The organism is Sessilibacter sp. MAH3 (genome assembly GCF_054658275.1).
Window position 1 is genome coordinate 10,808 of sequence record NZ_BAAGIE010000023.1, and the last position, 57,671, is coordinate 68,478.

The window sequence follows — 57,671 nt, forward strand, 5'->3', positions numbered from 1 at the left end:
ATTTTCACATTTTCACATTTTCACATTTTCACATTTTCACATTTTCACATTTTCACATTTTCACATTTTCACATTTTCACATTTTCGGCGTTTTTTATTCTGCATTTCCTAACTAAAGATTTTTCCGATATTCAATTAATTTCGAAAAGATATAAATAAAATTTTCACGTTAGGATTCGATAATAAGTGGTTTTGGTTAATTAGAGAATTGCGAGATTTGTCGAATTTTTAGTGCCGGTAAATACAAATATATCAAGCTGTAATAATTTTTCAAATTGTAAAATATAACACCAATTAAAAGCAAAAATCTTCAAGGTAGCAGTAGTTAAGATATTTCTATGAGATGTTTTTCACGCCAAATATATTTCTATGTTGTTGAAAAATTAAATATAGGTGAGTTGTTCAAAAAATTTATATAAGTAAATTCAAACAATAAAATAAGTTAATTGTAAGCATTAAAAATCCTGAAAATAAAAAGCAGAAAATGTTGCAGTGTTAAAAACAGGGGATTTTTAGGAGAGATTTTTTGTGCTTAAAATGAATGCCTAGCTAACGCCGTGAGCAGTAGCTGAATTTGACGCACGACGGTTTTTAAAATGGTTCTGTTGTTTTCAGTATCTGATTAACTTAATTCCTGTATTTAATTTTTGAGGCTTCTTCTATGCGGATAGGAACATTGGGTCCACAAGATACTAATTCCGAAATGGCATCGTATTTTTATTTAAAAGAAAACAACTTCGAAGGGGATGTGGCTTTGTACGATACGCCAGAATTATCAATAGAAGCGTTAAAAAACGAAGAAGTTGATAAAGTGATTTTGTGCATCGTATATCCAAAATTAAACGATATTGTTTTCCAAAATTTAACGTCGATTAAAATGACCGGCGTGTTTATGAAACCTACCGACGCCATGGTAATTGGCGTGGCAAGGGACGGTGATAGAGCCTGCTCTCACCCGGCACCAGTGGAATTAATTCAACCTTTTTACTCCAATGTAGAATTGGTTAATAGCAACGCAGACGCAGCTAAACAATGCGCATTAGGAAACTACGACGCCTGTGTAACAACACTTGCTGCCGCGAAAACCAATAATTTAGAAGTCAAACACAGTTATGGTCCGGTAAGTATGGGTTGGGCTATTTTCGAGCGGAGACATTAAAACATGTCTGTGGCAGCGCTTTTAGACGGATTAAGCACGGCTAACATCGCTGATGCTTGCGATCACGTTGGTGTTCCTTGTCGATATTTATCGAAACAATTGCGTTATACACACGGTGAAAAATTCTGGGGTTATGCCGACACGGTAATGTGGGGGCCAACACGAAAAGGTTCAGAAATTATTAAACCGTCGCCTTCTACCTGGCAGGACGTCGGCGCGTTTGTCGCAGATATAAAAGATGACGGTACACAGAAGGTTTATGTCGCCGGCTGCCGCGAAATTTCCGACGAATATGTACTGGCTGGTGGTATGAGTCTGACGTTTATTGAAAAAAGACGATACCAAGCCGCCATTCTATTTGGTGCCGTGCGCGATTACGAAGAGATAAAAAGACTTTCTATCCCGGTTTGGTATTCGAACCTTGCGGTTATGGACTCCCAGGGATGCATGAAGGTCGAGAGCCGTGGCGCGGGCTGTCTTTTTTCCGGTCATTGGATTGCACAAAACGATTTAATTGTTGGCGATGCAAACGGTGTTATTTGCGTTGGTATTAACGATGTTGAAAAAGTTTTGTCAAGAGCCCAAGACATTAAACACATCGAAGACGACGTATTGGCAAAAATACAATCCGGATTGGATTTGTTTGAACTGGTCAATAAGGGAGGTCATATATGAACACGAAATTTATGCCTCAGCTGCAATCGGATAAAACTCAGTATGTTTACAACGGTAAGTATCAAGGTGAAGTTTCGCCCAGCTATGCACCTGGATTATTTTCTCTGAATTATTCGGTGTGTGCCTTTGAAGGTATTCGTTCTTACGCTACCAACAAAAATTCTATTGCTGGGATTTTTCGGTTAGAAGAACACATTGATCGCTTCTTAATGAGTTGTAATTATTTAAATTTGAAATCAGAGCATATAAATCAGCAGGCATTATTATCTTTGACGATTGATTTGGTAGCTAAGTGTCGCGATCGAGATCTGTATATTCGACCCATAGCGTTCTTTGGTGAAGGCATTATGAGCCTTTCGTCGCCGCCTGCGGTGCAGATGGTCATTATGGCTACGCCTTTTTCGACGATGCCAAAAAAACAACCGTTGAATATCGAAGTCTCCGATATTGTAAGAGATACAAAGACCATCAACAAAAAAATATCTCGTAATTATTTTGATTCATACATGGCTCTGGGGAAAAAATCCGCAGGTTTTAATGAGGTAATGATGTTTGATGACCAAGGTTTTGTTACAGAAACCAGTGCTCACAATATTATCTTTAAATTAAATAATGGCGAATATGTAACGCCCAGTGATGAATATTGTTTGCCAGGTATTACCCGTAAAACGGCCATCGAACTGTTAAAAGAAATGGCTATTACGGTTAATTACCGGGCGGTTCATAAAGACGAATTAAATAAAGTCGTTGCCTGTGCATTAACAAGTACAGCTTCAGAAATTCGAGTGGTCGATCAAATCGGAGGCCAACAATTAATAGGTCATAATCAAGCCTTCGACGAAATCATTCAATGTTATAAAAGTTTAACAACCGGCTATCTGCCAGAGTCTGATAAAAAGTGGGTCACCTATGTTACAGCGTATTGAAAAAGATGGTCATACTAAATTCTTTTACAAAGACGAGCTAACACTGGATATACATTTTCCAGAGTTGGATATATCACAATTACAACGATCTTTTGATTTTGTACCCTACGATAATTATTACGATAAGGGGTCGCGTTACAGAACGACATCCCGCGTTGAAATTACCGAAGAGGGTTACAAATTGTTACCGAAGGTTGCCCTGTACCAACCTACCTATGTGAACGACATAGACTCTTACGGCGGTATCGATCGAATTTATGCCGACGTACCTATCTCGTTATTACAAACAGAAGCGTTTGACACCATGATTAAATGCTGGCTTGAACAAATTCCGTTTGAGGTAAAAAGCTTCTCCGTACATCAAATTCGCACCACCGATTCTGGTAATCCAACGCCTGAGGGCAGACATAAAGACGGTACCGATTGGACAGGCGTTTATATTGTTCGCAGACACAACATCGAAGATGAGTCGGGTAAAACTAAATACTGGATCAAGGACGAAGAAGTCGTTTCTGAGGTGGTTCCGGAAGGTGGTTTAATTTCCCACTGCGATCGATATTTTCTCCATTGCGCAACACCCATCGAGAAAAAACACCCAGATGAACCCAGTTTTCGCGATGTATTTGTATTAACGACGCCTGAGCACGGGTTAAATCGCGAACAAGAAGAATACCGAGCTAAGGTTCTTGAAGTAGATTTATAAATTTTAGTACATCGTCTTTGTTAAATATTTTAAAAAATATGAGTTACCCTACATGAGTGAAGCGCCTGTTATTAATCCTAAAATTGTCACCTTGCAATTACTCAAATATTCCTTTTGTGAAGACTTTGTAAATAAAAGGATGCCATTTCGTGATCAACATTTACTTCATATTAGCACAGCCTGCAAAAACGGAGTTGCCAAGGCAGGTGGAGCAAGTGGTGATCCTATAACAGACGGTTTGATCATATTCGCGGGTAGCAAAGACGATGTGCAAAATTTTGTGGATAACGATCCGTATTACCTAAATGGACTGGTAACCCAATACAGTATTGAAGATTGGTACGTTGTTTCGGGTTATGAAATTTTTGAATAGGTGGATAAATCGTGCTGAATAAAGAAAGTTTCTTAATGGCCATTGGTACTTCGCTGAGTACGATTGGCAAAAGCGTAGATACTCTCGATTATAAATTATCGACTGCCGATTTTGATCTTAATTCTATTGAAACAATGTTGTTTGTGTCTCAACTAGAAGGCAGTAGCGGTGTTGCTATTAATTTTGAAAAAATACCGGCAATTAGCGATATTCAGTTTGAAGATCTATGGAATGCAACCTTGTCATAGGTCTTAAGTAGATCTTCAAACAATTAAACCGTTTATTTAATTTTCAATCTTTGCGGCATTAACAACCGCGCGGTGTATTATGAACCTATACCAACAAATAAGCGCATATCGTAATCGAGACGATATTTATATCAAAAACGCGGGTGAATCTCCGGTAGCCTATCGCGATTTTTTCGAAAATGTCGATCGCTTAGCAGAAACACTCGATTCCATCTTGCCAGCCAAGGGCGTTGTTTTTTCTGATCTGCCTAAGTCGGTGGAATCGGTAACCTTGTTGATGGCTTGCATAAAGTTAGGATTGGGTTTCTGTTTTATTGATACAACTCTGCCGACTGCTAGAAAACTCAGTGTCTTTAATCGAGTTAATCCAATTCTTTGTGTGTGTACACCAGAATTTGGTGCAGACTTAACCGCTAACAATGAATCTTCATCGTGCGCAGATTTACTTGCAAAGAGTCCGGTGACATTTCAACACGCGTATTTATCAGTAAACAAAATAAATACCCAATACGACGGTAATATTATTTTTACCTCTGGAAGCACCGGAGAGCCCAAGGGTGTTATGGTCGGTTTGCAGGCGTTAGCTCATTATGTTGATTCAATGCTAGAAGTCATGAACGAGCGCGCAGGCACCTGGCTTAGTTTGTGTCCCATCCATTTTGACGTTTTCCAATTGGATTTCTTGGTGCAGTTCGCTCGTGGTTTTAACATCGTTATTGCCGACTCGGGGCTTCTGCCTCAGCAAATCATGACGCTATTAAAATCGGACGACATTACAGAATTCCTAGCGATTTCTACCATTTTAAAAATGATGGGATTGATCTATCAAGGTAAGCCGCAGGAATTACCAAAATTGACCCGAGTCTACTACGGCGGTGAAGGCTGTCCGGTCAGTGTGTTAAAAACCATTGCTGGAATTTTTCCACAGGCTAAGTTCTGTCAATTCTATGGCCCAACCGAGAATACTAACAACACAACTTTCTTTAAGTTTGATCAGCCCTTTGATACCGATACCGGATTTATGCCGTTGGGTAATTCACTCAAACACGTTGATATTCAGTTGATCGATGAGCACGGATCTAAGATTCAAGAGCCGCGTATTGAAGGTCAAATTATTATTGCTGGCCAGCAGCTTATGGACGGGTATTTGGGTACTGAGCAAACCGAGCAATTAAAAATTTTCGAAGATGGCTCTAAGGCGTATTACACCGGCGATTTTGGCTATAGAGATGAGCAGGGCCGATTGTGGTTTACCGGTCGAAAAGACGATCTGGTTAAAATTCGCGGTAACCGAGTTTCTCTTCAAGAAGTTGAAGCAGCGGTTCTCAAATCAATGCCAGCGGGCGCCTATGCCATAGCCTTGGTTCGACAAAAAAATGGTTTTGATTCTTTAGTTGCTGGTGTAAGCAGCGATAAAAAAATAGAAATTAAATCCATTAAATCCAACATTTCAAAAACATTACCCGTGTATGCAGTGCCGGAATCGATCATCGAAATAGATTTTTCAGAAATAAAGACGCTTTCCACCGGAAAACTTGACCGTAAAAATTTTAAAGCCTGCTTATTAAAGCAATTGGAGGGATAAAAATGCACGCTGAATTAGCAACATTATATTGGAAATCACTCAATATGGATATGCCCGGAGATGCCGACGCTCAGTATTTGGATCTTGGTGGCAATTCGGTAGGTATTTTTGTGCTTACAGAAAGTATCCGCAAAAATTTGGATATTGACCTTGATCCGTCAGTGTTGTTATCCGAAAAATCCAGTCTAAATCAACTCACCGACCATGTTGAGAGCCTGACCCATGTCTAGAAACAAAAGCATCTATTCACTCACCGATGAACAATTAGAAACCTTCGATAAGCAAGGTTTTATTGGTCCGTTTACCTTGTTCGACTCTGAGCAAATGAAAGAGTTGTGGAATAAGCGTATTCGCAAAGAGTTATTGTATCGGGAAGACTGCGTTTTCCAGAATTCACGTTTGAATTACGATCGTCACTTAGATTTAAAGTCGCTTCAACAAATTGTTACATCACCGGTAATTGTAGATAAAGTCGCGTCCATTATGGGTGATGATCTGCTTTGCTGGCGTACTGAGTGGTTTCCTAAATATCCCGGTGACGGCGGTACTGAATGGCATCAAGCCAAGCGTTTTTTCGAGTTCGAAAATCAACCTAAACTCACCCCGCCTGAACATTTATTGGAAGGTGAAAAATACTGGGTTGTAACCGTTTGGATCGCCATGACCGATGCTACCCTAGAAAACGGCTGTATGAAGTTTATGCCGGGCAGTCATAAAGAAAATTGGTTCTTTGATGAATCTAAAGGTAATAATTTCGATCAGGAAAAAGTTGCCGTTAATGATAATTCTGGATTCTTTGGTTACAGTTGGGAAAATCTGAAGGTCGATAGCAGTTGGAAACCGGACGAAAGTAAAGCGGTAACCATGGAAGTTAAAGCCGGACAATTCTTTGTGTTTACTTCTAAGTGTTTACACGGTTCGTTTCCTAACATATCTGAGACAGACACCCGTTTTGCTATGGCGGCGCGTTACGTTATTCCAGAAGTGGCTGTTTATCAAAATTTAAAAACCTTTGATGCCTTAGGTGAAGTATTGGATCTCGATAAATACGCAACCCTATTGGTTTCTGGTGAAGATAAGGTAGGTATTAATAAGGTTAAAGAGCCTTGGTTGTAAACCTATAAAAACCTCTGATTAACTCCTCCAGGATTTAATCAGAGGGCAGAAACTAAACATGCGATTTCCAATTTCTTGCCCATTTTAATCACTGACCGTGCTTGAATTGGATGACACATCTGTGTATTGCTGGAAACTCTTGGTTAATCAAAGTTTCTTGTAAAAATTGGCTTCAATTCGTTTGTTAACACAGAAAATCCAAGAGTCTTGGGTTTTCTGTCGTCTCTAAAATAAAATTGTGATGAAGGTGCTCTGTGTTAGAAGTTACCCAGTTTGGTAATCCAGAAGGTGATACTTTAATTATTTTGTCTGGGTATATGTTTGGTAATTGGGTGATGATGCCAATGGCCAAACATATGCCGGATATTAATGTTATTTTAATCAGTAATTTAGGAACCGGGTACGGCGATGTAGTCGAGAGCGATATATCGGCCACATTGGCTTCTATTGACGCGGTAATTAAACAGTTTGGTCTCAAAGAATTCCATCTGGCTGGTCATTCCATGGGTGGCTTTATTGCACAAATATATACAAGCTTGCGTGCGCAAAGCACTATAAAGTCACTTATTTTATTGGGCAGTTGTCATCTGGAAGAGTTTAAGGGCTCGTATCGTAATAATTCTGAGCACGTTTTGAATGATTTATTTTCTCTGGATGCAGATACGTTTTTCAAATTTACAACCTTTAGTGCATTCTCACCTGAGTTTATGATCGGTGATAATTTATCAGTTCTAAAGCGCGATTTCTTTGCTTTTATGCCTGAGTTTGAAGATTGCAGTAAACAGCATATTTTATTAAAGAGTGTGAACGATTGGTTTGCTGATCATGTTTTAAATATTGATACCGAAATTTTAAATATTTATGCGCTGGGCGATAAAATTGTTAAACCAGAATGGGCTGAGAATTATTGTGCGCATAGCGCAAAGGTAAAAAATTATCCGATTTCTGGCAGCCACATGTTTATGTACGAAACGCCCGAGAGTGTTGCAGCAATTATTTCTAGATGGTTGAAGTAATCTTTAAGATCTTCTGATTAACCCAATCCTGATTTGATCAGAGAGCTAAAAGTAAAAATGCGACCTCCAAATTATTCACAATTTTAAACACTTATCGTTCTTGAAATTGACGACACATTCTTTTGTCGCTGGAAACGTTAGGTTAATTAGAGTTTCCTATAGAGGAAACTCATGTAAGTTTTTGTTCCTTTGATGTTTTTATAGGTTGAGTTGACATGATCGATGGTGTGGCATTTATTCGAGACAATTATCCAACAATCAGTAACAGCAACGATCCCACAATATACCGACATTTGTACCATCCCGATATATTGTGGTGTCCGCCCAGTCTTCCCGATAAAACCGGTGTGGATATGGTTGCCTTTTGTTACGGGATGAAGGATTACCATATTTATGTCGAGCTTCTTGAAATAGAAGGTTTGTCTGGGGATGATTTTTCTTACGTCACGGGTTTGGTTCAGGTAGACACGCTAACAAAATCTGGTGAATTTATCGAACGCATCGTATTGCGTGGTTCTTGGGTTGTTGTGAGCTATGAGGGAAAACCTTGCATTCGATATCAAGTTTGGAATCAAAAATAAATTGTAAAGGTTTTGTTTGACGTGATTAGATCTGCCTATTTATCCAAGCCGATTTTTATGCCCGATAATCGTAGGTTCGTAGACTATGTTCAGTCTTTTGCGCCCAGTTCGATTGTTTATAAAAGTGGTATTTTAAAAAATAACGAGGCACTTAGTTTTCTAGGATTGACCAATGGTCTAACCGATGCATTGGATTGGTTAGTTGATAATCTGTCAACGGCATCGCTTCCCATCATTAATAGAGTTGTAGTAACGAGTTCGACAATGTTCTTGTCTCCGCAAGAAACCATCGATTTTTGGACGGTATTAACGGCGTCCATAACACTGTCTGAGTCGGCAGAGCTTTATTTTTTAGGCGGCAAAGGTTGCAACAGTATGGTGTATGGTTGTTTGCAGTCTATTAAAGATGTTCAATCTGGTTTTCTGGACAATATTTTAGTTATTAATATTGATCTATTTTTGGAGCAGAGTAATCGCTACAGCGATTATGCGTTTTTCAGTGATAACGTAGCTTTTGTATGTATTTCTAACGAGGAGCTGGATTATATTTGCGAAGGTTATGATACAACATTGGCGCAGTATCCGGCGGATGCTTTTGCAACTTCCTGTAGTTTTTTCAGCAATGCTCCTGCTTTGAGCTTTTATCAAAAAGATGAGGTGGATTTTTTTACGCTCAATACTTTTTATTTTTTATTGGCAAAAAAATACCAGGCAAGGCCATCACAGTTGGCTTGGAATTTAGATACTCATTTATCGGTTCATCGGTATTCTTTTGATCCGTTTTTTAATTTAATCATATCTGACAGTAAACGCAGTGTGCTTCATGTCGAATCACCGCCTTTCCATTGTGATGAATTAAGGTTGTCGCGAGTTGATTAAATCATTATTCGTCGCGTTGTAGAGTAATTTCGGTCATCTAGGGTGTTGTATTAGAGAGACTTAGGTTATTTGTTCAAATAAAAAATGTATAGCCTTAGGTTGCCGGAGTGAATTTTATAATTGCAAACGCAGCGATTTTGCACACTTAAAAATTAATATTTTCTGGAAGGAATTCATCATGGAGTGGATTGCACTCGCACTATTTGCAATGACAGCAACTTTAACTCCTGGCCCAAGTAATGTTTTGGTAATGAGTTCAGGTTTTAATTTTGGTGTAAAAAAAAGTGTCCCCGTTTTTCTGGGCGTTGTTTTAGGCTTTCCGTTTATGCTGGTTGCGGTGGGCGTTGGTCTGTACAGTATTTTTGCGGTATTTCCGCTGGCGCACATTATTTTAAAAATTGTGGGCTGCGCTTATTTGGTCTACATGGCTTGGAAGATATTTAACACACAGTCGGTCAATGTTGAGTCGTCTGTAGGTACGCCGCCCAGTTTTTGGCATGGAGCTTTTTTACATTGGGTAAATCCAAAATCATGGATTGTAGCGGTCAGTACGATTGCGTCTTTCAGCCAGGTTCAAGATGAGAGGTTACAGGAGGCGTTACATGTGGCATTTATTTTTACTTCTGTCGCTCTACCTTGTGTGGGTACTTGGTTGGTGTTGGGCGATAAAATTCGAGCATTTGTAAAAAGTTCGTATCATGTACGCTGGTTTAACAGAATTATGGCAATTCTGCTGGTTTTATCGGTGATACAAACTTCTTTAAGCTGATGCTGCAGTGCTCAATATCTACATTGAGCGCTGCTTATATAAATAAAAAAACACATGTTATTAATAAATTAACATTGTTATTTTAATTATTTTGAATAAATAAAATCTGTCTGGTTATTCAAGTTCTACTGTCATTACATTACCGCCGTAGCCGTGCATTATGTCGTGAGCTCTGACTTGTACGGTGCGAATGCCTTCTGGAATTTCTATGTTATTTTTGGTTTTCTGGTAGGTTTCTTTGTCTAATTGTGGGTGCCGTAAATCTCGAACTGCTAGAATATTTCCTTGTAAATCAAGTATTTCCCAGCGGTTGGCGTAATGGTCCCAGCCTGAGTCATCGTGTTGTATAGAAACGTGGAAATTATAATTTCCCGAACTTAATTTATGGTATGTCACCTTAACAACATCGGCTTTGCCAGCAGAAGCGAGATTGCTCGCTGAGAATAGACTGACGGTTAACGCGGTTAAAATTGAAAGCTTTCGCAAAGGTGAGTTCATCATCCTGACTCCGTTGATTATTGTTTTTTTGTTTAGCATAGCGCTAATTTATTAATACAAAGCCTGCCTTGGCAATTGTATATAATTTTTTGTACGTGATATTGAATGATGGTTACTCTATCAAATGAGTTAATCATTCAATAGAGTAAATAAAAGGAAGGAGTGCTAAGAAGTGTTATAAAGATTTATTCATCGTTTCTGTAAATAAACTAAAAGCCTCTTTGGATTTCGTTTTTTTGCAAATTTTGGCAGGTTTGTTATCACCGCCTCGTCTTAATACCCCAAAGGTTGCAGGGTCGTAGGATTTTCGTTTTGCGCCGGTGTAGGTTACATCGGGAATATTTTGATTATCCCATTGGCTCGGTTGTTCAATTAAATCGTAAGAAACCGTTACCGAGCTGTATTCGCCAGAGCAAAAACTAGGGTCAATGACAACTAATGCTGCGAGTACATCCCAAAAATAATATTCGCCAGAATTAATAAACCAGTCGTTGTCGTCGAGTACTTTATCCCAAAAGATAGCCGCTTCGGTTTTTGCTTTCTTTTTAAAATCTTTAGCAAATTCGGTGGTTACTTTAACTTCGTTGGTAACATCCAATCCAACCACTTCTATATTTAATTGCGAAGAAAATACTTTTTCGGCAGCAATGGCGTCAACATAAATATTCCACTCTGCGCTTTTATTTGGATGTCCGTCGGTAAAGCCTGGAACAATAATATTTCCATGGGTATCGAATGATCCGCCCATAATCACTAATTTTTCGACTTTACTCACGTCTTCTGGATGATGCTCAATCCACTGGGCAATATTGGTCAGGCTGCCGGTGGCAAGTAGCGTTATTTTTTGCTGAGTACTTTCGATGGCTTCGTGAATTATGTGCACCGGGTGTTTTGCGGTAATAGGTAAGGTACCGTCGGCAATTTCAACGCCAGAAAGCGTATCGGCCTGTTGACGCCACGGTTCTGGAAATGTGAAGTAACCATCCAGTGGGTATGCATCTCCACAACCGATAACAACTTCGTCTTCGGTCGCTAACGCTAATAATGCCGGAATATTTCGCATGGCGGGCGCGCAGCGTGTTTCGCCAACTCCATTGGCCGTTACTGCTAAAAGATCGATTGAATCGGTTTTAGCTAATAATAATAAGGCTGACCAGTCATCAATGGCCATGTCGGTGTCGAAAATCACCGGGGTTTTTTCGGCTGCGTTCGCACTGAAAGCGTTACCTGTGAAACATGTTGTGGCGGCAACAGATAAAATTGCGCATTGTTTAATAAACTTCGATTTGATCATTTCTACGACCTGACCTGCTGTAATGAATAATGTATTGGTGAGTTATTTAAAACCACACCTAAAGCCTAGGAGCTAGTTTACCCGAGTTGACCGTTTGCTCATAAATGCTGATATTTAAGCTTGAACGGATAATATGTGTAGGTACCTCTGATTGCATCGTGGATAAGTTAATCAGATGTTGTTATACATTTAGTGTTCGGGTTGCTATTCATTAGGACGATTGTTTGGCGAATTTACCGAGGAAATTTCCTGAGTTTTTACGAAACATTACCGCTAGCGAGAATAGAATAATCCATCATCAATGACAGGCGTAAGGTCTGCTCGATGAGGATATCGGGTGAGGCGTAAAAGGCGTGATTGGTTTGTAGCTGGGCGCCGTTAGAACAGGCCTATCACTAACCAGCAAGCTGCTGCAAGAATCATAGCGACAAACACCGCTGCTGAACCTGCATCCTTAGCGCGACCGGACAGTTCATGATGCTCTACACCAACTCGATCTACGATCATTTCAATACCGGTATTAAGCAGCTCGATAATCATGACAAAGATAATGCTGCCAATAAGTATCAGGTATTCAAGAGCTGTTTTGGCAACCAGTGTTGAGAGCGGAATAGCTGCAATAAGCGCATAGACTTCAAAGCGAAAGGCTTGCTCGTACCAAAAGGTCGATTTCAGTCCTTTGAGAGAGTAATAGGCGGCTTTGAGTAGTCTGCGTATGGGTGGTGCCGGTTTTTTTTGGCCGTAAATTTTTGCTTTGGTATCGGTTTGCTTACTTTGACGAGCTTCTGACATGAGAGTTGACGTATTATTGTTATTTAGCTGAGTTTAAGTACTTGCACATTGGGATCGCGAGTCAGACCGGCGGCGTCGAGTTTATCCAAATAATCACGCCAAAGCTTAAACTGATTTTCGCACAGGGTTTTAAGATAATCCCACGAGTATAGGCCTGAATCATGACCGTCGTTAAAGATTATTTTTAGCGCGTAATTTCCACAGGCTTCTATATTCGTCATGGCCACATTGATTTTGCCGTGTTGCAAGGTTTCTTGTCCTTGACCGTGGCCACGAACCTCGGCAGACGGTGAGTGCACTCGGAGAAACTCCGCCGATAATTGATAATTGATGCCGTTGTATGCAAGCTCTAAAGTTTGGGATTGTTTATGCAGTTTGATTTTTTCGGGAGCATCCATGGCTAGCCTCACAGTGGAGCTGATGTTTGATTGGGTCGGTCGTGGTGAATTCTAACAATTCAGCGTTAAGCCCTGAAAAATGTGGCACGGCAATCAAGTTTTTAATTTTAACGCTATTTAAAAGTCGATTTCTAATGGAATTACGCTAACGAGCGTATTTATACAGAGGTGGGATGGGTATTGTTCGCGGAACATACCGCGAACAATGAGCGATATCGCGGTAATCATGAGTTCTTTAATGTTTTTGCGCGACCGGTAACTGATCCGCTTTGAACACAACGATGTAAAACCAGCGACACAGGGAATACCGAAGTAGTGTGTGTCGCTTGGGGCTTTGGGGCTTGGGACTCTGAATTAGCCAGAGCCCGCTGTTTGGCATTGCTGCTTAAAGAATAAAGCGGCTGAGATCTTCGTCGTGGGACAATTCGTTAAGCTGTGAATCCACAAACGCGGCATCAATAACGATTTCTTTTTCTGACTGTCCCGAGTTGAACGACACCTCTTCCAGCAAGCGTTCCATAACGGTATGTAGACGTCGCGCGCCAATGTTCTCGGTGCTTTCGTTAACCTGAAACGCAGTTTCGGCGATGCGGCGAATGCCATCTTCGGTAAACGACAAATCGACACCTTCGGTTTTCATCAATGCGATTTGTTGATCCGTCAGTGACGCATTTGGTTCTGTCAAAATACGTTCGAAATCATTTGGTGTGAGTGCATTGAGCTCAACACGAATGGGTAGACGACCTTGCAGCTCGGGAATCAGATCAGACGGCTTAGACAGGTGGAACGCGCCTGAAGCAATAAACAAAATATGATCGGTTTTGATCATGCCGTGTTTGGTGCTCACGGTGGAGCCTTCGATCAGTGGTAGAAGATCGCGTTGTACACCTTCGCGGGAAACATCGGCACCGCTTGAGCCTTCGCGTTTAGCGACCTTGTCGATCTCATCAATGAAGACAATACCGTTTTGCTCCGCAGCCTCAATAGCTTTAGCTTTGGTTTCTTCTTCGTTGATCATCTTGCTCGCTTCTTCATCGGCAAGTTGTTTTAGGGCTTGCTTGATGGTGAGCTTGGCTTTTTTGGTTTTGTTTTGGCCAATGTTCGAGAACATGTTTTGCAGCTGGCTGGTCATCTCTTCCATGCCGGGAGGTGCCATAATCTCAACGCCAACTTTTGCCGCGGCCACATCGATTTCAATTTCTTTGTCATCTAACTCGCCTTCACGCAATTTTTTGCGGAAGATTTGGCGCGTAGAAGATTCTTTCTGTCCTTCTTCTGAGCCGCGTGCAGGCGGTAGTAATGCATCAAGAATTCGCTCTTCGGCGGCGTCTTGGGCGCGGTGTTTGACCTTTTCTTTTTCTTGTTCGCGATACATTTTGATCGACATATCGACCAGGTCGCGAATGATAGAATCGACATCGCGGCCAACGTAGCCAACTTCGGTAAATTTGGTCGCTTCTACTTTAATGAAAGGCGCGTTTGCAAGCTTTGCCAAGCGGCGGGCAATTTCGGTTTTACCCACACCGGTCGGGCCAATCATTAAGATATTTTTTGGGGTTACTTCGTTGCGCAACTCTTCAACAAGTTGCATTCTGCGCCAACGATTACGCAGGGCAATGGCTACAGCGCGTTTTGCGTCTTTTTGGCCGACAATGTGTTTGTCGAGCTCGTGGACAATTTCGCTCGGTGTCATGCTGGACATAGGAATTCTCTTCTTGCTCTGTGTCTGGATTTAAAATTCCAGCGTTTCTATGACGTGATTTTGGTTGGTGTATACACAAATATCGCCAGCAATGGTTAGACCCTGTTTCACGATATCTTGTGCGCTCATATCGGTATTATCTAAAAGGGCACGAGCAGCAGATTGTGCAAACGGGCCACCGGAGCCTATGGCAATTAAATCTTGCTCAGGCTGAATAACATCACCGTTACCGGTAATGATCAACGAGGCTTCTTTGTCTGCCACGGCCAGTAATGCTTCAAGACGGCGCAGCGCTCGGTCGGTTCGCCAGTCTTTGGCCAATTCTACAGCGGCACGAACCAGCTGACCGTTATAGCTTTCAAGCTTTGCTTCAAAGCGTTCAAATAGAGTGAACGCATCGGCTGTGCCACCGGCGAATCCCGCCAAAACTTTGTTGTTGTAGAGGCGGCGAACTTTACGGGCATTACCCTTCATGATGGTATTGCCCAGTGAAACCTGCCCGTCGCCACCAATAACTACGGTGTTGCCACGACGCACAGAGAGAATGGTTGTTCCTCGATATTGATCCACAAAGAATCCTTAAAGCTGGAAAATAAAAGCAGTGTAGAGCACAGAGGTGGGGGTTGAGGCGAGATTTTCAAGCGTGAAAGTTAGATATTCACGCTTGAAGGTCGATGGTCTAGATTGACGCTATTTAGGCCTTTTAATGAGCAGCGGGTTAATGTCGTTAGATACCAGCGTCGCTCGGGCCGAAGCCATTTGCGAGCGGTTGTCGAAAGGGCCAACAATAACGCGGTGCCAAACCTGTTTGTTTTCGAGAGTGACTTTTTCTACGGCGACATCTAGGTTCATTAAAATCAGCTCGGCGCGCATGCGATCGGCGTCAGTGAGTTTTTGAAACGAACCAGCCTGCAACAGATATTCAATATTTTCTTGGGTAACGGTTTTACCGGTTTGAATGGGTGGCGCTGTGGCATCGACTTCTACCTCGCTTTCTTTGAGTAACTTATAAAACTCTAATCGAGGTTTTGGCGCGTCTTCTTCAGGTTTAGTGGCTACAACTTCATTTTTCGGCTGCGCTTTGGGTTGTACTTTTGGTTGAGCGGGCAGTGGTGTTGTAACAACCGGTGAATCGGTTTCTTCGGGTTTGCTGGGTCCAACGCCAGAAAGATAAACCAAAAACATCGCAAACGCGCCAATAACGGCGCCCGACAATAGCCAAAGCCAACCGGGTAAGCTTTTTTGCGGTTTGGCCTCGGGCTTTCGCGAGCTGGTCCGACGAGTATTGGACGAAGGCGGTCTTTTCTTCTTTGCGAAATCGCGGGTCATAAGGGTTGAGTCTTTATCGAATTGGGGCGTTATTGTAGCGAAATGCTGGGATATATAGATAGATTAGCAAATGGTAAAATCGATCCCAATCACGATAATTGCATTTTTACGAAGAGTTGGGGTGATTAATCCCGTGAAAATGTGTGATAGCGAAATGGCTGACGAGAGTTTTTTTGGTTCTTGAGTGATTATTGGCACCTCTTGATCAGAGGAACCTCTGATTAAATCATAGCGGTGTTAATCAGAGATTCCTAACAGAGGTTCCTAAAATAATTTAAGCACCCGGTCCGCAATCTAAACAACGTTCGATAACTTCTGGGCCAATTTGCAGTTTGTGGTTTAGGTCTCTTAAAGCCGTGCGAACACCTTCTTCAATAACCGGATGGTAAAACGGCATTTCCAGCATTTGCGATACCGTCATGCGCATTTGTACTGACCAACTTAAAAGATGTGCAATATGTTCGGCGGCAGGGCCAAACATTTCAGCACCTAAAAATAATCCGGTACCTTGTTCGCCATACACTTTTAATAATCCGTGGTTTACACCCATTACACGACTGCGACCTTGGTCTTCAAAACTTACGCTGCCTTCGGCGTAGCATTGTTGGCAGCGTTCTTTGACTTGATTTAAATTTAAGCCTACGGTTGCGATTTGCGGCTCGCTAAATACAACACCTAAAGATGTTCTGCGTTTTCCAGCGCGAACGTCTGGGTAACGACCGGCATTTTCACCCGCAATTTTGCCTTCGTCGGCGGCTTCGTGTAACAGTGGTCGAAAATTATTAACGTCACCGGCAATAAATATATTGGATTTTCCGCAGCGCATCGAAAATTCGTCGAATATTGGCATGCCGCGCTCGGTTAATTCTAAGCTGGTTTTTTCGATATCAAGTTTGTCGATATTCGGCCGTCGGCCCGTTGCAGCAATTAAATAATCAAACGAGTCGGTGACAAAGCCGCGAGTCTTATGTTGGTAACTCACTAATACGTGTTCGTCTTCGCGACTAACCGTTTCTACCTTGGCATCAATATCTAAATAAAATTCTTCGTTAAAATGTTCGTAGGCATAGCTTTTAATTTCAGGGTCAGACAATGGACCCAATGCACCGCCAACGCCTAGCATGGTGATTTCGACACCTAAGCGATGTAACGCCTGACCAAGTTCTAAGCCGATAACACCAGGGCCAAAGACCACCACTTTTTTCGGTAGTGTTTCTAACTCGAACACATCGTCGTTCACCAGCAGTTTATCGCCGGCAGCTTCCATAAACGGAATTATGCTTGGGCGAGAACCTGTGGCAATGACGATACGCTGAGCGTTGACGATTAATTCTTCGGCATTATCGTTAAGCGCTACCGACAATTGATTGTCGCTTAAAAATTTTGCGTAACCGCGAATACGATCTTGCTCGGGAAAGTTTTCTACAGACTCCACCACAAATCCGCTGAAGCGATCGCGTTCAGACCGAATGCGCTGAAAGATGTCTTTTTCTCGTAATTGTGGTGCTGGGTAATCAACACCAAATAAATGGGTGGTTTTATGAATATATGCGGCGTTTGCTGCTGAAATTAATAATTTACTTGGCATGCAACCAACTCGGGCGCAGGTGGTGCCATAAGGGCCGCCTTCGATGATCACCACATTTTGAGTGTATTGTTTAGCGGCGCGATAGGCAGCGAGGCCTGCGGTTCCAGCGCCGATGATTGCGACATCTACATCTCGAGTTTGCATGTTTTTCTCCTGCTTTAAACAAAAAAAACGCCGGGATTTACCCAGCGTTTTTTTAAGATGGGATTTATTGTCTAACTTATTTTGCTAAGTAGGCTTCTAGCTGATCAGCGGTGCCAATTAATTCGCCGTCGATGTAAACCTGTGGAGTGGTTCCAGCACCGGTCACTGCCATTAAGCTTGAGAAGCTCAATCCGTTTTGGCCAAGTTCAATTTCTTCGTATTTTAAGCCGTTTGCTGCCAGCGCTTTTTTAGCGCGGGTACAGTGTGGGCAACCTGGTTTGGTGAATACAGTTACACGTTTTGGTTGCTCGGCGTTTGGGTTGATGTAGTTCAGCATGGTGTCGCCGTCGGAGACTTCAAACGGGTCGCCGGGTTTTTCTGGTTCGATAAACATTTTTTCTACGACGCCGTTTTTAACCAACATCGAGTAACGCCAGCTGCGTTTGCCAAAACCAAGGTCGTTTTTATCCACCAACATGCCCATGCCTTCAGAAAACTCACCGTTACCATCTGGAATAAAGGTGATGTTTTCGGCGTTTTGGTTTTTCTGCCACGACTGCATAACAAAGCCGTCGTTTACCGAGATACATACAATGTCATCGACGCCGTTGGCTTTAAAAACGGGCGCAAGCTCGTTGTAGCGTGGTAGGTGCGTAGTTGAACAGGTTGGGGTAAATGCGCCGGGCAAAGCAAAAACCACGACGGTTTTATTGGTGAAAAGGTCTTCAGTAGTAACGTTTTTCCAATCATTGCCATCGCGAGTACGAAAGGTAACGGAGGGTACTTTATGGCCTTCTTTATTCTCTAACATGATGTCGTCCTCTCAGAGCGAGTTGTTTTGTCTTGATGAGGTAACTTTAAATAAAACTATTAGATTGTGGAAATTAATTAATAAAATTTAATCGATAGTTTTGTTAAATAAATCTATTGGTTTTAATTTTTTGATAGTTTTTTGTAATTGTTCGCGATTTCTCACAAATTAGTCTTTCAAAATGTATTACGTAGCGGGTCTGATCAGCGGATGCTGGTTTGAGTAACTATTAAGGCAGCTCTTGAGGATCTATATCGAGCGACCAGCGCAATTTGTGTTGTCCGGGCAGTTTTTCAATTTGACCAAGGCTTGCAGAGAGAGTGTGATGCAGCTCCGCTCTTGATTTGGCCTTGAGTTGAATAAAGTGCCGAAAACGATTCTTGATTTTTTCAAGGGTTGCTGGCATCGGCCCGAGTATTTGTAGCGTAGAGCTTGGTGGCAGGTTGGTCTGAAAAACCTGTCGAACATTTGATAAAAATTGTTCTGCACTGTAAGAATTTTCAGATTCCGCGGCCAATATGGCGAGATGCGTATAAGGAGGCATTTCGGTGAGATAGCGATCTTGCAGTTGTAATTGCGCAAAGTGGTCGTAACCCAGTGAAAATAAATCATGAAATAACGGATGGTCTGGATGGTGGGTTTGAATTAATACGTGCCCCTGCTTTTGCGCACGTCCGGCGCGTCCGGCCACCTGAACTAATATTTGGGCGGTTTTTTCTAGGCCTCTAAAATCGCCACTGAGTAAACCTGAATCTGCATTAGCAACCACCACTAATGTCATGTTCGGAAAATGATGGCCTTTAACCAGCATTTGTGTGCCGACTAAAATGCACGGTTCTCCTTGATTAATTTTTGTTATTAAATCGTCAAAAGCATTTTTGGTTTGTGTGGTATCTCGATCAACCCGCATTATCGATACCGATGGAAATCGATTTTTTAAAAAAACTTCGAGTTTTTCGGTGCCGATACCGACATCAATTAATTCTGGGCTAAAACAACTTGGACACTGATGGTAGACTGGTTTTTGATAGTCGCAGTGATGGCAATGCAAATGTTTAGGATAATGATGCAGCGTTAAATTCCTATCGCAATGTTTGCATTTAGAAATCCAGCCACAGTGATGACACATTAATGCCGGAGCAAAACCGCGGCGATTTAAAAATACTAAAGCCTGCTGATTTTTTTGTAGAGTGTGATCAATGGCCGCTAACGATTTTTCGGTTAAACCTTCAAAGATGAGTTGGTTTTTTAAATCTTCCAACTCTATTTTGGGTTCAAAGCTTGTAGCGGCTTTTTGGGTTAAAAGTAGTTTTTTAAAACGATCTTTATCGGCGTTTAAAAGAGACTCAAAAGAAGGTGTCGCAGAGCCTAAAATAACTGGAATATTTAATTTTTGTGCCCGAACCAGAGCAATATCTCGTGCGTTATAGCGCAATCCGTCTTGTTGTTTAAACGATAAATCATGCTCTTCATCGATAATAATCAAACCAAGATTGGGTGCCGGTGTAAAAATACTTGAGCGTGTGCCGATAATAATGTCTGCTTGGGTATTTTTTGCGCTTAGCCAATTTTGAGCTCGTTCTGTATCATTAAGAGATGAATGTAGAGCAACAATATTTGCTTTAAATCGTTCTTGAAAGCGAGAAATTGTTTGCGGTCCCAAACTGATTTCTGGAATTAAAACTAAGGCTTGTTGGCCTGACGCTAGAATTTTACCAATGGCTTGAAAATAGATTTCGGTTTTGCCGCTGCCGGTATTTCCTTGCAGTAAGTGAACTTGGAATTTTTCTAACACCAAATTATTGATTACGTGTTTTTGTTCATCATTTAAGATGAAGGGTTCCGGCAGTAGCTCTGGTTTTTGTTTGTTATTTTCACGTACTGTTTTTTTAATTAAATGTTTGCTTTCTAGCGCCTTTAATATGGCGGAATTTATATCGGTATTTTTCAGAGATTCTTTGGAAGGCTGAAATTTTTTAATATAATCCAACGCAGATTTTTGCTTGGGGGCATTTTTTAACGCTGTGTCACTCAGGCCGAATGATTCTGTTGTAGGCAGCCAATATTCTTCTTTTTGTAATTCGATCACTTCGCCTAAACGAATTTTTTTCGGAAGTGCTGTGGTGAGAGTTTCACCGAGCGAATGGTGATAATAATTTGCCACCCACTGACAGAGTTCAATGGTAGCAGCATCGATGATGGGTGTTTCATCTATAAAGCGATGAATGGCTTTGAGTTTTGAGTTGGGTTCATTGAGCGTGATTTCTTTGGTGCCAACGATGATTCCGATGAGTGTGCGACCGTTTTTCTTGCCAAAAGGCACTTCTACTCGACAACCAATAGCTTGATCAGGAATTGCTAATGTTGTGTGGCTTTCAGGTGTTAGCAGGTCGGGAGTCGAGTTAGGAGCGAGATAGTCGAAGAGCGCGCGCAGTGGAACGGGTAGGGCAATTTCAAAAATAATCACAAATACGTTCTTGAAGTAGTTTGTATGAACCAAAATGGCGTCGGATTGGTCGAATTTTCTTGCGTAAGCAGGACTTTGCCAGTAGTATCGCCAGCTCTTAAAATTCCGCTAACATTAACCGTAGTGCGGTGCCCAACACAAGTTTGGGTGGCGGCACAAAAACGCGTAGGAAAGATCATGAAAGCTGATATTCATCCTAAATATACCGACGTTACTGCAACTTGTAGCTGTGGCAACACTATTCAAACTCGCTCTACCTTGGGTCGAGACCTTCACCTTGACGTTTGTTCATCGTGTCACCCATTCTACACTGGTAAGCAAAAAGTTGTTGATACCGGTGGTCGTATCGATCGCTTCAAGAAGCGTTTCGGTAGCCGCATCAATAAGTAATGCAGTAGCTCTAAAAACAAAAAAACCCGCTTTTGCGGGTTTTTTTGTTTCTGGGCAGCCTTAAAACAGTTCTTCGATGGTATCTACGTCTTTTGAGTTGCCATCTTGGTTATCGGAAATTTCTGGCACATTTTCAGCGCGGAAGATTTCAAAAATAGCATCCGGATCTCCGGGAGCAGCTCTTTTTCCCGTCTCAGGATCGATCTTGATCGACACTATGCCATCGGGTTGACGAATATTATCTTCCGGTACACCATCAAGTGCGATCTTCATAAAGTCAATCCAGATTGGTAAGGCTGCGGAGCCGCCAAACTCGCGAACGCCCAATAATTGGTTCTGATCAAAACCTAACCAGGTTGTTGCCACTAGGTTACTATTGAATCCCGAGAACCAAGCATCGGTTGGGCCGTTGGTAGTGCCGGTTTTGCCGGCGAGATCGCTGCGTTTTAGTACTTGAGCTTTTGTGCCGGTACCTTTGCGAATCACGTCCCTAAGCATAGAGTTTATGAGGTAGTTGACTTGCTCGCTCATAATTCTTGGCGCTACAGGTGTTGTGGGTCGTTCGGTAGTTCGGTAGGCATAGTGCAGGCGCTCGGCCAGAGTTTGATCCTGACGGGTGCGAATAGGGTTTTGTTCCACCAACGCTGCAAACTCTTGCTCAGCCAGTGCCGTTAATTCTTGTAGTTCTCGTTCTTGTAGGCAGCTCTCGTTGCAAACCGTAGGCGGTGTCGCAAACTCGATAATGAAACCGTTCGAGTCTTCTATGGCATCCAATAAATAGGGTTCAATTTTGTAACCACCGTTTGCAAACGATGCGTAACCGGTTGCGACCTGCAATGGTGTTAACGCGTTGCTGCCTAGGGCAAGAGATAAGTCTTTTGGAAGACTTGATGTGTCAAATCCAAAGCGGCCGAGGTTGTCTATGGTGGTGTTGATTCCTACTTCTCTTAATACGCGAATTGAAACTAGGTTTCTGGAGTTGTAGAGCGCCTCTCGCAAACGTGTTGGGCCATAGAATTTTCCACTGGAGTTTTCTGGGCGCCAAGAGCTTTCAAGTCCAGCGTCGTCAAACACAATAGGTGCGTCATTTACTAATGTCGCTGGAGTAAAGCCGTGTTCAAGAGCGGTGGTATAAATGAATGGCTTGAAGTTAGAGCCTGGTTGACGTTGTGCTTGCGTAACACGGTTAAAATGGCTCTGATTAAAATCGTAACCACCAACTAAAGCTCGAATGGCGCCATTTTTAGGATCTAAAGCAACTAGCGCGGCCTGAGCTTCAGGAATTTGAGAAAAATGCCAACTCTCTGAGTTTTTGAAGACACGAATGACATCGCCGGGCTGGAGGAAATCTCGTGGCGATTTATATCTGGCAGTCGTACCATTTTCACTGAGATAACCACGAATATTCTCAAGGCCGTTTTCTTTCGAGACAAATATTTCGCTGCCATCACTTAATAGCGCGTGGATACCAGCATCAGAGACTTTTGTAACAGCAGCAGGAGCGCGTTTTGCAAACGTTGGAATATTGCTGAGCTGTTCCTGCCAAGATTGTTGATCAAATACAGCGACGCGCGTTGCAATAGTTTCCTCTTGAGGTTGATCAAGATTCTCTGAATTTAATTCGGTATTTAATAACGAGTTTTGCTCTGTTGATTCCTGAGTATTTTCTAAAGACGAACTCTCATCGGAATTAATGGCAATTATCGGTAAATTAACTTCTTTTATTTCTGAAGTGCTAAGCGTTGCTTCTTTACCTCGAAATCCATGACGTTGATCATAATCTTCGAGGCCGTTAATTAATGAATTTTGCGCCGCTTGTTGCAATTTACTGTCGACGGTTAAATACGCTTTATAACCATCGGTGTAGGCGCTTAATCCAAATCGGTCAATCATTTCTTTGCGCGCCATTTCAGCGATGTAAGGCGCATTTAAATCGACAACGGCACCGTGATTTTTGGCGGTAACTGGTTCTGCAAATGCGGTTTGATAAGTAAGTTCATCGATATAACCCAACTCCTTCATTCGCCCTAAAATCCAGTTGCGACGAATTAAAGCGCGTGTTGGATTAACAATTGGGTTATAAGCCGACGGCGCTTTCGGTAATCCTGCGATCATTGCCGTTTGCGCTAGACTTAACTCATCGATATTTTTTCCGTAATAAACTTGAGCCGCTGCTTGGATACCGTAGGCGCGATTACCCAAATATATTTTGTTCACATATAAAGTGAGAATTTCCTCTTTACTCAGTTCACGTTCAATTTGCAAAGCAAGTAGAATTTCGTTGAATTTGCGAGTAAATACTTGCTCACGAGTTAAGAAGAAATTGCGTGCGACCTGCATCGTAATGGTACTTCCGCCGCCCTGAATTTCTCCTGTTTGCAATATTTGTGATACCGCTCGCAAAAGGCCTTTTATATCAACACCGCTGTGCGAGTAAAATCTATCATCTTCGGCCGATAAGATTGCATGGGCGAAATTTTCTGGAATTTCCTCAAATCGAATTGGGCTACGACGTTTCTCACCAAACTCACCAATGAGTTTTTCGTCACGAGTGTATATGCGCAGTGGAATCTGAAATTTAGTTTCTTTTAGAGTTTCTACGTCGGGCAAATTAGGTGTTAAGTACAGGTAAATTCCTGCTAAAAAAGCAGTCGATGAGCCTGCAAAAAATAACATTAGCCAAAACGTGACAGAGATAACGAATTTAGTACGTGACATTTTTTCTTTATGAATTAACGGCTTAGAGCACAATTGCTCGTGTTAGAACATTATAAAGTCTTTTTGTTGCATTAACTAATTGTTGTCATATTGCACCTTTAAGTTAAAGTGCTATAACATAAATGCTAGCTAAGTTGCGGAATTTGATAGAAAAATGGGTATTCTCGATATTTTCGAAAGCAAGCCAAAACCCGTGCTTGGGCTGGATATCAGCTCGACTGCGATCAAGCTTATTGAGCTCAGTCGTCACGGCAACGGTTATCGCGTAGAGAGCTACGCGGTTCGACCTCTACCTGCTAACGCGGTTGTCGAGAAGAATATTAATGAGGTCGAAGTCGTCGCCGAAGTGCTACGCACGCTTATTAGCCTGTCCAAGACAAAAATTAAAAATGCAGCGGTCGCTGTGGCCGGGTCGGCTGTCATCACTAAAGTCATTGAAATGCCTAAAGGTCTTTCTGATGACGCGCTTGAAACTCAAATCACACTCGAAGCAGATCAATACATTCCCTATCCTCTTGAAGAGGTTGCATTAGATTTTGAAGTGCAAGGCGAATCTCAAGAACACGAAGGGCAGATGAAAGTACTGCTTGCAGCGTGTCGCCGGGAGCACGTTGATTTGCGAGCGGAAGTTTTGTCGCTAGCTGGCCTTACTGCCAAAGTGATTGATGTTGAAGCCTACACTATGGAGCGCGCTTTTCAGTTGATTTCGAATCAACTTGAAGAGCAGGAAGATCAAGTGGTTGCTATCGTTGATATTGGCGCAACCATGACAACGCTCAGTGTATTAGTCGATGGCAAAACGGTTTACACCCGCGAACAGCTATTTGGTGGTAAACAACTCACTGAAGAGATTCAGCGTCGCTATGGCTTGTCTATGGAAGAAGCCGGTCTTGCCAAAAAACAAGGCGGCTTGCCGGATGATTATGCATTAGAAGTTTTGGAGCCATTTAAAGAGGCCGTTGTTCAGCAAGTTACTCGATCTTTGCAATTCTTCTTTTCTTCCAGTCAGTACAGTGATGTCGATCAAATTATTCTTGCCGGTGGTGTCGCAACTTTAGACGGTATGGCGGCGATGATCGAAGAAAAGCTCGGAACTCAGACGGCGGTCGCAAACCCTTTTGCACAAATGTCGGTAGCATCTCGGGTTAATTCTGCGGTATTGGCCAATGATGCTCCTTCGCTAATGATTGCGGTGGGACTTGCGCTGAGGAGTTTTGACTAATGGCGAATATCAACCTTTTACCTTGGCGCGACGAACTTAGGGCGGAAAAACAAAGACAGTTTTACACGGTCTTGGGGCTTGTTGCGATTCTGGCAGGTGCCGTTATTTTTGTGTGGTTGAGTTCAGTTAATGCACAAATCGATAGCCAGCGAGTGAGAAACAATATTTTAACTCGTGAAATTGCCGATCTTGATAAAAAAGTGGCCGAAATCAAAGACCTACGTGAGCGTCGAGAAGATTTGGTTGGTCGGATGGAAGTTATTCAGAGTTTGCAGGGCGATCGTCCTCAAATCGTACGAGTTTTTGATGATTTGGTTCGAGTGGTTCCCGACGGTGTTTATTTCACCAAGTTGCAGCGTTCTGGAGCTCAGGTTTCCATCGAGGGTGTTGCTGAATCAAATAACCGCGTTTCATCATTGATGCGTCAGCTTGATGAGTCTCAGTGGTTTGAAGATCCTAATTTGCAAAGTGTAACGCGTGCAAAAGAAGGCGGCGATGAAGATCTAATTCCGAATTCCTTTAAGATGTCGGTGCAAATTTCTTCACCGAAGAAAAACGATGAAGATGGAGCTTGATGATGTCGCTTGCAGATACTCTTGATCAACTCAAAGAATTTGATTTTAACGACCTCGATTTCGAGCGCATTGGCACTTGGCCCATTGCCGGTCGGATATTCATTTGGATTCTTGCCTTCGCCCTGATTTTAGCTGGCGCCTACTTTTTTAAAGTTAAAGATCTTAATCAATCTCTAAACGCCGAAAGCGCAAAAGAAGTTCAGTTGAGAAAGACTTTTGCTACCCGTGCGTTTGAAGCGGCAAATTTGGAAGTTTACCGTAATCAAATGATTGAGATGGAAGAGTCTTTTAGTGCTTTGTTATCTCAGTTGCCTAAAGAAGCTGAGGTCCCTGGACTATTAGAAGATATCACCGAGCGTGGTAACTCCACTGGATTGCAGATTAAAAGTATTGAGCTTGAAGCTGAAGTTGTTAAAGATTTTTACGTTGAGCTGCCGATATCTATAAAGGTAACCGGTGGTTATCATCAGTTTGGTGCGTTTGTCAGTGGTGTTGCGGCATTACCCAGAATCGTGACACTGCACGACTACAAAATTGAGAAAGGTAAGGATCAACCTACGCTGTTTGATATGGAGATTCTTGCTAAAACATACCGTTACAAACCACAGGAATAGCGACGTGTTGAAAAGTAAGTTTTTAAAGTCGCCCAAATCAATCAAGAGAAGCTCGTCGTTAATGACAGTGCTTTCTTTATCGATTTTACTGTCTGCGTGCGGTGGTTCTAATAATGGCGACTTAGCACAGTATATTGCTGAAACCAAAAGGCGTCCGGCGGGCGCTGTAGAGCCGTTACCGAGCTTTAGTCCTTATGGAACCTACACGTATTCTGCGGCAACACTGCGGAGCCCATTTCAGAAGCCCGCGCGAGTTCTAGAAAATTTCGCATTCGGAAGTGGTTCGTCTGATGTGGCTCCCGATGAAAACAGAACAAAAGAATTCTTAGAATCTTTCCCACTAAGTTCTTTACAGATGGTTGGTTCGCTGGAACAGAACGGCGTTTTGTGGGCATTGATTGATGATGATAACGGCGGTATTCACCGCGTTACAGTAGGCAATTATGTAGGATTGAATCACGGTCGAATTGTAGAGGCCAACAAGGTTCACCTTACTATTTTAGAGATAGTCTCCGACGGCAACAGTGGTTGGGTGGAGCGTCCAGATACCCTAGAACTGAAGGTTTCAGAGTAGGAAATAATTATGTTTAAAAATAATCGCCAGGTTTTTAAAGCTGGGATCGTAGCCTGGGTTCTGACCACCACCAGTTTTGCATTCGGTCAAGCGACGCTTAATGACATTAAATTCTCTTCATTACCTGGAGAGAAGTTTGAAGTCAGTATGGAGTTTTCTGAACCTCCTTCAGAGCCGGTTGGTTACATTATCGAAGAGCCCGCTCGAATCGTTTTGGATTTTCCGGATGTAGAGAGCAGTCTTGACAAAAAACGGTACCCACTTTCCTTTGGTGGTGCTGACAGCGCCATTATTTTGTCTGCACAAAATAGAACACGTCTAATTCTAAATTTGAGTGACGCCTCCACTTATACAACTCGCCAAGACGGTAATAAGTTTTTCGTAGTTGTTGGTGAAGGCGGTGATCAAGTTGCCAAGGTGACTGTGCCAAAAGATGATGTTTTGGATAGCGCGGTAAGCCAAAAGGCGCCTAGTATTATTTCCAAAGATCGTGTTTCGATTACCGATGTAGATTTTCGCAGAACTGAAGCGGGAGAAGGTCGAGTAATTATTCGTTTGTCACAACCTACTGTAAATGTTGATGTTGAAGAAACGGCTTCCGGTATTGAAATTAACTTGGTTAATGTGACTTTGCCGCAGGAATTCCGCCGTCGTTTAGATGTTACTGATTTTGCAACGCCGGTGAGTTTTATCGACGCAGACAGTCAGTCTGGTGTGACCACGGTTAAGATCGATCCTGTTGGCGAGTACGAGTACTTGGCGTATCAAACCGATAAAGAGTACATCGTTAGTGTAAAACCACTTACCGAAAGCGAAGCTGAAGATCGCCGTACGCGGTTCCAGTTTGTGGGTGAAAAGCTTTCATTAAACTTCCAAGACATCGAAGTACGCGCCGTTCTTCAGTTAATTGCTGATTTCACTGATTTGAACCTAGTGGCCAGTGACACGGTTGAAGGTCGTATTACCTTGCGTTTAGAGAATGTGCCATGGGATCAGGCGCTGGATATCGTATTAAAGGCTAAAGGTCTTGATAAGCGTCAGGTAGGTAACGTGTTGTTAGTTGCTCCGGCTGCAGAGATTGCCAGCAGAGAACGTCAAGAACTTGAAACTCGCAAACAGCTTGCGGAGCTCGCACCCTTACGAACCGAGCACATTCGTATTCTTTATGCTGATGCCGCGCAACTGTTTAATCTTTTCGACAGTGAAGGCGAAGGTGAAAACAGCACTCAGAGTATTCTTTCTGAGCGTGGTAGCGTAATCGTAGACGAGCGCACCAACTCAATTATTTTGACGGACACAGAAGATAAGATTGAAGACTTTAAGCGTCTAGTCACTCAAATTGATATACCGATTCGCCAAGTTTTAATCGAAGCGCGTATTGTTACCGCTAGCACCGACTTTGTTCGTGATTTGGGTGTTGAGTGGTCTGCGGGCTATATCGATAATGGCGATAACGATAGCTTCTTCGTTGGCGGTAACGTCAACAATGATCTTGACCTAAACAATGGTGTTTTGGGTGGTGATTTTGGTTCGGTAGATTTGGGCGCCACATCCGCAACCAGCGATATCGCGTTCGGCTATGTCCGTGACAATTTCTTGGTTGAGCTTGAATTAAGTGCATTGGAGTCTGAAGGTTACGGTGAGGTGATTTCGCAACCTAAAGTCGTAACCGGTGATCAACAGCCAGCATCTATTCGCTCTGGTTCTGAAGTGCCTTTCCAGCAAGCTTCGGCTAGTGGTGCTACCACCACCCAGTACCGTGATGCTGTATTGAGTCTTGAAGTTACACCGCAAATTACGCCAGATGATCACATCATTCTTAACTTAGTTGTTAACCAAGATGCCATTGGTGAGGTTGTTGCTTTCGGTGCGAACAGTGCTCCAACCATTGACGTTACTGAAGTTCAAACTCAGGTTTTGGTTAAAAATGGCGAGACCATTGTGCTGGGCGGTATCTTCCAATCTACTGAGAACGTTGCTGAGCTTAAGGTTCCGTTCTTAGGTGATCTTCCAATTGTTGGTAACTTATTTAAGCGTACGACCAAAGATATCGATAAAAGTGAATTGTTGATCTTTATCACGCCTCGCTTGTTGGAAGACCCTGTAAGACGTTAATATTTCCTAAAATCGATCAATTTTAGGCGAACGTCATTTGCTAGAAGAAGATAAGAACATTGTGTTGGTAGGGCCGATGGGAGTTGGTAAATCCACCATCGGTCGCATGCTGGCACAATTGACCCAGCGCGAATTCAAAGACACAGACCATGTCGTTGAGGAGCGCACCGGCGCAGATATCCCTTGGATTTTTGATGTTGAGGGTGAAGAGGGTTTTCGCGCTAGAGAAACTTCTGTTCTTCAAGATCTTTTGCAAGTTCGCAATTTGGTTTTGGCGACCGGTGGCGGAATAGTAACTCGCGAAGAAAATCGAGAGCTTCTCAACAACAACTCCGTTGTTGTTTATTTAACGGCATCGGTTGAGCAGCTTTACAAGCGTACCCGTAAAGATAAAAAACGACCGTTACTGCAAGTTGAAAACCCCAAGGCTAAGATCGAAGGTTTGATTGCCGAGCGAGCGCCTTTGTACGAATCGGTTTCTCACTATCAAGTATCAACGGATAATAAAACGCCGAAAGCGGTAGCGGAGAAGATCTTCTCGCTAATTAAGCAATGATTGCTCAAGCGGTATGTGTTAGATTTTTCGGTCGATGTTATGCGAGCGGAAGTACACAATGGAAACACTACACGTAGATCTTGGTGATCGTGCCTATCCTATATTTATTGGCTCTGTATTGACCAATTCTGAGCTAATAAAACCTTATCTCACCTCAAATCAGATCTGCATCGTAACAAATACGGTTGTTGCGCCTTTGTATCTAGAGGCGTTTTGTGAGTCTTTGTCTGATTATTCGATACTCAAAGTCATTCTGCCGGATGGCGAGTCTCATAAAGATCTTGATACCCTAAATACAATATTTGATCAACTCTTGGCGCATCACCACAATCGCAAAACGACCTTGATAGCTTTGGGTGGCGGTGTGACTGGGGACATGACCGGATTTGCCGCAGCTTGCTATCAACGAGGCGTAAATTTTATCCAAGTTCCGACCACGCTCTTGTCCCAAGTTGACTCCAGTGTGGGTGGCAAGACGGGTGTGAATCATAAACTTGGCAAGAATATGATAGGTGCGTTTTATCAGCCCAAATGTGTGCTGGCTGATACTGATGTGCTCAAAACCTTGCCGCAAAGAGAGTTATCCGCAGGTATTGCTGAAATTATTAAATACGGCTTGTTGGGCGATGCGGAATTCTTTGAATGGTTAGAAGAGCATGTTGAAAAACTGTTGGAATGTGACCGGGAAGCGCTAACCTACGCCATCAAGCGTTCGTGTGAAAATAAAGCTCAAATCGTTGCTCAAGATGAAAAAGAATCTGGGGTACGAGCTTATTTAAACCTTGGACATACCTTTGGTCATGCCATCGAAACAGCAATGGGTTATGGAACCTGGTTGCATGGTGAGGCGGTTGGTGCTGGCATGATGATGGCGGTTGATTTATCAGCTCGCATGGGCTTGATAGATGAGTCCGTTGTTTCTAGAACGAAAAGTTTATTAGAGCGCGCCAAGTTGCCAATACAAGGCCCCGCTTGCATGACCAATGAGCAGTATATTGACTTAATGTCGGTGGATAAAAAAGTGCTCGATGGTCGGTTGCGTCTGGTGTTATTGAAGTCACTGGGTGAGGCGTTTGTTACCAGTGATGTTGATCCCAAGATTTTGGCGGAGACATTGAATGCAACTCGATCTACAGATTGATTGAATTTACGATCTGCCTGACATGAATAGTTCGGTTAGTCGGTCAGTATTAGCTCGACATAACACCGGTAGCCATCAATGCCGATTGCTCTAAAGGGGCATTGAGCATAACCAATCGAGAGTGCGAACTCCTCTTGGGTGTTCTTGCATAAATTAACGAATGATATTCGAGGGTAATTTGTCAGAAGCTCTATTGGATCATGAGGCTGATATAGAAGGGACAACTTCTTTAAATTCAGTCTCATCGTTTATCGCAGTAGCTCGCCAGCCTCAGCTGCAACGAGCTGCTCACATGTGTCGCTACGGTGATCAACTGTTGGTCGTGGTTGCTAATCACGATCAGGGCAAGAGCTTTTTTCTAGATAAGCTTGTTGATGAACTCAAGGGCTCTACACAGCTAGCACTCGTTAAATCCCGATCACTAGAGTCCCCGGCTGAATTACTGTCGCAAATCCTGAGTTTATTCGTTGATCAATTGCCCGATAATCAAGATATGAGTATTGGCGCACTGCTTGCTCGAATCCGAGTTTGTTTAACTCAGGATTCGTTAACGGCCCCCGTGGTGTTGATCGATGACGCGAACTGGCTGACTGACGAAGTGTTGTCGATGTTATTGAGTCTACTGTCGGCAGGCTTTGAGTCGGCGCCACTGAAAATAGTCATGGCGGGTAATCGAGAGTTAGTTGCAAGGCTCGATCGACTCGGAGGTTTAGAGGCGATGATCTACGATTTAGAGTTGGCTCTACCGACTCTGGATGATTGGCACCAATTCGCGGTGTCTGCCTTAGACCTTGATATTAATCGTGCTAGCACAAAGGCAATTGTTGATGGTGGTCGAGGCGAATTTAGTCGAGTGCTGGATGAGTTGAATCAAATTGACGATCCTTTTGCCGAGCCCATGTTGGATACCGCCCAGCCTCAGCCTAGGTTGGGTTTATCGCCAGTGCATATGATTGCCATCGTAAGCTTGCTGGCGGTCGGCGTTGGGGTGTTTTTAATTGGGGATCGTTTAGGTTCCAGTCCTGCCGAGCAATCGAAACCTCCAGCTGTTGTGGTTTTAGATTCCAGTCAGCCCAAAACTGCTGTTCTTGAAACTCCTTCAGCCACTGATAACTCTCCTTCGGGTTCTGAGTTGAACGACGTTGAGCGTGATCTATCTGGTTCTGCGATTTCAGTTCAAGATCTTCGCGAAGAGGTTGTCGGTCGTGGGGAGCTTTTACAAAATAACGCAGTAGCTGAAGTTGTTGTCGATCAGCCGAGAGAAGAAACCGATGCAGGTGAGTCTGGAGATGATCGATTAATTGTGTCGGATTCAGTTGCTGAGTCGGTAGTTGCTAAATCTACAATTACTAATTCCAGCAATGATGGTACAGTGGGTAAAATTCAAACTCAGTCAGCTCTTAAAACGCCTGTTTCTCAAAAGTTGACGGGCTCAATTCCAGTTTTATCCAGACCTGATAATCATTATGTATTGCAAATCATGGCTGCCCAAGGAAAGGAATCTCTGGAAACTTTTTTGAAAAGCCAAAGAAACCGTGACTCAATTGAGTTAGTCACTTTGAAGCGAAATGGGCAAGATTGGTTCGTTTTATTGCAGGGTGACTATGAAAATCGTCAACAAGCGCGAGATTCAATCGCCTCTTTACCTGAAAATCAGCAAAAAAATGGTGCCTGGCCAAGAAGTATTAGTGAGATTAAAGCGAATTTTCGCGGAAATTAACGCAAGATAGGCGACGTTTAAATAAATTCATTTCATATGGCGTGATTTTTGATCTGTCAAGATTGTCAGAGTCATATTCAGAAGGTAACATCTGCCGCCCATTCTAAGACAAGCCCCTACCCTAGGGGCTTTTTAGTCTTGGGCGACGGTTAATAACCTGATCTAACAGCATCCATACGGGGTCGCTGAAAGCCCAGTCAAGAGTGACGTTAGTTAAAAGCTAAAGTAAACCGGTTTTCCGGCTTTAGCGTAACTTCCAACTGCAAATGTGAGAGACCGCCTATGAGCAATGGCCTCTATAACCTAAATGAGTTCAAAGACAACTGTGGATTTGGACTTATAGCCCATTTAAAAGGGCAAGCAAGCCACCGATTATTGCAAACCGCCATTGAGTCATTGACCTGCATGACCCACCGTGGCGGCATCGCGGCCGACGGTAAAACCGGTGACGGCTGCGGATTGCTTCTACAAAAGCCCGACGGATTTCTTCGCGAAGTAGCGAAAACCGACTGCCAATTCGAGTTATCTGAACTCTATGGCGTTGGTGCATTCATGCTGAGCACGGATGAAACTCTCGCCCAAACGGCTATGCAAGTCGCAAAAGAAGAATTGGCGCGCGTCGATTTAACCGAAATCTGTTGGCGAGATGTGCCTACAGATCCTGCTTGTCTGGGGCCAATTGCTCTAGAATCGCTTCCGCTATTCAAGCATTTGTTTGTGAACAGTCATGGTTTGAACGATCAAGAGTTCACTTCAAAGCTATTTGTGGCCCGTCGTAAAATTGAGACGCGTCTAGCGAAAGATCCATCATTTTATATTGCCAGTCTTGCCACTAATGTCATCTCCTACAAAGGTTTGATGATGCCGGTGGATTTGGACAAGTTCTATCTAGACTTGGCGGATTCACGTTTAGAAACAGCGATTTGTGTTTTCCACCAACGCTTTTCTACCAATACTTTACCTCGTTGGCCGTTAGCACAGCCGTTTCGTATGATCGCCCACAACGGTGAGATCAATACCGTTATGGGTAACAGAAACTGGGCCGTCGCGCGTACGCCGAAGTTCGTTAGCCCATTTTTACCAAACTTAGATGAAATCAGCCCACTGGTTAACCGCGAAGGCTCAGATTCATCCAGTTTAGATAACATGCTTGAAGTGATGGTTACCGGTGGTATGGAATTGCATCGTGCAATTCGTATGCTGGTTCCACCTGCGTGGGAAAACGTAGAAACCATGGACCCAAACTTACGGGCCTTCTACGAATATAACTCCATGCATATCGAGCCTTGGGATGGCCCAGCAGGTTTGGTAATCACCGATGGTCGCTATGCGGTTTGTACGCTTGACCGCAACGGTTTGCGTCCATCGCGTTGGGTTATCACTAAAGATGGCCATATCACCGTCGCATCCGAGGTGGGAACGCACGGTTATAAACCACAAGATGTGGTTGCCAAAGGCCGTTTAGGGCCGGGCCAAATTCTTTCCGTTGATACTCAAACTGGTCAACTCTTCCATACCGAAGACGTTGATGATCAGCTCAAAAAGACTCATCCGTACAAACATTGGTTAAAGACTCGCGCCATGCGCTTGGAGTCCACTTTGAATGCCGACTTGGCTGAAAAAGAACTCAATGCAGATGAGCTAAAAGCGGCAATGAAGCTATTCCAAGTCAGCAATGAAGAGCGTGATCAGGTGTTGCGCCCGTTAGCTGAGTCTGGACAGGAAGCCGTTGGTTCTATGGGTGACGATACGCCTATGGCCGTGCTCTCAAAACAACAGCGCACGCCATACGATTACTTGCGTCAACAGTTTGCTCAGGTAACCAACCCGCCAATCGATCCGCTGCGCGAAGCAATTGTTATGTCTCTTGAGACCTGCGTTGGTCGCGAGATGAACATCTTTGATCAATCTCCAGATCACGCCGACCGAGTCATTTTGACCTCTCCGGTATTGTCTCCGGTGAAATTTCGCGCGCTTTTGGACTTAAATCGTCCGGGTTACGAAGTGGGTCAATTCAATTTGGCTTACGATCCCAACAAAACCAATCTTAAAGCCGCCATTGAGACCCTTTGCAAAAATGTAGAGGAAGTTGTCTCTCGCGGAACGGTTTTGATTGTGCTTTCGGACCAAGATATCGAACAAGGTCAATTGCCAATTCACGCACTGTTGGCAACCGGTGCTGTGCATCACCATCTAACGCAAACGGGTTTGCGTTGCGATGCCAATATCATTGTGCAAACTGCAACTGCTCGTGATCCGCATCAGGTTGCTGCGCTCATTGGTTACGGTGCAACTGCGGTTTATCCGTACCTGAGCTACTACGTACTAAACGACCTTATTCGCACTGGTGAACTGTTTGTTGATACCGACACAGCTTACAAAAACTACCGACGCGGCATTAACAAAGGCCTGTTAAAAATCCTTTCTAAAATGGGGATTTCTACAGTCGCTTCTTATCGAGGAGCACAGCTTTTTGAAATCATCGGATTGGACGAAGAAGTTGTTAACTTGTGCTTCCCGGATACCCCAAGTCGTATTAAAGGCGCACGCTTCGAAGATCTAGAAGACGATCAACGTATCTTGGCGGCAAGTGCTTGGGTAACGCGTAAACCAATCGCTCCGGGCGGCTTGCTCAAATTTATGCACGGTCAGGAATACCACGCCTATAACCCAGATGTGGTTCAGGCTATGCATCGTGCCGTTAAGAGTGGCGATTACTCTGCATGGCGTGATGTTGCGACTCTGGTCAATGAACGTCCGCCTGCGACGCTTCGCGATCTCTTAAGAATTAAGCCCGACCTTAAGCCCGTTGAGTTGGATGAAGTTGAGCCAGTTTCTGAAATTGTGTGCCGTTTTGACTCCGCAGCTATGTCACTGGGTGCGTTATCGCCTGAGGCTCATGAAGCACTTGCTGAGGCCATGAACACTCTCGGTGGTCGTTCAAACTCGGGTGAAGGTGGTGAAGATCCTGCTCGATACGGCACCATTAAAAACTCAAAAATTAAGCAGGTCGCATCGGGTCGCTTTGGCGTGACACCGCATTACTTGGTCAACGCCGAAGTTATGCAAATTAAAGTGGCGCAAGGTGCTAAGCCCGGTGAAGGTGGTCAGCTTCCAGGCGGAAAGGTGAACGCACTAATTGCTCGTTTGCGTTATTCAGTGCCGGGTGTAACCCTTATTTCGCCTCCGCCGCATCACGATATTTACTCAATCGAAGACTTGGCGCAGCTGATTTACGATTTGAAACAAGTAAACCCGGCCGCGTTGGTGTCGGTAAAACTGGTTTCTCGTCCGGGCGTTGGAACTATTGCAGCCGGTGTGGCAAAAGCCTACGCTGACTTGATCACCATTTCAGGTTACGACGGTGGTACTGCGGCGAGTCCTCTAACCTCTATTCGTTACGCCGGTTCGCCTTGGGAGCTTGGTCTTTCTGAGACTCACCAAACACTGCGAGCTAACGATTTGCGCGGTAAGGTTCGAGTACAAACCGACGGCGGCCTGAAGACCGGTTTGGATGTCATCAAAGCGGCGATTTTGGGCGCCGAAAGCTTCGGTTTTGGTACAGCGCCGATGGTTGCGCTTGGATGTAAGTACTTACGTATTTGCCATCTCAACAACTGTGCGACCGGTGTTGCTACTCAGCGCGATGATCTGCGTGAAAATCACTATCAAGGCACCGTGCAAATGGCCATGAACTTCTTTACGTTTGTGGCACAAGAGGTGCGTGAGTGGTTGGCTAAACTAGGCTTTACCAGTTTGCAGCAAATCATCGGTCGGGTGGATTTACTCGAGGCAATTGACGGACAAACACAGAAACAAGCTCGTTTGGATTTGTCTCCAATTTTATACACAGACGATTTATTAGATACCAAACCGCAAACCTGTCAAGTTGAGCGCAATACCCCCTTCGATCCTGGCCTAAAAGCCGAAGCGATCGTTGCCGCTGTTCTGCCGGCTATTGAGGCGAAAACCGGTGGTGAGTTTGAGTTTGAAATCACCAACTGTGATCGTTCTATTGGCGCCCGCGTTAGCGGCGAAATTGCCAAGCGTTATGGCAACCAAGGCATGAAAGATGCGCCGATCAGGCTAAACCTTAAAGGTATTGCCGGTCAGAGCTTTGGTGTTTGGAACGCCGGCGGTTTAGAGCTTTACCTAGAAGGTGATGCTAACGATTACGTCGGTAAAGGCATGGCGGGCGGCAAGATTGTCTTGCGTCCACCTGTTGGTTCTGAGTTTGATAGTCACACCACCAGCATCATGGGTAACACCTGTTTATACGGTGCAACCGGCGGTAAATTATTTGCTTCTGGTCGTGCCGGTGAGCGTTGCGCAGTGCGCAACTCGGGTGCGCATGTGGTTGTTGAGGGTGCAGGTGACCACTGTTGTGAATACATGACCGGCGGTATTGTTACCGTGCTTGGCGAAACCGGAGTTAACTTCGGCGCTGGCATGACCGGTGGCTTTGCGTATGTACTTGATCAAAGCAATACTTTTGTTGATAAGTACAACCACGAATTAATTGAAATTCAACGAATTCACCGCGAAGCAACGGAAGGTCATCGCAACCATCTGCGCGGAGTGATCGAAGAATTTGTGAGAGAAACGGGCAGTCCTTGGGGTCATGAGTTGCTTGAAAACTTCGAAGACTACTTGGGCAAATTCTGGCTGGTTAAACCTAAGGCCGCAAACCTTGCGGGACTACTCAACAGCGTTAAAAAACGCGGTGAGTAATTTAACTAACAGAATTTGAGTAGAAACGATTTAGAGGTTTTAGCCATGGCAGAGCGTTTAGATAACAATTTTCAGTTTATCGATGTAGCCCGACAGGACCCACAAAAGAAAAGCTTGTTTACTCGCAAGCGTAAGTTCGTGGAAATTTATGAACCCTTCAACAAGCCGCAGGTGGAAAATCAATCTCACCGCTGCTTGGCGTGCGGAAACCCATACTGCGAATGGAAATGTCCGGTACATAACTTCATTCCTAACTGGCTGAAGTTAATTTCAGAAGGTAACTTGTTTGAAGCCGCCGATTTGAGCCATCAGACAAACTCTTTACCAGAGGTCTGTGGTCGAGTTTGCCCACAAGATCGCTTGTGTGAAGGTGCTTGTACACTTAATGATGGTTTTGGTGCAGTTACTATCGGTAATGCCGAGAAATACATTACTGATACCGCGCTAGCTATGGGTTGGCGCCCAGACATGTCTAAAGTCGTTTGGACTGACAAAAAAGTTGCCGTTATTGGTGCTGGTCCTGCTGGTTTGGGTTGTGCAGACGTACTGGTGCGCAACGGTGTAAAACCGGTTGTTTTCGATCGCTACCCTGAAATCGGTGGTTTGCTCACCTTTGGTATTCCAGAGTTTAAGCTAGAGAAGAGTGTACTTTCTCGTCGTCGCGAAGTGTTTACTGAAATGGGTGTTGAATTCCGTTTGAACACTAATGTTGGTACCGATATCACCATGGCCGAATTGCTAGAGCAGTTCGATGCCGTGTTTATGGGCATGGGTACCTATGACTACATGAAAGGTGGCTTTGATGGTGAAGATCTGCCAGGCGTCTATGATGCGCTTCCTTTCTTAGTTGCTAATGTAAATCGCAATTTAGGTTTCGAGAAGAATCCAGAAGAGTTTGTGGATGTTAGCGGTAAGAAGGTCGTGGTTCTAGGTGGTGGTGACACGGCTATGGACTGTAACCGTACGTCCATTCGCCAAGGTGCAAAAACCGTAACCTGTGCCTATCGACGCGATGAGGCGAACATGCCCGGGTCAAAACGAGAAGTTTCAAATGCCCGCGAAGAGGGTGTGAAGTTCTTGTTTAACCGTCAACCAATCGCCATTGTTGGTGATGGTAAAGTCGAAGGTGTTAAGGTTGTAACCACTCAAATGGGTGAGCCTGATGAAAAAGGTCGTCGTCGCGCCGAACCTGTTCCTGGCAGTGAAGAGATTTTACCCGCAGATGTGGTCTTGGTGGCGTTTGGTTTCCGTCCAGATCCAAAACCATGGTTCGCCGACTTTGGCATAGAAACGAACAGTTGGGGTGGTGTGGTTGCTCCCGAAGAGCAAACCTATAAATTCCAGACCAAAAACCCAAAAGTGTTTGCCGGTGGTGATATGGTGCGCGGTTCAGATCTTGTAGTAACTGCAATTTGGGAAGGGCGTCAGGCCGCTGAAGGAATTCTGGACTACCTTGGCGTTTAATGACTTCTAATAACTTCCTTATGATTTCTGCAATATCCATGTGAAATTAGTGTAAATCAACGTTAAACAGGGCCCACTAAGGCCCTGTTTTGCTTTTTAGGTGTTGCCATTCTCGGTTAAAATGCCAGCAAAACAAGTACTTGGAAATTCTCATGTCAGAGCTAAAAAATGATCGTTTCTTGCGTGCCTTGGCGCGGGAGTCTGTAGATGTAACCCCAGTTTGGATGATGAGACAAGCGGGGCGCTATCTGCCTGAATATCGTGCTACCAGAGCAAAAGCTGGCGACTTTATGAGCTTATGCATGAATACGGAACTTGCCTGCGAAGTTACCTTACAGCCTTTGGATCGTTATCCAATAGACGCTGCTATTTTGTTCTCCGACATTCTAACCATCCCAGACGCAATGGGATTAGGTTTGTATTTTGAGACCGGAGAAGGTCCTCGATTTAAAAAGTCGGTTAACTCTGTTGCCGATATGGACGCTTTAGACGTCATTAATCCAGAAGCTGATCTGGGTTATGTGATGGATGCGGTGCGTATGATTCGCCGCGAGTTAAACGGTCGGGTGCCATTGATAGGTTTTTCCGGTAGCCCTTGGACCCTAGCAACCTACATTGTTGAAGGTGGTTCCAGCAAAGACTACCGAAAAACTAAGACTTTTATGTACAACGAGCCTGAAGCGTTTACTCGTTTGTTGAATAAATTGGCCGACTCGGTAGCACTGTATCTAAACGCGCAAATCAATGCCGGTGCTCAGGCAGTACAAATTTTTGATTCTTGGGGTGGTGCTTTATCACATCAAGCGTATTTGGATTTCTCTTTGGCGCCAATGCAGCGAATCGTAAATCAGTTGATTACCGAGCACGATGGTCGAAAAGTCCCTGTGATTATGTTCACCAAAGGTGGCGGTCAATGGCTGAATGCAATGGCCGATACAGGTGTTCAAGCTCTCGGTTTGGATTGGACCACCGACATTGGAAATGCCCGTGCGCAGGTGGGAGATCGTGTTGCTTTGCAAGGTAATATGGACCCAGCTATTCTTAATGCGAAACCAGAGCGTATTCGCGAAGAAGTTGGTTACATTCTCTCCCGTTTTGGAAAGGGCAATGGCCATGTCTTCAATCTGGGTCATGGTGTTACGCCTGAAATAGACCCTGAAAATGTTGGAGCTTTTTTCCAAGCTGTGCACGAATTATCGGCTGAATATCACGAAAACTGATAATCTCCTACGCCTATAGTAATTAGTTAGTTTATACATAAGAACAGCTCATCATAAGCCACCAAGCGTTCGAAAATTCAACCAAGGATGAGTTTTCGCTTGGCGGCTCTTTTATGCTGCAATTGTTGTCAGGTTGTTGTTCTTTTATATATTGGCACTGTTGGGGTTTGTTGTTACCAATATTGGGCCTAAAATCTATATCATCAATTTGTATCTACAGGTATACAAATACGATTACAGCCATAAATAAATATGGCGAACTATTCTAATTTTGTTTGGCAGGTGATCATTTGGGCGTAAAGCAAGTCAAAATCGACGTGAACGAACTACTTGTGGGTATGTTCGTTTCAGGCTTGGATCGCCCGTGGAGTCAAACGCCCTTCCCTCTACAAGGTTTTTACGTTCGCGACCTTGATGAAATTCGCGAGCTTAAAGCCCATTGTCGTCATGTCTATATCGATATCGTTAAGGGTAAAGGCCCTATACAAAATCGACTGCGGACACTTAATGGTCGCGGGCCAACGGCAATTAAAAAGCCTTCACGCGCCGGTCGAACAGAGCGCGTTAAGGTTGAGGTTGGGCCACTTAAAATTCGTCCAGGCACCTACGGACAAGTTCAGGCGCCGTTAAAAACCGAAATCAGTAAAGTTCAACAGCTGCACTCAAATGTATACAGCGCAGTGTCTCAGGTGATGTCGCAAATTGGCAGCGGCGGCCCTATTCCAATTAACGAGACCAAAGCTTACGCCAGCGAAATGGTCGATAGCGTTATTCGTAATCCTGATGCGTTTACGTGGTTGGCTCGAGTTCGTGAGACCGACGAATACACCTATGCGCACGCGGTTCGTTCTGCCGTATGGGCAATTGTCTTTGGTCGTCATATTGGCTTGTCTATGTCTGACCTCAACACTCTGGCAATGGGTGTTTTGCTAAAAGATGTGGGTAAAACACGTCTGAAAAAAGAGCTGTTGAGCAAGCCTAAACTCTCACCGGATGAAGAGTTAGAGTTCGAAAAGTTTGTTGAATACAGCGTTTTGATTTTGCGTAAAACGCCAAATGTTGAACCACGAACCATTTCCGTGGTGAAAACCCATTGTGAACGACTTAATGGTAGTGGTTTTCCGCAGCATTTGCGCGGCGATAAAATTCCATTGCTTGGCAAGATTGCCGGAATCGTTACCTTCTACGACAACACAACCAACCCTCGCTTTAGTGATCAACCTTTAGCGCCGTCTAAGGCCGTTGCTAAACTTTATGAAATGCGTGATGTAGAGTTTCAACAAGAGTTGGTCGTTGAATTTATCCGCGCGATTGGTTTGTATCCTACGGGCACATTGGTTGAGCTAAATACCGGCGAGATCGCGGTTGTTATCGAACAAAATTTCAGCCGTCGATTAAAACCCAAGGTCATGATCGTGATGAATGCGCGTCGAGAGTTGCTCGATAAGCCTGAAATTATCGATCTTGACGCTCTAGACGAAAAGCATCCCAAAAAAGTTAAGGCGGCAAAAAAGCTTTATGATGTGGATTCTGTAGAAATCGCCCGTGATTTAGAGCCGGGTAAATTCGATATCGATGTAGCGCATATTCGTGACACCTACCTAATTGAAGAAGCCACAAAAAAAGGCTTATTTTCATTCTTTAAAAAATAAGCCTTTTATTTATTTTTCTGAGCCGACCTTATTCGAATGTCGCCAGCTGTTCACCCATTCTTAATGGCGTGGTCGCCTCGTATCGATCATCAAACTCAACATTTTTTGGCAATAAAAGCACCACCGTCGAACCGAGCTTGAAGCGTCCCATCTCTTCGCCTTTTTTCAGCTCAATGGCTTCCGGTGTCTTGTAATTCCAATGGCGAACGGTTTTTTTCTGCGGAGTAATCAGTCCAGACCAAACCGTTTCGATGCTGGCGACAATCATTGCGCCAACCAACACCATGACCATGGGGCCAATTGGCGTTTCAAATAAACAGCAAATCCGTTCGTTGCGCGCAAATAAACGCGGTACGTTTTCAGCGGTGGCTTGATTCACAGAAAATAAATCACCGGGTACGTGGCTCATAGAAATCAGCTTGCCATCTAAAGGCATGTGTACGCGGTGATAATCTTTGGGTGACAAATAAATGGTCGCGAATTTTCCTCGACTGAATAATGCCGCAGTCTCGTGATCACCGCCGAGTAATTCTCCCGTGGTAAATGATTGACCTTTGGCTTGGAAAATTCTGCCATTTTCAATATCGCCGAGCTGGCTAATAGCGCCATCAGCGGGGCTGACAATATGATTAATGTCACTGGATATTTTACGAGCACCGTCTTCAAGCTCGCGAGTAAAAAAGTCGTTAAAACAGCGGAATTCATCCGGTGTTTTTCGAAGCGATTCCGCCATATTAACACCGTAGCTATTGATAAAGCGCTGGATAAGCCAATTTTTAATGGCCTTGTTTTCGGCTTCGGCGAGATTACCCACTAATCGTGAAAGAGCATGCTGGGGTACTAGGTATTGAAACGCGGTGAATAATTTATTTTTCATGGATTAAGGTAAGCTCGTCGAACCACTAAAATAGTTGCAGTAATCAATAATTGGAGCGCGGTTCGCGCTCCTCGAAATTTAAGATTCAATAGGCGTGTTTTCTAGGTTACCCCACTCAGACCATGAGCCGTCGTAGGCGCGAATATCAAACCCTAACGACTTACCAACCAAGTAAGTAAATGCCGATCGATGATGGCTTTGACAGTGGGTTACGATGGTTTGGTTTTCATTAATACCAAGGTTCGCTAAATATTCTTTAGCGTCACTGCGAATTCGCAGACCATTTTCCTTATCCATCAAATCTGTCCATTCTGCATTGATCGCGCCGGGCATATGGCCTGCGCGAGCCGAACGTGCGTCTTCTCCGCTAAATTCTCTTGGGCTTCTTGCGTCCCACACTTGGAAATGGTCTTGGTTTAAATGTGCAGTAATGAATTCAACGGTAGCTCGGGCATCGGTAATCGCGTCGATTTTATATTGCGATGGCGTTGGTCTGTTAATGTCGGTTTGCAGCGGTAAGCCATCGGCAACCCACGCGTGTAAACCACCATTGATGTAGGAATACTTATGATGACCAATGGCATCGAGTGTCCAAATTAATCGTCCGGCCCAGCCGCCGCCTTCATCGTCGTAGGTAACAACGTGAGTGTCTGGTGTTAAGCCAAGCGCAGAAAAAACCATCTCCAGATGTTCGATGGTTGGCAGTTTGGCCGCTGCTGGGGGTACTGGCATCAACAAGGTTTTAAAGGGTAAATAAATGGCGCCATTAACGTGGCCGTTTACATAGTTACCTTCACTGGATAAATCGATGATCAGCACCGAGCTTGAAGCGTTGTCTTGTTGCCATTGGTGAAATTCTTTCGGCTCAACAATCATGGGGAGAATTGAATTTGAACTCATGTCAGACCTTTATTAATTGTGAGTAACTGATAGAACAACTAATTAACTCGCCGACGACCTCGTCGGAGTACGAAAATCGTCATCAGTTGCGCTATTGAAATCGGTAATACTTTTGAAATCGCCAATGCCTATGAAACCGGCAATGCCTTTCTGCGTCTCTAAAAACTCAGGGATCAGCGGAGTTTCTTGTAATCATAAAGTGCGGTTTACGACCTTATCACAAATTCTGTGGACCGATAATTTGCCGGTAACTGTCCATACGCTGCGAACTAATTTCACCGTTTTCGACGGCTTTTAATATGGCGCAGCCGGGTTCGTGTTCATGTTTACAGTCTCTGAACTTACAATGGCCGATAAACGGTCTTACCTCAATAAAACCTTCGAGCACCTGTTCGGGCTCCATGTGCCATAAACCAAATTCCCGAATTCCGGGTGAGTCAATTAAATCGCCACCGCCGGGAAAATGGAACAACTGCGCGGTTGTGGTGGTGTGAGTGCCTTTTTGACGAGCCTCAGATAGCTCACCCACGCGCGCATTTACCTCTGGCAGCAGTTTATTCACCAATGATGATTTACCAACACCAGACTGTCCCACAAAAATACTGATGTGTCCCTGAAGTTGGGCAATTAACTCTTCAATACCATCACCGGTCGCTTTTGAAACGGTTAAAACCTGATAGCCAAGGTGCTTATAAGTTTCTGCGAGTTGAGTAATTTTTGCGCGATTATTACCGTCGATTCGATCACTTTTATTCAGTACCAAGCATACCGGAATATTTAACGCATAGGCTGCGACGAGGTAGCGATCTAAAAGGTTGGCAAAGGGTTCGGGATAGGGTGCAAATACCACAACAATCTGGTCGATATTGGCGGCGATGGTTTTTTCACGGCCATGGCTGTCGGGGCGATTTAATTCACTTCTGCGCGGCATTACTGCAACAATAACACCTAAACCGTGTTTAGGATGAAAGCGCCAAACCACACGATCTCCCGTTACCAGTGATCCTAGATTTGCGCGAAAATGGCAGCGAAAACGGTGTTGGCGTAATTCATCATTCACATCGACCACTTCGACCTGCATACCAAAATGCGCGGTTACCAGCCCTTCTTTCTCGGCCTCAAGCTCACCGTCGCTCAGCCATTTTTCGGCCTGTTCGGATTTTTTATTTGCTCGATCAATACGTTCTTGTTGAATTTTATCGATACGCCATGATTGGCGGCGATTTAGTCTGCGTTTGGCCATAAATTGACGATATTCCATCGCAAGCGTGCGCGTTACTTGCGTTTTTTAATTGCAAAATGCAGGGCTTTTGTGATCAAAAATCCCGTGCAACTGGTACTGCTGATACACTAAGGCAATACACCATAAAATACTGGTTTGAGGCCATTCTAGATTAAGGAGCACAAAATGACGATGAATGATAACAACCTCATTTGGATCGATTTAGAGATGACAGGTCTCGATCCTGACAATGATGTCATCATCGAAATCGCAACGATTGTAACGGATGCTCATTTGAATATCTTGGCTGAGGGGCCGGTTTTCGCGGTTTCGCAGGATAAAACCATACTTGATGGCATGGATGAATGGAACACTCGCCAGCACGGGCAATCGGGTTTAACACAACGTGTACTCGAAAGCACCGTCGATGCCGAGCAAGCCGAGCAAACAACCATAGAATTCTTGCAGCAGTGGGTTCCAGCCGGTAAATCACCGATTTGTGGCAACTCAATCTGCCAGGATCGTCGGTTTTTAGTGCGTGGTATGCCTAAGCTTGAACGCTATTTTCACTATCGTAATTTGGATGTGAGCACGTTAAAAGAGTTGGCTCGTCGCTGGGCGCCCGAAGTATTGGCGGGTGTTAAAAAGCAAGGCGCGCATTTGGCCTTAGATGACATTAAAGATTCGATTGAAGAGCTAAAATATTATCGAGAACATTTCATTAAGCTCGATTAAATATCGGTTTTGGCGGTGCTGAGGGAGCTTTAAAACAACCTTACAGCAACGCCAATATTTCAATGCCAATACTTAAAGGCCAGTACTGCAACGGTAATAGATTCTTTAAGATCTGAACGCGGCTTAATACATCTAGGAACCTCTGATTAACTCATCCATGATTTAATCAGAGGACAGAAATTGAAAATGCGATTTCCAATTTCTTCACAATTTCAATCACTTACCGTTCTTGAAATTGGCGACACATCCTTGTGTCGCGAGAAACTCCAGATTAATCCGAGTTTCCTTTACTTAAATCAATACACCTGCGTAAATCATTCGCTTATCCCAAAAACGATTCTTTAATCGATGCGGGAATATTTTCAAATTCTCCATTTAACAGAATTAGCCAATCATCACCGACGCGACGCAAAGATACTACTTCCATTTCTTCGTATTTGATGCCATCGAATTCAATCTGGTGCCTAACCAAGACGTGAGTTAAATCGCTGGTTTCTTGAATTTCGCCAATTAATTGTGGTGCAGAAATATCTAAAGCTTCTTGCAAGCTCGGGTCGAGTGAAAAAACCGCATTCATAAAAGAGGCGAAGTATTCGCTATTAGACAGTTTACTAATGTTCTCGGCGGTTATTCCCGGACCATACAATGTTTGATAAAACTCCGATCGAATCTCTGGTGATAAGTGTTCGGTAAAAGCCATCAACTCACGAAAATAGGCCAGATCATCTGGAAGTAGGTGGCTGGCTAGTGCCGTAAAATCTTGGCTGGAATAGGCTTGAAAATAGGCGCGCACACGCTGCTCTGGCGTCATGGCGAAGCTCAATTGCGCACAACAGAGCAATAATATCCCAGTAGCGAATTTTAGATATTTCATGAGTTATTCCCTTAAAGATATCGGTAAAATGGTGTTTTAATCATTTGCTAAGTAACAACAGTTAGCGCCATTTATGATCTGGCACCCGTCGTTTGCGTTTTAGATTTTGTGTGTGTTGGTTAATGGCCCAAAGGACATGTTCTTGCACCAGTTGTGACGGAAAATCCAATCGAGATTTTAACGCCTGTAAGTTTTCTTCGCTGCGCTCGGCATTACCAAGACCAACGGCCAAATTTCTTAGCCAACGTTCATAACCGATTCGACGGATCGCAGAGCCTTCGGTGCGTTTGTTAAATTCTTCTTCGGTCCACAAAAATAATTCCGCGAGACTCGCCCGGTCTAATTGATTGCGGGGTAAAAAATCCGGTTCTTGGGTGTAATGAGCCAGTTTATTCCACGGACAAATTGCTTGGCAGTCATCACAGCCGTAGACGCGATTGCCAATGGCTTGGCGAAATTCTTCGGGAATTGAGCCCTTATTTTCGATGGTTAAATACGAAATGCAACGGCGGGCATCTAATTGGTAAGGTGCGACAAAGGCGTCGGTGGGACAAACCTTTAAGCAGGCTTGGCAATCACCGCAGTGATTTTTCACTTCTGCTTTATCTAAAGGCAGTTCTAGATTAGTAAATATTTCACCCAGAAAAAACCACGAACCTGCTTCTTTGTTGATGACCAGTGTATGCTTACCAATCCAGCCCAGGCCCGCTTTTTGCGCAATGGGACGCTCTAAAACCGGAGCACTATCGACAAAGGCGCGTTGGTTGGCTTCAGTCAGCTGATGTTGTTGCGCATACAGGCGAATTTTGTCGGCAATATTCGCTAAACGCTTGCGAATTAGCTTGTGGTAGTCGCGACCCAAACTATAGCGAGACACATAAGCGGCGTTGGAGTCTTTCAATATTTTTATCTGTTCGGTGTTTTCAGGCAGATAGTTCATGCGCACCGAGATCACGCGCAGCGTTCCCGGTAGCAGCTCGCTCGGGTCTAATCGTTTCTCTAGATTTTCATTGAGCCAAAGCATATCGCCGTAAAAGCCTTGCGCCAGCCAATCTTTTAAGCGCTCACTTTCATGGTTCAAATCAATATCGCTGATGCCTATTTGCTGGAAGCCAGCTTCGCGCGCCCAAATTCCAATCTGATTTTTCAAGTCTGATAGTGGGCTCTGAGAATCCTGTGGCAGGGACGGCGTTTGGGTCATGATTGGTTCGCAGTAAATTTATACGCAGTCAAAAAAGAAAGTTTTTCGTCGAGTAAAAGCCAGTTTGCTACAATAGCGCGATTTTACCGAATTAAGTGAACAAGCATGTCTGACGTCGCCACTATAGCTATTTCCAACCGACTTTATCGCGCTGAACAAGTCCGTGAACTTGATCGACGCGCCATCCACGACGGTCAAATTCCCGGCCGAGTGCTTATGAAGCGTGCTGGTCGAGCGTGTTTCGAGATGATCAAAAGACGTTATCCACAGGCTCAGTCTATCACGGTGTTTTGTGGCGGTGGCAACAATGGCGGAGACGGCTATGTTATTGCCGCGCTGGCTGCCCAAGAGAAAATGACGGTGCGACTTATTGCTGTTACCGATCCGGCCAAGCTGCAAGGCGATGCTGCCTTAGCTTACCAATACGCGTTGCAAGAATCGGTAGTGGTAGAAGCTTTTGGCGAGCACCAAGACATCACCGGCGACGTGCTTGTGGATGCATTACTTGGTACCGGTCTTCGCGGTGTCGTGAACGACCAATTCGCCGCAGCCATTTCACTTATAAACGCAACTTCACAACCGGTAGTGGCGGTGGATATCCCCTCGGGCTTATGTGCAGATACCGGTGCGGTTTTAGGTTGCGCCGTTAAAGCTCAGGCCACAGCCACATTTATCGGGCAAAAATTAGGTTTGTACACAGGTTTTGGTCCTGCACATACCGGTGCTTGCGAGTTTTTTAGCTTAAATGTTCCAGAAGAATACTACTCTGACTTAACACCGGTGGCGTTGTGCTTAAAAATTGAAGATCTTGTCTCCCAAGTACCAGATCGAGCTGTTGATAGTTACAAAACTCAACACGGTAAAACCTTAATTGTTGGTGGTAGCGAAGGTTTTGGCGGTGCGGCGTTGCTGGCATCCGAAGCTTGTGCGCGCTTGGGTTCAGGATTAACCGTATTAGCAACAGCGCCTGCCCATGTGGTAGCGGCTTTGGTGAAAAGTCCTGAGGTTATGGTGCGAGGCGTCAGTGATACCCATGAGCTTAAGCCGTTTTTAAAGTCTGCGACCACGGTTGCTATCGGCCCCGGTTTAGGCCAAGAGGCTTGGGGACAACAATTTCTACAGCAGGTTTTAGGAGCCTCTATACCCGCAGTTTTTGATGCGGATGCACTTAATCTTTTAGCGAAGAAATCTTTCGTAAAACTCTACCGGGAAAAACGCCTCAACCAGAGCACCAATATCTTAACCCCGCATCCCGGCGAAGCTGCGCGTTTGCTCGATAAAACCATCGCAGAAGTTCAAAGCGATCGGGTTGCGGCGGCATGCGCCTTGGCAGAAAAGTATTCGGCTTGGGTAGTGTTGAAAGGTGCCGGTACTGTCATCGCGTCACCGGAGCAAGAAGTATTTCTGTGCCCGTACGGAAATCCGGGCATGGCCAGTGGTGGCATGGGCGATGTATTAACCGGCGTTCTGGCGGCGTTGATTGCTCAGGGATTTGAAACCGGACTCGCTGTGAAGTTGGCGGTGTGCTTACATTCTAAAGCGGCGGATCAATTAGCGCAGCAATACGGCGCAAGGGGCTTATTGGCCGGTGATGTGATTGCAACTGCGCGCGCGTTGTTTAACGGAGTGGCAGATGAATACCGAGTGTAAATGTTTGGTTCAACTGCCAGATGCGGCCGCGACCGAAGCTTTCGCCAACTCAGTCGCGCAGATATGTCAGCAATTGATGATTGGGCAAAACCGTTGCCTGACGATTTATTTGCAAGGTGATCTAGGTGCTGGCAAGACGACTTTTTCTAGAGGTTTTATCCAATCATTAGGCCATACAGGCTCTGTTAAGAGTCCAACCTATACGTTAGTGGAGCCCTACGAACAGCTCGACCCAAAGGTGTATCACTTTGATTTGTATCGCTTGAGCGATGGCGAGGAGCTGGAATTTATTGGTATTCGCGATTATATCGAGGGGCGAGCCATGCTTTTGGTGGAATGGCCTTCAAGAGGTGAGGGTTATATTCCCAAGCCAGATTTAGTCATTGAGATCAATGTGAATGCAGATACACAGCCACCATCTCGCTGTGCGTCTTTAACATCGTTCGGTGATTTTGGTGGTGAGCTTTTGCGAGCTTTAAATCTCGGCAAATAACGTATCTTGTTTCGCAATTTAGATTTTATGGTAAGGGTAGGCGAAACATAAATAGTGGTGTGGGTGGAAAATCTTCGATAAAAAGGATGAAATAACGACATCTAGCCGATTTTTTAGTCGTTAAATTTGCGAATTCGACAAAAAACTTTCACACTAATAAGAGTACTAAATAAAAGTACTAAATAAGAGTATTAACACAGTTGTAAAATGTGTGTGATGCATTTGTTTTTGTAAATGTTTTTTCAAAAGCTATTTGAATAAATTGAAAGTACACGCGGTATTGCGTAAGCGAATCGATTCACTTTAAAACGACCCAACACAAAAGCGCGAAAATAAAGTATGTTGCTGCGACAACGAAACTCGACAATAAAGCTCCATTTTCTCCGATTCGTAGCTATTTTCGGGTTGCTGCTGTTATGCGCCAGTGAGACCTTTGCCAAGGTTCAAATCGATAGTGTTCGGCTCTGGCGAGCTCCCGACAACACGCGTTTGGTATTAGACCTTAGTGAACCTGTTGATCATCGCCTGTTTACCCTTCAGTCTCCTGACCGTATCGTAATCGATTTATCAAATGCCGAATTAAATACAGATTTTAGTGATTTGGCTTTGGGTAATACACCCATAAAAACCGTGCGCTCAGCGTCGCGCGATGGCAAAGATTTACGCATTGTTTTAGATCTTGCCGCCGAGGTTACACCCCGCAGTTTTACGCTTGCTCGACAAACCGGAAAAGCCGATCGTTTGGTAATCGATCTTTTTGATACTGTGACTCCTACTGTAAAAACCGCCGAGTCAGTAGTGACCGAGCAACAGCGCGATATTTTAATTGCCATTGATGCCGGTCACGGTGGTGAAGATCCAGGAGCAATTGGTCACGGCGGTTTGCTTGAAAAGCATGTAGTGCTGGATATAGCCAAGGAACTGGCGAAATTAATTGATGAAGAACCCGGTTTTCGTTCCGAGTTGGTTCGCACCGGTGATTACTATATTCCTCTGTTGAAAAGACGCGATTACGGCCGTGAAAAACGCGCCGATTTATTTGTTTCTATTCACGCGGATGCTTTTACGAAAGCGCAAGCCAATGGTGCTTCGGTATTTGCACTGTCGCAACGCGGTGCAACCTCAGAAACCGCTCGCTTTCTAGCCCAGCAAGAAAACGAAGCCGATTTAATTGGTGGTGTCACCAGTGTTAATTTGGAAGACAAAAGCCCCGATGTGCAAAGCGTGCTTGTTGATTTGTTTATGAAAGCGACTCTGACCTCAAGCTTAGAAGTCGGCCACGATGTATTGCATTCTATGGGTAAGGTCGCTCGATTGCATAAATCGAGTGTCGAGCAGGCGGGTTTCGCAGTGTTGAAATCACCCGATGTGCCTTCCATCTTGGTTGAAACCGGTTTTATTTCAAACCCCAAAGAAGCCAAAAATTTGGGCAGTAAAAATTATCGCCGAAAAATGGCAAAGCAGATTTTTACGGGTTTGAAAACCTATTTTGAGCGCACGCCACCGGCGGGTACCTATGTCGCTTACAAAAAGGCTGGCATCGAAAGAGAGTATGTCATTGCAAGTGGTGATACACTTTCAACCATTGCGCGTAAGCACAACACCAGTGTTTCGGCGATTCGTCAACACAACGGATTGCGCAATGACACCATTCGCGTTGGTCAACGATTAAAAATTCCGTCTACATAATTCATGAATAAAATTCGCTTACTGTCACCGCGCCTAGCCAACCAAATTGCTGCCGGTGAAGTTGTCGAGCGCCCTGCCTCTGTTATAAAAGAACTCCTTGAAAACAGTCTTGATGCTGGTGCAAAGCAATTACAAATTGATATCGAACAAGGCGGCGTAAAGCTCTTGCGAGTTCGTGACGACGGTTGTGGAATCGACAAAGAAGACCTACCGCTCGCCTTAAGTCGCCACGCAACCAGTAAAATTTATCACCTCGACGATTTAGAAGCTGTCGCGAGCTTGGGTTTTCGTGGCGAGGCATTGGCGTCGATCAGCTCTGTTGCGCGATTAACCCTGACCAGCAACACGGGAGAACAGTCGGGCTGGCAGGCAAAAACCGAAGGTCGCGATATGGAGGCCGAGATATCTCCGGCACCACATCCGCAAGGGACATCGGTAGAAGTCAGAGATTTATTCTTTAATACGCCCGCACGACGTAAGTTTTTACGCACCGAAAAAACCGAATTTAATCGCATCGAAGACATTGTAAAAACCTTAGCTTTGTCTAGATTCGATGTTGGATTTCATTTACGTCATAACAACCGTTTGATTCACTCCTGGCGACCTGCATTAAGTGGCGCCGAACGCGAGCGACGCGTTGCGCAAATATGCAGTTCTGCCTTTATGGAGCAGGCCGTTCAAATCGATATGGAACGAGCTGGGTTGAAGCTTTGGGGGTGGGTGGCATTACCCAACTTCTCGCGCAGCCAAGCGGATCTGCAATATTTTTATGTGAATGGGCGCGCCATTAAAGACAAGTTGGTTTCTCACGCGGTAAGACAAGCTTATCAAGATGTTCTTTACCACGGGCGTCATCCGGCATTTGTATTATTTTTGGAGTTAGATCCTGCCAATGTTGATGTGAACGTGCATCCAACCAAGCACGAAGTTCGATTTCGCGATGGCAGAACAGTCCATAATTTTTTATACAGTAGTTTGCATCATGCTTTGGCTGAGGTTCGCCCGGAACATCGCTTACAGCAATCATCGGAATCCACTAATGGCGCCGACGAGCCAGCGGTGATTCAAGACGGCAGTTTTGCAGGGCAGAACTATTTGTCCTTAACGTCCCAGCGCGAGCCTGTTCAGCCGAGAAGTTTAGGCTTTTCGGATACATCGGCCGATGACAAATCGGTGGTGCGCTCCTTGTTTTCGCCAAATTTAAGTTCTCATAATTCGCATTTTAATCGCAGTGATAGTAAGTCTTCTGTCGAAGAAAAAATCGCGGCTTACGGAAGTTTGGCAGCAACTTCCGATAATCAAAGTTCTGCCGGTGCTATAAATCATTCGCTCGAAACCGCGAGTGACGAACTGGTTCCGCCGTTGGGTTACGCGATTGCACAACTAAAAGGTATTTATATTCTTGCCGAAAATGCGCAAGGTTTGATCGTCGTTGATATGCATGCGGCCCACGAGCGAATTACCTATGAGCGAATGAAAGCCGCATTGGATCAGCAAGAAAACGGTATTCAGGCACAGCCTTTGTTGGTTCCTACTTCCATTGCTGTAAGTGATCGAGAAGCCGAAATTGCAGAGTCGAATCCCGAAATATTTTCTAAGCTCGGATTTGACATTCAGCGCGCAGGGCCGGAAACACTTTTAATTCGTCAGGTGCCGGTGCTGTTACAAAGAGCTAACGTAGAGCAGCTGGTAAGAGATGTTTTGGCTGATTTAAAAACCTACGGTGACAGTCAACGTATTCGCGAACATATTAACGAGATTTTAGGAACCATGGCTTGCCATGGCTCGGTGCGCGCCAATCGGAAATTAACCATTGCCGAAATGAATGCCCTTCTGCGCGATATGGAAATTACCGAGCGCAGTGGGCAGTGTAATCATGGCCGACCAACCTGGACGCAAATGAGCCTGTCCGAGCTCGATAAATTATTTTTGCGCGGCCAATAATTTATGTCGAACGATTTTCAACTTGCCCCAAACACGCTGATATTTTTAATGGGGCCAACCGCTTCTGGAAAAACTTCCTTAGCCATTAATTTAGCGCGTTATTTTCCGATCGAAATTATCAGTGTCGATTCGGCTCTTGTTTATCGTGGCCTAGATATCGGTTCTGCAAAACCCACAAAAGAAGAGCGAGAGGCAGTGCCTCACCACTTAATCGATATATGCGATCCGTCGGAATCTTTTAGTGCAGCAGATTTTTGTGACCAAGTCCAAAAAACTGTGGTAGAAATAACCGAGCGTGGAAAAATACCCGTGCTTGCCGGTGGCACTATGATGTATTTTCGAGCGTTCCTTGATGGTTTAGCGCAAATGCCTGAGGCAGATGAACAGATTCGCGCGCAAATAGAGTCAGTTGCTCAGGAATTAGGTTGGACGGAAATTCACAGGCGACTTGCAGAAGTTGATCCGCAAACAGCCGCTGAAATTCATCCTAATCATTCGCAGCGATTAAGCCGAGCTTACGAGGTGTATTTAAGTTCGGGAAAAACCATGTCACAGCTTCGGGCCGTGCAACCTAAAGAGAATTCTTTTCTACTAAATTATCAAATTATTCAATTGGCTATTTGTCCTAAACAACGGGCAACATTGCATCAGCGAATTGAACTGCGGCTTCGACAAATGGTTGCTCACGGGTTTGTTGAAGAAGTGGAAAAACTGTTTCGTCGTGGCGATCTCAATGAAAAACTTCCAGCCATCAGAGCAGTAGGTTATCGGCAATTTTGGAACTACTGCGCCGGTGAGTGTTCTCTAGATGATGCTACTGAGAAAGCCATAATTGCTACTCGCCAATTGGCGAAGCGGCAATTGACTTGGCTACGTGGATGGAAAGACCCGCTATACTGGCTTTATACACAAGAAGAGAGTGGCGAAAACTTAAATGATGAACAAATTCTCTTTAAAGCCTTGAGAATTTTAGATCAGTTCGCCATATAATGGCATAGTGATACCGTGCCGGTTGCAACCTTAGTAACCAATTTGTATTAACACCAAGGTAATTATCGCGAATCGCTCTTGATATCTTGGTTGCTTAAATTGGCTACATTTATTGATTACTTTTTAGGAGAATAATTATGTCAAAAGGGCATAGCCTACAAGACCCTTATCTCAACGTTTTGCGAAAAGAGCGTATTCCAGTTTCAATTTACCTTGTCAACGGCATTAAACTTCAAGGCCAAGTTGAGTCTTTCGATCAATTTGTTGTGTTGTTAAAAAACACCGTTAGCCAAATGGTCTACAAACACGCAATTTCTACTATTGTTCCTTCTCGCGCTGTTCGAGTGCCAATGTTGAACCCAACTGGCGCTGAAGGTGCTGAGATCGAAGAAACTTAAAAACATTTGCTGCATTTGCAGTTAGATTCTCTTAGAGGTTTTCACTTCTTTGTTTTTTGAACGTCCTAAATCAGGTGAATTAGCGGTTCTGGTTCACCTGCAACTCCATCATCACGACGAATCCAACGATCCCCGCGAATTTGAAGAACTTGCGCTATCCGCTGGTGCTGATCCTTTGACGTTAATTACTGGTACTCGCGACAGTCCAGATCCCCGCTATTATATGGGTTCTGGAAAACTGGAAGAGCTGGCCGAGATTGTTTCTAGCAACAACGTTGAGTTAGTTATTTTCAACCATTCGTTGTCGCCAAGCCAAGAACGCAATCTTGAAAAGGTTCTCGAATGTCGAGTACTCGATAGAACCGGCTTAATATTAGACATCTTCGCTCAGCGTGCTCGCACCCACGAAGGTAAATTACAAGTTGAGCTAGCTCAGCTTGAACACATGTCGACCCGGCTGATTCGAGGTTGGACGCACCTTGAGCGACAAAAGGGTGGTATCGGTCTTCGCGGCCCTGGTGAAACTCAGCTCGAAACTGATCGACGTTTACTGCGCGCTCGTATCAAAGCCATTAAGGCTCGTTTAGAAAAGGTAAGAAAAACTCGTGAGCACGGACGTAGAGCGCGTTTACGCAACAGCGTTCCTACCGTTTCATTAGTAGGTTATACCAACGCGGGTAAATCGACGTTGTTTAACCGTCTCACCAACTCTGACGTTTATGCAAAAGATCAGCTATTCGCAACACTTGATCCAACCATGCGACGTCTTGAACTTGCTGATGTGGGTTTGTGTGTGTTGGCCGACACCGTGGGTTTTATCAGTAATTTGCCGCACCGGTTAGTAGAAGCTTTTCGAGCTACCCTAGAAGAAGCAGCAAATGCTGATTTATTACTGCATGTCATAGATGCTGCCGACCCTGAGCGTGAGCGCAATATTGCTGAAGTGCACAGTGTTCTCGCCGAAATTGGTGCTAATGAAGTACCCTGTATTAAGGTTTATAACAAAATCGATTTAATGGAAAACGCGATTGCTCGCGTTGACCGTGACGATTTGGGCGTGCCGGTTGCGGTTTGGCTATCTGCCCAGACCGGTGAAGGGGCAAATTTGCTGGAGCAGGTACTGTCCGAACGCCTAGCAACCGATTTGATCGATGGCACTCTGTGTTTGACACCCATGCAAGCCTCGCTCAGATCCAAACTCTATGAGCAACACGCTGTGATCAGTGAAAATTTTTCTGAAAATGGCGGAAGCGAAGTGCATTTGCGTATTCCTAAACCTGACTTAATGCGGCTTCTGAGTCAAAGTAACTGTAATTGGGCTGAATTACGCTGGGCAAATTAGGTGTTTGAAAGTCTTAAATACCTCTAAAGAAGGTAAATGCATTCACATTGTAGGGCATGAAGTTTAAATCAAAGTAATTGCCTTGCTAAAATGGCTGAGCATGATGCTAAGACACTGTGCTTGCATGACGACAATAAAAAGTTTTACATAAGTGTCGCTTTAAAAAATAACGGAGAGCTCATATGGCCTGGAACGAACCGGGTGGGAATAACCAAGACCCTTGGGGTGGCAAGCGCGGTGGTGACGGACCGCCCGACTTGGATGAAGCCCTGAAAAAATTTCAGGAAAAACTCAATGGAGTTTTTGGAGGCAAAAAATCAGGCTCTGGAAATGGTGGTGGCGCAAGTCTACCGAAAATTCCAGTCGCTTTGATCATCGTTATCGCCATTTTGGTTTATGCCGCAGGCGGTATTTATCAGGTTAACGAACAAGAAAAAGCCGTTATCTTACGATTTGGCGTATTTCATGATACCAAAGGCCCTGGTCTTCGCTGGAATCCACCGTTAGTTGATGAGGTTACCCTGATCAACGTTACTCGAAAGCGCTTCCATGAAAGCAAAGGCTCAATGTTGACCGAAGATTTAAATATCGTCGACATTAATCTTTCTGTTCAATATGTAATCAATGACGCACGCGACTTTGTATTAAATGTCCGTGATCCTGAATTAAGCTTAAAGCAAGCGACTGAATCTGCATTGCGCCATGTGGTGGGTTCGAGCGTGATGCATGAAGTGCTTACAGAAGGTCGTGAAGCCATCGCCGTTGATGTTCAAGCTCGCCTACAGCAATACCTTGATGCATATACCACGGGTATTTTGGTGGATAAGGTCAACGTCGAAGAATCATCACCCCCTAAAGAAGTTCAAGCCGCGTTTGATGACGTAAACCGCGCTCGTGAAGACGAGGAGCGTTTGAAAAACGAAGCCAAGGCTTATGCTAACGATATTATTCCAAAGGCTCGTGGTCGCGCACAACGCACCATTGAAGAAGCTAATGCCTATAAAGAGCGTATTGTTGCAGTGGCTGAAGGTGAGGCTACGCGCTTTAAAAACCTTTTGACCGAGTACGTCAAAGCTCCAGAAGTTACGCGCGAACGTCTTTACATCGAATCTATTCAAGAGGTTTTATCAAATACCTCTAAGGTTCTTGTTGATGTTGATGGTGGTAATAACATGATGTATTTACCACTCGATAAGATCATTGATCAATCGAAGTCAAACGTAAATCGTACACAGCAAATATCTCCTGACGTTATTCGACAAATTCGAGACAGCGTTATGGACGAAGTTCGTCGAGAAAATCTAAACAACCGTACAACTCGAGGAGGTCGATAATGAGCCCGAAAAGTCTCTTGACCTTAGTCGTCATTTTTATTGTAGGGTTGTTGTCTATTAACAGCGTTTACATCATCAAAGAAACCGAAAGAGCCGTATTGCTGCGCTTTGGTGCTCTTGAAAGTACAGACTTAAAACCCGGTTTGCATTTCAAGATTCCATTGGCCGATCAGGTTCGCAAGTTTGATGCTCGTGTTCTTACCTTTGACGCTCGTCCAGAACGTTTCTTGACCATTGAGAAGAAAGGTATGGTCGTTGATTCTTTTGCTAAGTGGCG

Annotated in this window: 52 protein-coding genes (1 of these 52 cut by a window edge); 36 read left to right on the forward strand and 16 right to left on the reverse strand. The window is 44.3% G+C overall.

What is annotated here, in order from left to right; translation table 11 throughout:
- Positions 1–661 precede the first annotated feature (661 nt).
- The 13 genes from ACYQ2C_RS13815 (at position 662) to ACYQ2C_RS13875 (ending at position 10,030) form a co-directional block, all read left to right on the forward strand.
- Positions 662–1,159, forward strand: a complete 498-nt coding sequence (locus ACYQ2C_RS13815; protein ID WP_460047378.1) for a type 2 periplasmic-binding domain-containing protein — start codon at positions 662–664, stop codon at positions 1,157–1,159.
- Between the two features lie 3 nt (positions 1,160–1,162).
- Positions 1,163–1,834 (forward strand): RraA family protein, encoded by a 672-nt coding sequence (locus tag ACYQ2C_RS13820; RefSeq protein WP_460103681.1) that lies wholly within the window; start codon positions 1,163–1,165, stop codon positions 1,832–1,834.
- Entirely contained in the window at positions 1,831–2,760 is a 930-nt protein-coding gene (locus ACYQ2C_RS13825) for an aminotransferase class IV (RefSeq protein ID WP_460103677.1), read from the forward strand. The genes ACYQ2C_RS13820 and ACYQ2C_RS13825 overlap by 4 nt, the downstream gene beginning before the upstream one ends.
- On the forward strand, positions 2,744–3,463 hold the full coding sequence (locus ACYQ2C_RS13830) for a 2OG-Fe dioxygenase family protein (protein ID WP_460047384.1): 720 nt from the start codon (positions 2,744–2,746) through the stop codon (positions 3,461–3,463). The genes ACYQ2C_RS13825 and ACYQ2C_RS13830 overlap by 17 nt, the downstream gene beginning before the upstream one ends.
- Positions 3,464–3,515: 52 nt before the next feature.
- Positions 3,516–3,836, forward strand: coding sequence for a YciI family protein (locus ACYQ2C_RS13835; RefSeq protein ID WP_460103673.1), 321 nt, complete (start codon positions 3,516–3,518; stop codon positions 3,834–3,836).
- Positions 3,837–3,847: 11 nt separating this feature from the next.
- On the forward strand, positions 3,848–4,084 hold the full coding sequence (locus ACYQ2C_RS13840; protein ID WP_460103671.1) for a hypothetical protein: 237 nt from the start codon (positions 3,848–3,850) through the stop codon (positions 4,082–4,084).
- Positions 4,085–4,163: 79 nt separating this feature from the next.
- Positions 4,164–5,669, forward strand: a complete 1,506-nt coding sequence (locus ACYQ2C_RS13845) for an AMP-binding protein (RefSeq protein WP_460103668.1) — start codon at positions 4,164–4,166, stop codon at positions 5,667–5,669.
- A gap of 2 nt (positions 5,670–5,671) precedes the next feature.
- Positions 5,672–5,899, forward strand: a complete 228-nt coding sequence (locus tag ACYQ2C_RS13850) for an acyl carrier protein (protein WP_460103666.1) — start codon at positions 5,672–5,674, stop codon at positions 5,897–5,899.
- Positions 5,892–6,785 carry a chlorinating enzyme gene (locus ACYQ2C_RS13855; RefSeq protein WP_460103663.1) on the forward strand — a complete coding sequence of 298 codons (894 nt, stop codon included), beginning with the start codon at positions 5,892–5,894 and terminating at the stop codon, positions 6,783–6,785. The genes ACYQ2C_RS13850 and ACYQ2C_RS13855 overlap by 8 nt, the downstream gene beginning before the upstream one ends.
- Positions 6,786–7,039: 254 nt before the next feature.
- Positions 7,040–7,801: an alpha/beta fold hydrolase gene (locus tag ACYQ2C_RS13860; RefSeq protein ID WP_460103660.1), complete on the forward strand. Its 762-nt coding sequence runs from the start codon at positions 7,040–7,042 to the stop codon at positions 7,799–7,801.
- 215 nt (positions 7,802–8,016) lie between these two features.
- The gene (locus tag ACYQ2C_RS13865) at positions 8,017–8,382 is read left to right on the forward strand and encodes a Cif family virulence factor (RefSeq protein WP_460047394.1); all 366 of its coding nucleotides are present in this window, start codon (positions 8,017–8,019) and stop codon (positions 8,380–8,382) included.
- 57 nt (positions 8,383–8,439) lie between these two features.
- Positions 8,440–9,261 (forward strand): hypothetical protein, encoded by an 822-nt coding sequence (locus ACYQ2C_RS13870; protein WP_460103657.1) that lies wholly within the window; start codon positions 8,440–8,442, stop codon positions 9,259–9,261.
- Between the two features lie 178 nt (positions 9,262–9,439).
- Positions 9,440–10,030, forward strand: a complete 591-nt coding sequence (locus ACYQ2C_RS13875) for a LysE family translocator (protein ID WP_460103654.1) — start codon at positions 9,440–9,442, stop codon at positions 10,028–10,030.
- 114 nt (positions 10,031–10,144) lie between these two features.
- On the opposite strand, the gene ACYQ2C_RS13880 is transcribed toward ACYQ2C_RS13875, so the two are convergent.
- The 10 genes from ACYQ2C_RS13880 to ACYQ2C_RS13925 form a co-directional block, all read right to left on the reverse strand.
- The gene (locus tag ACYQ2C_RS13880) at positions 10,145–10,531 is read right to left on the reverse strand and encodes a hypothetical protein (protein WP_460047397.1); all 387 of its coding nucleotides are present in this window, start codon (positions 10,529–10,531) and stop codon (positions 10,145–10,147) included.
- 172 nt (positions 10,532–10,703) lie between these two features.
- Positions 10,704–11,822 (reverse strand): nucleoside hydrolase, encoded by a 1,119-nt coding sequence (locus ACYQ2C_RS13885; RefSeq protein WP_460103651.1) that lies wholly within the window; start codon positions 11,820–11,822, stop codon positions 10,704–10,706.
- 378 nt (positions 11,823–12,200) lie between these two features.
- Entirely contained in the window at positions 12,201–12,614 is a 414-nt protein-coding gene (locus tag ACYQ2C_RS13890; RefSeq protein WP_460103648.1) for a diacylglycerol kinase, read from the reverse strand.
- Positions 12,615–12,637: 23 nt separating this feature from the next.
- Entirely contained in the window at positions 12,638–13,012 is a 375-nt protein-coding gene (locus ACYQ2C_RS13895) for a gamma-butyrobetaine hydroxylase family protein (RefSeq protein WP_460047400.1), read from the reverse strand.
- A gap of 385 nt (positions 13,013–13,397) precedes the next feature.
- Positions 13,398–14,714: an ATP-dependent protease ATPase subunit HslU gene (hslU, locus tag ACYQ2C_RS13900; protein WP_460103644.1), complete on the reverse strand. Its 1,317-nt coding sequence runs from the start codon at positions 14,712–14,714 to the stop codon at positions 13,398–13,400.
- A gap of 30 nt (positions 14,715–14,744) precedes the next feature.
- Positions 14,745–15,284 (reverse strand): ATP-dependent protease subunit HslV, encoded by a 540-nt coding sequence (hslV, locus tag ACYQ2C_RS13905; protein WP_460047402.1) that lies wholly within the window; start codon positions 15,282–15,284, stop codon positions 14,745–14,747.
- 120 nt (positions 15,285–15,404) lie between these two features.
- Positions 15,405–16,043, reverse strand: coding sequence for an SPOR domain-containing protein (locus ACYQ2C_RS13910; protein WP_460103641.1), 639 nt, complete (start codon positions 16,041–16,043; stop codon positions 15,405–15,407).
- A gap of 274 nt (positions 16,044–16,317) precedes the next feature.
- A complete protein-coding gene (locus ACYQ2C_RS13915; RefSeq protein WP_460103639.1) occupies positions 16,318–17,775 on the reverse strand; it encodes a dihydrolipoyl dehydrogenase in 1,458 nt (485 codons plus the stop codon).
- A 76-nt stretch (positions 17,776–17,851) separates the two neighbouring features.
- Complete coding sequence (locus tag ACYQ2C_RS13920) at positions 17,852–18,586, reverse strand: glutathione peroxidase (protein WP_460103636.1); 735 nt, start codon at positions 18,584–18,586, stop codon at positions 17,852–17,854.
- 229 nt (positions 18,587–18,815) lie between these two features.
- A complete protein-coding gene (locus ACYQ2C_RS13925) occupies positions 18,816–21,053 on the reverse strand; it encodes a primosomal protein N' (RefSeq protein ID WP_460103634.1) in 2,238 nt (745 codons plus the stop codon).
- Positions 21,054–21,230: 177 nt separating this feature from the next.
- On the opposite strand from ACYQ2C_RS13925, the gene rpmE reads away from it, so the two are divergent.
- On the forward strand, positions 21,231–21,443 hold the full coding sequence (gene rpmE, locus ACYQ2C_RS13930) for a 50S ribosomal protein L31 (protein ID WP_460047632.1): 213 nt from the start codon (positions 21,231–21,233) through the stop codon (positions 21,441–21,443).
- 60 nt (positions 21,444–21,503) lie between these two features.
- On the opposite strand, the gene ACYQ2C_RS13935 is transcribed toward rpmE, so the two are convergent.
- A complete protein-coding gene (locus ACYQ2C_RS13935; protein ID WP_460103631.1) occupies positions 21,504–24,119 on the reverse strand; it encodes a penicillin-binding protein 1A in 2,616 nt (871 codons plus the stop codon).
- A gap of 196 nt (positions 24,120–24,315) precedes the next feature.
- Here ACYQ2C_RS13935 and ACYQ2C_RS13940 point away from each other — a divergent pair, with 196 nt between their 5' ends.
- From ACYQ2C_RS13940 to ACYQ2C_RS13995, 12 genes are all read left to right on the forward strand, one after another.
- Positions 24,316–25,383 (forward strand): pilus assembly protein PilM, encoded by a 1,068-nt coding sequence (locus tag ACYQ2C_RS13940; protein ID WP_460103628.1) that lies wholly within the window; start codon positions 24,316–24,318, stop codon positions 25,381–25,383.
- Entirely contained in the window at positions 25,383–25,958 is a 576-nt protein-coding gene (locus tag ACYQ2C_RS13945; RefSeq protein ID WP_460047412.1) for a PilN domain-containing protein, read from the forward strand. Before ACYQ2C_RS13940 ends, ACYQ2C_RS13945 begins: the two co-directional genes overlap by 1 nt.
- On the forward strand, positions 25,958–26,572 hold the full coding sequence (locus ACYQ2C_RS13950; RefSeq protein WP_460047414.1) for a type IV pilus inner membrane component PilO: 615 nt from the start codon (positions 25,958–25,960) through the stop codon (positions 26,570–26,572). Before ACYQ2C_RS13945 ends, ACYQ2C_RS13950 begins: the two co-directional genes overlap by 1 nt.
- A 61-nt stretch (positions 26,573–26,633) precedes the next feature.
- Complete coding sequence (locus ACYQ2C_RS13955) at positions 26,634–27,146, forward strand: pilus assembly protein PilP (protein ID WP_460047415.1); 513 nt, start codon at positions 26,634–26,636, stop codon at positions 27,144–27,146.
- Positions 27,147–27,155: 9 nt separating this feature from the next.
- Positions 27,156–29,261, forward strand: coding sequence for a type IV pilus secretin PilQ (locus tag ACYQ2C_RS13960; RefSeq protein WP_460047417.1), 2,106 nt, complete (start codon positions 27,156–27,158; stop codon positions 29,259–29,261).
- 37 nt (positions 29,262–29,298) lie between these two features.
- Complete coding sequence (gene aroK, locus ACYQ2C_RS13965) at positions 29,299–29,817, forward strand: shikimate kinase AroK (protein ID WP_460047418.1); 519 nt, start codon at positions 29,299–29,301, stop codon at positions 29,815–29,817.
- Between the two features lie 58 nt (positions 29,818–29,875).
- Positions 29,876–30,958, forward strand: a complete 1,083-nt coding sequence (gene aroB, locus ACYQ2C_RS13970; RefSeq protein ID WP_460103623.1) for a 3-dehydroquinate synthase — start codon at positions 29,876–29,878, stop codon at positions 30,956–30,958.
- A 178-nt stretch (positions 30,959–31,136) separates the two neighbouring features.
- On the forward strand, positions 31,137–32,678 hold the full coding sequence (locus ACYQ2C_RS13975; RefSeq protein ID WP_460103620.1) for an AAA family ATPase: 1,542 nt from the start codon (positions 31,137–31,139) through the stop codon (positions 32,676–32,678).
- Positions 32,679–32,960: 282 nt separating this feature from the next.
- Positions 32,961–37,409, forward strand: coding sequence for a glutamate synthase large subunit (gltB, locus tag ACYQ2C_RS13980; protein ID WP_460103617.1), 4,449 nt, complete (start codon positions 32,961–32,963; stop codon positions 37,407–37,409).
- Between the two features lie 45 nt (positions 37,410–37,454).
- Positions 37,455–38,873 (forward strand): FAD-dependent oxidoreductase, encoded by a 1,419-nt coding sequence (locus ACYQ2C_RS13985; protein WP_460103614.1) that lies wholly within the window; start codon positions 37,455–37,457, stop codon positions 38,871–38,873.
- A 152-nt stretch (positions 38,874–39,025) separates the two neighbouring features.
- A complete protein-coding gene (gene hemE / locus ACYQ2C_RS13990) occupies positions 39,026–40,093 on the forward strand; it encodes a uroporphyrinogen decarboxylase (protein ID WP_460103611.1) in 1,068 nt (355 codons plus the stop codon).
- 290 nt (positions 40,094–40,383) lie between these two features.
- Positions 40,384–41,745, forward strand: coding sequence for an HD-GYP domain-containing protein (locus tag ACYQ2C_RS13995; protein ID WP_460047425.1), 1,362 nt, complete (start codon positions 40,384–40,386; stop codon positions 41,743–41,745).
- Positions 41,746–41,773: 28 nt separating this feature from the next.
- On the opposite strand, the gene asd is transcribed toward ACYQ2C_RS13995, so the two are convergent.
- The 3 genes from asd to rsgA form a co-directional block, all read right to left on the reverse strand.
- On the reverse strand, positions 41,774–42,622 hold the full coding sequence (gene asd, locus ACYQ2C_RS14000) for an archaetidylserine decarboxylase (protein ID WP_460103606.1): 849 nt from the start codon (positions 42,620–42,622) through the stop codon (positions 41,774–41,776).
- 78 nt (positions 42,623–42,700) lie between these two features.
- Positions 42,701–43,522 (reverse strand): sulfurtransferase, encoded by an 822-nt coding sequence (locus tag ACYQ2C_RS14005; RefSeq protein WP_460047428.1) that lies wholly within the window; start codon positions 43,520–43,522, stop codon positions 42,701–42,703.
- 217 nt (positions 43,523–43,739) lie between these two features.
- On the reverse strand, positions 43,740–44,765 hold the full coding sequence (rsgA, locus tag ACYQ2C_RS14010; RefSeq protein ID WP_460115699.1) for a small ribosomal subunit biogenesis GTPase RsgA: 1,026 nt from the start codon (positions 44,763–44,765) through the stop codon (positions 43,740–43,742).
- A 165-nt stretch (positions 44,766–44,930) separates the two neighbouring features.
- Between rsgA and orn the strand changes: the two genes are divergently transcribed.
- Entirely contained in the window at positions 44,931–45,479 is a 549-nt protein-coding gene (gene orn, locus ACYQ2C_RS14015) for an oligoribonuclease (protein ID WP_460103600.1), read from the forward strand.
- Positions 45,480–45,801: 322 nt separating this feature from the next.
- On the opposite strand, the gene ACYQ2C_RS14020 is transcribed toward orn, so the two are convergent.
- Together ACYQ2C_RS14020 and queG are read right to left on the reverse strand one after the other, a co-directional pair.
- Positions 45,802–46,353, reverse strand: coding sequence for a hypothetical protein (locus tag ACYQ2C_RS14020; protein WP_460103597.1), 552 nt, complete (start codon positions 46,351–46,353; stop codon positions 45,802–45,804).
- Positions 46,354–46,414: 61 nt separating this feature from the next.
- Entirely contained in the window at positions 46,415–47,554 is a 1,140-nt protein-coding gene (queG, locus tag ACYQ2C_RS14025; protein WP_460103594.1) for a tRNA epoxyqueuosine(34) reductase QueG, read from the reverse strand.
- A 105-nt stretch (positions 47,555–47,659) separates the two neighbouring features.
- On the opposite strand from queG, the gene ACYQ2C_RS14030 reads away from it, so the two are divergent.
- The 9 genes from ACYQ2C_RS14030 to hflC form a co-directional block, all read left to right on the forward strand.
- The gene (locus tag ACYQ2C_RS14030; protein WP_460103591.1) at positions 47,660–49,204 is read left to right on the forward strand and encodes an NAD(P)H-hydrate dehydratase; all 1,545 of its coding nucleotides are present in this window, start codon (positions 47,660–47,662) and stop codon (positions 49,202–49,204) included.
- Positions 49,188–49,697 carry a tRNA (adenosine(37)-N6)-threonylcarbamoyltransferase complex ATPase subunit type 1 TsaE gene (tsaE, locus tag ACYQ2C_RS14035; protein WP_460103588.1) on the forward strand — a complete coding sequence of 170 codons (510 nt, stop codon included), beginning with the start codon at positions 49,188–49,190 and terminating at the stop codon, positions 49,695–49,697. Before ACYQ2C_RS14030 ends, tsaE begins: the two co-directional genes overlap by 17 nt.
- A 339-nt stretch (positions 49,698–50,036) precedes the next feature.
- Positions 50,037–51,386: an N-acetylmuramoyl-L-alanine amidase gene (locus ACYQ2C_RS14040; protein WP_460103585.1), complete on the forward strand. Its 1,350-nt coding sequence runs from the start codon at positions 50,037–50,039 to the stop codon at positions 51,384–51,386.
- A 3-nt stretch (positions 51,387–51,389) separates the two neighbouring features.
- Complete coding sequence (mutL, locus tag ACYQ2C_RS14045) at positions 51,390–53,330, forward strand: DNA mismatch repair endonuclease MutL (protein WP_460103582.1); 1,941 nt, start codon at positions 51,390–51,392, stop codon at positions 53,328–53,330.
- 3 nt (positions 53,331–53,333) lie between these two features.
- On the forward strand, positions 53,334–54,320 hold the full coding sequence (miaA, locus tag ACYQ2C_RS14050; RefSeq protein WP_460103579.1) for a tRNA (adenosine(37)-N6)-dimethylallyltransferase MiaA: 987 nt from the start codon (positions 53,334–53,336) through the stop codon (positions 54,318–54,320).
- A 137-nt stretch (positions 54,321–54,457) separates the two neighbouring features.
- Positions 54,458–54,718, forward strand: coding sequence for an RNA chaperone Hfq (gene hfq / locus ACYQ2C_RS14055; RefSeq protein ID WP_460047443.1), 261 nt, complete (start codon positions 54,458–54,460; stop codon positions 54,716–54,718).
- Between the two features lie 49 nt (positions 54,719–54,767).
- Positions 54,768–56,060: a ribosome rescue GTPase HflX gene (gene hflX / locus ACYQ2C_RS14060; RefSeq protein ID WP_460047444.1), complete on the forward strand. Its 1,293-nt coding sequence runs from the start codon at positions 54,768–54,770 to the stop codon at positions 56,058–56,060.
- A 182-nt stretch (positions 56,061–56,242) separates the two neighbouring features.
- Positions 56,243–57,394: an FtsH protease activity modulator HflK gene (hflK, locus tag ACYQ2C_RS14065; RefSeq protein WP_460047445.1), complete on the forward strand. Its 1,152-nt coding sequence runs from the start codon at positions 56,243–56,245 to the stop codon at positions 57,392–57,394.
- A protein-coding gene (gene hflC, locus ACYQ2C_RS14070) for a protease modulator HflC (RefSeq protein WP_460103574.1) crosses the window boundary here: on the forward strand, positions 57,394–57,671 show its 5' end (the start). Its footprint extends 604 nt past the window's final position; 278 of the gene's 882 nt are visible here — the first part of the coding sequence; it begins with the start codon at positions 57,394–57,396; its stop codon lies off the right edge, out of view. Before hflK ends, hflC begins: the two co-directional genes overlap by 1 nt.

Excerpts from the sequence above, each read along its gene's own strand:
- ACYQ2C_RS13815 (WP_460047378.1), top strand. The coding sequence starts at position 662 with ATGCGGATAGGAACATTGGGTCCACAAGATACTAATTCCGAAATGGCA.
- ACYQ2C_RS13820 (WP_460103681.1), top strand. The coding sequence starts at position 1,163 with ATGTCTGTGGCAGCGCTTTTAGACGGATTAAGCACGGCTAACATCGCT.
- ACYQ2C_RS13825 (WP_460103677.1), top strand. The coding sequence starts at position 1,831 with ATGAACACGAAATTTATGCCTCAGCTGCAATCGGATAAAACTCAGTAT.
- ACYQ2C_RS13830 (WP_460047384.1), top strand. The coding sequence starts at position 2,744 with ATGTTACAGCGTATTGAAAAAGATGGTCATACTAAATTCTTTTACAAA.
- ACYQ2C_RS13835 (WP_460103673.1), top strand. The coding sequence starts at position 3,516 with ATGAGTGAAGCGCCTGTTATTAATCCTAAAATTGTCACCTTGCAATTA.
- ACYQ2C_RS13845 (WP_460103668.1), top strand. The coding sequence starts at position 4,164 with ATGAACCTATACCAACAAATAAGCGCATATCGTAATCGAGACGATATT.
- ACYQ2C_RS13850 (WP_460103666.1), top strand. The coding sequence starts at position 5,672 with ATGCACGCTGAATTAGCAACATTATATTGGAAATCACTCAATATGGAT.
- ACYQ2C_RS13855 (WP_460103663.1), top strand. The coding sequence starts at position 5,892 with ATGTCTAGAAACAAAAGCATCTATTCACTCACCGATGAACAATTAGAA.
- ACYQ2C_RS13865 (WP_460047394.1), top strand. The coding sequence starts at position 8,017 with ATGATCGATGGTGTGGCATTTATTCGAGACAATTATCCAACAATCAGT.
- ACYQ2C_RS13870 (WP_460103657.1), top strand. The coding sequence starts at position 8,440 with ATGCCCGATAATCGTAGGTTCGTAGACTATGTTCAGTCTTTTGCGCCC.
- ACYQ2C_RS13875 (WP_460103654.1), top strand. The coding sequence starts at position 9,440 with ATGGAGTGGATTGCACTCGCACTATTTGCAATGACAGCAACTTTAACT.
- ACYQ2C_RS13880 (WP_460047397.1), bottom strand. The coding sequence starts at position 10,531 with ATGATGAACTCACCTTTGCGAAAGCTTTCAATTTTAACCGCGTTAACC.
- ACYQ2C_RS13885 (WP_460103651.1), bottom strand. The coding sequence starts at position 11,822 with ATGATCAAATCGAAGTTTATTAAACAATGCGCAATTTTATCTGTTGCC.
- ACYQ2C_RS13890 (WP_460103648.1), bottom strand. The coding sequence starts at position 12,614 with ATGTCAGAAGCTCGTCAAAGTAAGCAAACCGATACCAAAGCAAAAATT.
- ACYQ2C_RS13895 (WP_460047400.1), bottom strand. The coding sequence starts at position 13,012 with ATGGATGCTCCCGAAAAAATCAAACTGCATAAACAATCCCAAACTTTA.
- hslU (WP_460103644.1), bottom strand. The coding sequence starts at position 14,714 with ATGTCCAGCATGACACCGAGCGAAATTGTCCACGAGCTCGACAAACAC.
- ACYQ2C_RS13910 (WP_460103641.1), bottom strand. The coding sequence starts at position 16,043 with ATGACCCGCGATTTCGCAAAGAAGAAAAGACCGCCTTCGTCCAATACT.
- ACYQ2C_RS13915 (WP_460103639.1), bottom strand. The coding sequence starts at position 17,775 with ATGCAAACTCGAGATGTAGATGTCGCAATCATCGGCGCTGGAACCGCA.
- ACYQ2C_RS13920 (WP_460103636.1), bottom strand. The coding sequence starts at position 18,586 with ATGTTAGAGAATAAAGAAGGCCATAAAGTACCCTCCGTTACCTTTCGT.
- rpmE (WP_460047632.1), top strand. The coding sequence starts at position 21,231 with ATGAAAGCTGATATTCATCCTAAATATACCGACGTTACTGCAACTTGT.
- ACYQ2C_RS13935 (WP_460103631.1), bottom strand. The coding sequence starts at position 24,119 with ATGTTATTTTTTGCAGGCTCATCGACTGCTTTTTTAGCAGGAATTTAC.
- ACYQ2C_RS13940 (WP_460103628.1), top strand. The coding sequence starts at position 24,316 with ATGGGTATTCTCGATATTTTCGAAAGCAAGCCAAAACCCGTGCTTGGG.
- ACYQ2C_RS13945 (WP_460047412.1), top strand. The coding sequence starts at position 25,383 with ATGGCGAATATCAACCTTTTACCTTGGCGCGACGAACTTAGGGCGGAA.
- ACYQ2C_RS13950 (WP_460047414.1), top strand. The coding sequence starts at position 25,958 with ATGATGTCGCTTGCAGATACTCTTGATCAACTCAAAGAATTTGATTTT.
- ACYQ2C_RS13955 (WP_460047415.1), top strand. The coding sequence starts at position 26,634 with ATGACAGTGCTTTCTTTATCGATTTTACTGTCTGCGTGCGGTGGTTCT.
- ACYQ2C_RS13960 (WP_460047417.1), top strand. The coding sequence starts at position 27,156 with ATGTTTAAAAATAATCGCCAGGTTTTTAAAGCTGGGATCGTAGCCTGG.
- aroB (WP_460103623.1), top strand. The coding sequence starts at position 29,876 with ATGGAAACACTACACGTAGATCTTGGTGATCGTGCCTATCCTATATTT.
- gltB (WP_460103617.1), top strand. The coding sequence starts at position 32,961 with ATGAGCAATGGCCTCTATAACCTAAATGAGTTCAAAGACAACTGTGGA.
- ACYQ2C_RS13985 (WP_460103614.1), top strand. The coding sequence starts at position 37,455 with ATGGCAGAGCGTTTAGATAACAATTTTCAGTTTATCGATGTAGCCCGA.
- hemE (WP_460103611.1), top strand. The coding sequence starts at position 39,026 with ATGTCAGAGCTAAAAAATGATCGTTTCTTGCGTGCCTTGGCGCGGGAG.
- asd (WP_460103606.1), bottom strand. The coding sequence starts at position 42,622 with ATGAAAAATAAATTATTCACCGCGTTTCAATACCTAGTACCCCAGCAT.
- ACYQ2C_RS14005 (WP_460047428.1), bottom strand. The coding sequence starts at position 43,522 with ATGAGTTCAAATTCAATTCTCCCCATGATTGTTGAGCCGAAAGAATTT.
- rsgA (WP_460115699.1), bottom strand. The coding sequence starts at position 44,765 with ATGGCCAAACGCAGACTAAATCGCCGCCAATCATGGCGTATCGATAAA.
- orn (WP_460103600.1), top strand. The coding sequence starts at position 44,931 with ATGACGATGAATGATAACAACCTCATTTGGATCGATTTAGAGATGACA.
- ACYQ2C_RS14020 (WP_460103597.1), bottom strand. The coding sequence starts at position 46,353 with ATGAAATATCTAAAATTCGCTACTGGGATATTATTGCTCTGTTGTGCG.
- queG (WP_460103594.1), bottom strand. The coding sequence starts at position 47,554 with ATGACCCAAACGCCGTCCCTGCCACAGGATTCTCAGAGCCCACTATCA.
- ACYQ2C_RS14030 (WP_460103591.1), top strand. The coding sequence starts at position 47,660 with ATGTCTGACGTCGCCACTATAGCTATTTCCAACCGACTTTATCGCGCT.
- tsaE (WP_460103588.1), top strand. The coding sequence starts at position 49,188 with ATGAATACCGAGTGTAAATGTTTGGTTCAACTGCCAGATGCGGCCGCG.
- ACYQ2C_RS14040 (WP_460103585.1), top strand. The coding sequence starts at position 50,037 with ATGTTGCTGCGACAACGAAACTCGACAATAAAGCTCCATTTTCTCCGA.
- mutL (WP_460103582.1), top strand. The coding sequence starts at position 51,390 with ATGAATAAAATTCGCTTACTGTCACCGCGCCTAGCCAACCAAATTGCT.
- miaA (WP_460103579.1), top strand. The coding sequence starts at position 53,334 with ATGTCGAACGATTTTCAACTTGCCCCAAACACGCTGATATTTTTAATG.
- hfq (WP_460047443.1), top strand. The coding sequence starts at position 54,458 with ATGTCAAAAGGGCATAGCCTACAAGACCCTTATCTCAACGTTTTGCGA.
- hflK (WP_460047445.1), top strand. The coding sequence starts at position 56,243 with ATGGCCTGGAACGAACCGGGTGGGAATAACCAAGACCCTTGGGGTGGC.